At 31.8% G+C, this 57,671-nt stretch carries 62 protein-coding genes (1 of these 62 running past the window's edge); 5 read left to right on the top strand and 57 right to left on the bottom strand.

Features of this window, described 5'->3' with window-relative positions; all coding sequences use genetic code 11:
- Nucleotides 1–1,443: the 3' portion of a rubredoxin gene (locus AST99_RS16995; RefSeq protein WP_057783818.1), read on the top strand. It extends 6 nt beyond the left edge of the window; only the last 1,443 of its 1,449 coding nucleotides appear in the window; the start codon falls outside the window, past its left edge; its stop codon occupies nt 1,441–1,443.
- Here the strand turns inward: AST99_RS16995 and moaA are convergent.
- From moaA to AST99_RS16945, 10 genes are all read right to left on the bottom strand, one after another.
- Entirely contained in the window at nt 1,440–2,447 is a 1,008-nt protein-coding gene (gene moaA, locus AST99_RS16990; RefSeq protein ID WP_057783817.1) for a GTP 3',8-cyclase MoaA, read from the bottom strand. The genes AST99_RS16995 and moaA overlap by 4 nt on opposite strands.
- Nucleotide 2,448: 1 nt before the next feature.
- Nucleotides 2,449–3,354: a bifunctional molybdenum cofactor biosynthesis protein MoaC/MoaB gene (moaCB, locus tag AST99_RS16985; protein ID WP_057783816.1), complete on the bottom strand. Its 906-nt coding sequence runs from the start codon at nt 3,352–3,354 to the stop codon at nt 2,449–2,451.
- A 1-nt stretch (nt 3,355) separates the two neighbouring features.
- Nucleotides 3,356–3,793, bottom strand: a complete 438-nt coding sequence (locus tag AST99_RS16980; protein ID WP_057783815.1) for a molybdenum cofactor biosynthesis protein MoaE — start codon at nt 3,791–3,793, stop codon at nt 3,356–3,358.
- Between the two features lie 132 nt (nt 3,794–3,925).
- The gene (locus tag AST99_RS16975; protein WP_057783814.1) at nt 3,926–4,162 is read right to left on the bottom strand and encodes a MoaD/ThiS family protein; all 237 of its coding nucleotides are present in this window, start codon (nt 4,160–4,162) and stop codon (nt 3,926–3,928) included.
- 4 nt (nt 4,163–4,166) lie between these two features.
- Nucleotides 4,167–4,751: a precorrin-2 dehydrogenase/sirohydrochlorin ferrochelatase family protein gene (locus AST99_RS16970; RefSeq protein WP_057783813.1), complete on the bottom strand. Its 585-nt coding sequence runs from the start codon at nt 4,749–4,751 to the stop codon at nt 4,167–4,169.
- 1 nt (nt 4,752) lies between these two features.
- Nucleotides 4,753–5,562, bottom strand: a complete 810-nt coding sequence (gene cobA, locus AST99_RS16965) for a uroporphyrinogen-III C-methyltransferase (protein WP_057783812.1) — start codon at nt 5,560–5,562, stop codon at nt 4,753–4,755.
- Entirely contained in the window at nt 5,559–6,143 is a 585-nt protein-coding gene (locus AST99_RS16960) for a molybdenum cofactor guanylyltransferase (RefSeq protein ID WP_057783811.1), read from the bottom strand. Before AST99_RS16960 ends, cobA begins: the two co-directional genes overlap by 4 nt.
- Nucleotides 6,143–6,889, bottom strand: coding sequence for a sulfite exporter TauE/SafE family protein (locus AST99_RS16955; protein ID WP_057783810.1), 747 nt, complete (start codon nt 6,887–6,889; stop codon nt 6,143–6,145). The genes AST99_RS16960 and AST99_RS16955 overlap by 1 nt, the downstream gene beginning before the upstream one ends.
- Nucleotides 6,876–7,214, bottom strand: a complete 339-nt coding sequence (locus tag AST99_RS16950) for a winged helix-turn-helix domain-containing protein (RefSeq protein WP_057783809.1) — start codon at nt 7,212–7,214, stop codon at nt 6,876–6,878. The genes AST99_RS16955 and AST99_RS16950 overlap by 14 nt, the downstream gene beginning before the upstream one ends.
- Nucleotides 7,204–8,388 (bottom strand): molybdopterin molybdotransferase MoeA, encoded by a 1,185-nt coding sequence (locus AST99_RS16945; protein ID WP_057783808.1) that lies wholly within the window; start codon nt 8,386–8,388, stop codon nt 7,204–7,206. Before AST99_RS16945 ends, AST99_RS16950 begins: the two co-directional genes overlap by 11 nt.
- A 224-nt stretch (nt 8,389–8,612) precedes the next feature.
- Here AST99_RS16945 and AST99_RS16940 point away from each other — a divergent pair, with 224 nt between their 5' ends.
- On the top strand, nt 8,613–9,827 hold the full coding sequence (locus AST99_RS16940) for a metallophosphoesterase (protein WP_057783807.1): 1,215 nt from the start codon (nt 8,613–8,615) through the stop codon (nt 9,825–9,827).
- 64 nt (nt 9,828–9,891) lie between these two features.
- A complete protein-coding gene (locus AST99_RS16935) occupies nt 9,892–10,293 on the top strand; it encodes an arsenate reductase family protein (protein ID WP_057784054.1) in 402 nt (133 codons plus the stop codon).
- A gap of 3 nt (nt 10,294–10,296) precedes the next feature.
- On the opposite strand, the gene AST99_RS16930 is transcribed toward AST99_RS16935, so the two are convergent.
- The 37 genes from AST99_RS16930 to AST99_RS16750 all read right to left on the bottom strand — a co-directional run bounded on the left by AST99_RS16930 (nt 10,297) and on the right by AST99_RS16750 (nt 48,321).
- On the bottom strand, nt 10,297–10,656 hold the full coding sequence (locus tag AST99_RS16930) for a hypothetical protein (RefSeq protein ID WP_157486448.1): 360 nt from the start codon (nt 10,654–10,656) through the stop codon (nt 10,297–10,299).
- A gap of 412 nt (nt 10,657–11,068) precedes the next feature.
- Complete coding sequence (locus AST99_RS16925; protein WP_057783805.1) at nt 11,069–13,204, bottom strand: hypothetical protein; 2,136 nt, start codon at nt 13,202–13,204, stop codon at nt 11,069–11,071.
- A 480-nt stretch (nt 13,205–13,684) separates the two neighbouring features.
- Nucleotides 13,685–14,077 (bottom strand): hypothetical protein, encoded by a 393-nt coding sequence (locus AST99_RS16920; RefSeq protein ID WP_057783804.1) that lies wholly within the window; start codon nt 14,075–14,077, stop codon nt 13,685–13,687.
- Between the two features lie 316 nt (nt 14,078–14,393).
- Nucleotides 14,394–15,011, bottom strand: coding sequence for a helix-turn-helix domain-containing protein (locus tag AST99_RS16915; protein WP_057783803.1), 618 nt, complete (start codon nt 15,009–15,011; stop codon nt 14,394–14,396).
- 169 nt (nt 15,012–15,180) lie between these two features.
- Entirely contained in the window at nt 15,181–16,305 is a 1,125-nt protein-coding gene (locus AST99_RS16910) for a hypothetical protein (protein ID WP_157486447.1), read from the bottom strand.
- A gap of 189 nt (nt 16,306–16,494) precedes the next feature.
- Nucleotides 16,495–18,270: an ATP-binding protein gene (locus AST99_RS16905; protein WP_057783801.1), complete on the bottom strand. Its 1,776-nt coding sequence runs from the start codon at nt 18,268–18,270 to the stop codon at nt 16,495–16,497.
- A 1-nt stretch (nt 18,271) separates the two neighbouring features.
- Nucleotides 18,272–19,402 (bottom strand): hypothetical protein, encoded by a 1,131-nt coding sequence (locus tag AST99_RS16900; RefSeq protein WP_057783800.1) that lies wholly within the window; start codon nt 19,400–19,402, stop codon nt 18,272–18,274.
- A 175-nt stretch (nt 19,403–19,577) separates the two neighbouring features.
- The gene (locus AST99_RS16895; protein WP_057783799.1) at nt 19,578–20,384 is read right to left on the bottom strand and encodes a hypothetical protein; all 807 of its coding nucleotides are present in this window, start codon (nt 20,382–20,384) and stop codon (nt 19,578–19,580) included.
- 158 nt (nt 20,385–20,542) lie between these two features.
- Nucleotides 20,543–21,112 (bottom strand): hypothetical protein, encoded by a 570-nt coding sequence (locus tag AST99_RS16890; RefSeq protein WP_057783798.1) that lies wholly within the window; start codon nt 21,110–21,112, stop codon nt 20,543–20,545.
- A gap of 409 nt (nt 21,113–21,521) precedes the next feature.
- A complete protein-coding gene (locus AST99_RS16885; protein ID WP_057783797.1) occupies nt 21,522–22,964 on the bottom strand; it encodes a serine hydrolase domain-containing protein in 1,443 nt (480 codons plus the stop codon).
- Nucleotides 22,965–23,135: 171 nt separating this feature from the next.
- Nucleotides 23,136–23,567, bottom strand: coding sequence for a hypothetical protein (locus AST99_RS16880; protein ID WP_057783796.1), 432 nt, complete (start codon nt 23,565–23,567; stop codon nt 23,136–23,138).
- Nucleotides 23,568–23,726: 159 nt separating this feature from the next.
- Nucleotides 23,727–25,598 (bottom strand): DUF4139 domain-containing protein, encoded by a 1,872-nt coding sequence (locus tag AST99_RS16875; RefSeq protein ID WP_057783795.1) that lies wholly within the window; start codon nt 25,596–25,598, stop codon nt 23,727–23,729.
- A gap of 202 nt (nt 25,599–25,800) precedes the next feature.
- A complete protein-coding gene (locus AST99_RS16870; protein WP_157486445.1) occupies nt 25,801–26,421 on the bottom strand; it encodes a hypothetical protein in 621 nt (206 codons plus the stop codon).
- Between the two features lie 552 nt (nt 26,422–26,973).
- Nucleotides 26,974–27,309, bottom strand: a complete 336-nt coding sequence (locus AST99_RS16865) for a hypothetical protein (protein ID WP_057783793.1) — start codon at nt 27,307–27,309, stop codon at nt 26,974–26,976.
- Between the two features lie 210 nt (nt 27,310–27,519).
- A complete protein-coding gene (locus AST99_RS16860) occupies nt 27,520–28,461 on the bottom strand; it encodes an alpha/beta hydrolase (protein ID WP_057783792.1) in 942 nt (313 codons plus the stop codon).
- A 122-nt stretch (nt 28,462–28,583) separates the two neighbouring features.
- Nucleotides 28,584–30,209 (bottom strand): glycoside hydrolase family 30 protein, encoded by a 1,626-nt coding sequence (locus AST99_RS16855; RefSeq protein WP_057783790.1) that lies wholly within the window; start codon nt 30,207–30,209, stop codon nt 28,584–28,586.
- A gap of 283 nt (nt 30,210–30,492) precedes the next feature.
- Nucleotides 30,493–32,016, bottom strand: a complete 1,524-nt coding sequence (locus AST99_RS16850; protein ID WP_057783788.1) for a glycosyltransferase family 39 protein — start codon at nt 32,014–32,016, stop codon at nt 30,493–30,495.
- A gap of 147 nt (nt 32,017–32,163) precedes the next feature.
- The gene (locus AST99_RS16845; RefSeq protein WP_232301644.1) at nt 32,164–32,982 is read right to left on the bottom strand and encodes a PhzF family phenazine biosynthesis protein; all 819 of its coding nucleotides are present in this window, start codon (nt 32,980–32,982) and stop codon (nt 32,164–32,166) included.
- A gap of 61 nt (nt 32,983–33,043) precedes the next feature.
- Nucleotides 33,044–34,177 carry a TlpA disulfide reductase family protein gene (locus AST99_RS16840; protein ID WP_057783786.1) on the bottom strand — a complete coding sequence of 378 codons (1,134 nt, stop codon included), beginning with the start codon at nt 34,175–34,177 and terminating at the stop codon, nt 33,044–33,046.
- A gap of 438 nt (nt 34,178–34,615) precedes the next feature.
- Entirely contained in the window at nt 34,616–34,936 is a 321-nt protein-coding gene (locus AST99_RS16835; protein ID WP_083495720.1) for a type II secretion system protein GspG, read from the bottom strand.
- Entirely contained in the window at nt 34,894–35,082 is a 189-nt protein-coding gene (locus AST99_RS16830; protein ID WP_057783783.1) for a hypothetical protein, read from the bottom strand. The genes AST99_RS16835 and AST99_RS16830 overlap by 43 nt, the downstream gene beginning before the upstream one ends.
- A 287-nt stretch (nt 35,083–35,369) precedes the next feature.
- Entirely contained in the window at nt 35,370–36,605 is a 1,236-nt protein-coding gene (locus AST99_RS16825) for an RNA polymerase sigma factor (protein WP_057783781.1), read from the bottom strand.
- A gap of 6 nt (nt 36,606–36,611) precedes the next feature.
- Nucleotides 36,612–37,070, bottom strand: a complete 459-nt coding sequence (locus AST99_RS16820) for a DUF1569 domain-containing protein (RefSeq protein WP_057783778.1) — start codon at nt 37,068–37,070, stop codon at nt 36,612–36,614.
- A 1-nt stretch (nt 37,071) separates the two neighbouring features.
- Nucleotides 37,072–37,416 (bottom strand): YciI family protein, encoded by a 345-nt coding sequence (locus AST99_RS16815; protein ID WP_057783775.1) that lies wholly within the window; start codon nt 37,414–37,416, stop codon nt 37,072–37,074.
- Between the two features lie 503 nt (nt 37,417–37,919).
- The gene (locus AST99_RS16810) at nt 37,920–38,273 is read right to left on the bottom strand and encodes an avidin-fold protein (RefSeq protein ID WP_057783773.1); all 354 of its coding nucleotides are present in this window, start codon (nt 38,271–38,273) and stop codon (nt 37,920–37,922) included.
- A 211-nt stretch (nt 38,274–38,484) separates the two neighbouring features.
- Nucleotides 38,485–38,964: a glycosyl-4,4'-diaponeurosporenoate acyltransferase CrtO family protein gene (locus AST99_RS16805; protein ID WP_232301643.1), complete on the bottom strand. Its 480-nt coding sequence runs from the start codon at nt 38,962–38,964 to the stop codon at nt 38,485–38,487.
- Between the two features lie 150 nt (nt 38,965–39,114).
- Nucleotides 39,115–39,690 carry a helix-turn-helix domain-containing protein gene (locus AST99_RS16800; protein WP_057783771.1) on the bottom strand — a complete coding sequence of 192 codons (576 nt, stop codon included), beginning with the start codon at nt 39,688–39,690 and terminating at the stop codon, nt 39,115–39,117.
- A 249-nt stretch (nt 39,691–39,939) separates the two neighbouring features.
- Nucleotides 39,940–40,599, bottom strand: coding sequence for a hypothetical protein (locus AST99_RS16795; protein ID WP_057783769.1), 660 nt, complete (start codon nt 40,597–40,599; stop codon nt 39,940–39,942).
- 148 nt (nt 40,600–40,747) lie between these two features.
- Complete coding sequence (locus AST99_RS16790) at nt 40,748–41,644, bottom strand: hypothetical protein (RefSeq protein WP_057783767.1); 897 nt, start codon at nt 41,642–41,644, stop codon at nt 40,748–40,750.
- A gap of 132 nt (nt 41,645–41,776) precedes the next feature.
- Nucleotides 41,777–42,604 carry a DUF3800 domain-containing protein gene (locus AST99_RS16785; protein WP_057783765.1) on the bottom strand — a complete coding sequence of 276 codons (828 nt, stop codon included), beginning with the start codon at nt 42,602–42,604 and terminating at the stop codon, nt 41,777–41,779.
- 147 nt (nt 42,605–42,751) lie between these two features.
- On the bottom strand, nt 42,752–43,672 hold the full coding sequence (locus AST99_RS16780; protein ID WP_057783763.1) for a hypothetical protein: 921 nt from the start codon (nt 43,670–43,672) through the stop codon (nt 42,752–42,754).
- A 219-nt stretch (nt 43,673–43,891) separates the two neighbouring features.
- The gene (locus AST99_RS16775) at nt 43,892–44,656 is read right to left on the bottom strand and encodes a tetratricopeptide repeat protein (RefSeq protein WP_057783761.1); all 765 of its coding nucleotides are present in this window, start codon (nt 44,654–44,656) and stop codon (nt 43,892–43,894) included.
- Complete coding sequence (locus AST99_RS16770) at nt 44,640–45,089, bottom strand: hypothetical protein (protein ID WP_057783759.1); 450 nt, start codon at nt 45,087–45,089, stop codon at nt 44,640–44,642. Before AST99_RS16770 ends, AST99_RS16775 begins: the two co-directional genes overlap by 17 nt.
- Nucleotides 45,090–45,292: 203 nt before the next feature.
- A complete protein-coding gene (locus AST99_RS16765; protein WP_057783757.1) occupies nt 45,293–45,868 on the bottom strand; it encodes a YdeI/OmpD-associated family protein in 576 nt (191 codons plus the stop codon).
- Nucleotides 45,869–45,876: 8 nt separating this feature from the next.
- A complete protein-coding gene (locus AST99_RS16760; RefSeq protein WP_057783755.1) occupies nt 45,877–46,431 on the bottom strand; it encodes a DsrE family protein in 555 nt (184 codons plus the stop codon).
- A gap of 274 nt (nt 46,432–46,705) precedes the next feature.
- Nucleotides 46,706–47,158, bottom strand: a complete 453-nt coding sequence (locus tag AST99_RS16755; protein ID WP_057783753.1) for a hypothetical protein — start codon at nt 47,156–47,158, stop codon at nt 46,706–46,708.
- Nucleotides 47,159–47,325: 167 nt separating this feature from the next.
- Complete coding sequence (locus tag AST99_RS16750) at nt 47,326–48,321, bottom strand: NAD(P)/FAD-dependent oxidoreductase (protein WP_232301642.1); 996 nt, start codon at nt 48,319–48,321, stop codon at nt 47,326–47,328.
- A gap of 105 nt (nt 48,322–48,426) precedes the next feature.
- Between AST99_RS16750 and AST99_RS16745 the strand changes: the two genes are divergently transcribed.
- Complete coding sequence (locus AST99_RS16745) at nt 48,427–48,801, top strand: Fur family transcriptional regulator (RefSeq protein WP_057783752.1); 375 nt, start codon at nt 48,427–48,429, stop codon at nt 48,799–48,801.
- Nucleotides 48,802–49,372: 571 nt separating this feature from the next.
- On the opposite strand, the gene AST99_RS16740 is transcribed toward AST99_RS16745, so the two are convergent.
- The 8 genes from AST99_RS16740 to AST99_RS16705 form a co-directional block, all read right to left on the bottom strand.
- Nucleotides 49,373–50,200 (bottom strand): hypothetical protein, encoded by an 828-nt coding sequence (locus AST99_RS16740; RefSeq protein ID WP_057784047.1) that lies wholly within the window; start codon nt 50,198–50,200, stop codon nt 49,373–49,375.
- A gap of 153 nt (nt 50,201–50,353) precedes the next feature.
- The gene (locus AST99_RS16735; protein WP_057783750.1) at nt 50,354–51,226 is read right to left on the bottom strand and encodes an alpha/beta hydrolase; all 873 of its coding nucleotides are present in this window, start codon (nt 51,224–51,226) and stop codon (nt 50,354–50,356) included.
- A gap of 126 nt (nt 51,227–51,352) precedes the next feature.
- Nucleotides 51,353–52,180 carry a LytTR family DNA-binding domain-containing protein gene (locus AST99_RS16730; protein ID WP_057783748.1) on the bottom strand — a complete coding sequence of 276 codons (828 nt, stop codon included), beginning with the start codon at nt 52,178–52,180 and terminating at the stop codon, nt 51,353–51,355.
- Nucleotides 52,181–52,324: 144 nt separating this feature from the next.
- Nucleotides 52,325–52,792 carry a hypothetical protein gene (locus AST99_RS16725; RefSeq protein WP_057783746.1) on the bottom strand — a complete coding sequence of 156 codons (468 nt, stop codon included), beginning with the start codon at nt 52,790–52,792 and terminating at the stop codon, nt 52,325–52,327.
- Nucleotides 52,793–52,801: 9 nt separating this feature from the next.
- A complete protein-coding gene (locus AST99_RS16720) occupies nt 52,802–53,041 on the bottom strand; it encodes a hypothetical protein (protein ID WP_057783744.1) in 240 nt (79 codons plus the stop codon).
- A gap of 153 nt (nt 53,042–53,194) precedes the next feature.
- Complete coding sequence (locus AST99_RS16715) at nt 53,195–53,659, bottom strand: hypothetical protein (protein WP_057783742.1); 465 nt, start codon at nt 53,657–53,659, stop codon at nt 53,195–53,197.
- Nucleotides 53,660–53,798: 139 nt separating this feature from the next.
- Nucleotides 53,799–54,227, bottom strand: a complete 429-nt coding sequence (locus tag AST99_RS16710) for an OadG family protein (RefSeq protein WP_157486443.1) — start codon at nt 54,225–54,227, stop codon at nt 53,799–53,801.
- A 182-nt stretch (nt 54,228–54,409) separates the two neighbouring features.
- Nucleotides 54,410–55,303 (bottom strand): zinc-dependent alcohol dehydrogenase family protein, encoded by an 894-nt coding sequence (locus AST99_RS16705; protein WP_232301641.1) that lies wholly within the window; start codon nt 55,301–55,303, stop codon nt 54,410–54,412.
- Nucleotides 55,304–55,512: 209 nt separating this feature from the next.
- Between AST99_RS16705 and AST99_RS16700 the strand changes: the two genes are divergently transcribed.
- On the top strand, nt 55,513–55,851 hold the full coding sequence (locus AST99_RS16700) for a winged helix-turn-helix transcriptional regulator (RefSeq protein ID WP_057784044.1): 339 nt from the start codon (nt 55,513–55,515) through the stop codon (nt 55,849–55,851).
- 27 nt (nt 55,852–55,878) lie between these two features.
- On the opposite strand, the gene AST99_RS16695 is transcribed toward AST99_RS16700, so the two are convergent.
- Both AST99_RS16695 and AST99_RS16690 read right to left on the bottom strand, forming a co-directional pair.
- Complete coding sequence (locus AST99_RS16695) at nt 55,879–56,172, bottom strand: hypothetical protein (RefSeq protein ID WP_198151540.1); 294 nt, start codon at nt 56,170–56,172, stop codon at nt 55,879–55,881.
- A gap of 299 nt (nt 56,173–56,471) precedes the next feature.
- On the bottom strand, nt 56,472–57,347 hold the full coding sequence (locus AST99_RS16690) for an aspartyl protease family protein (protein WP_198151538.1): 876 nt from the start codon (nt 57,345–57,347) through the stop codon (nt 56,472–56,474).
- Nucleotides 57,348–57,671 lie beyond the last annotated feature (324 nt).

Here is a 57,671-nt window from a genome sequence, read left to right as displayed (position 1 = left end):
AAAGCGTTATCTAGATTAATTGTAAAGGGTGGTGTATTGTCGCCAGGAGAGTTAAAATCGATTTGTTTATCCGCAGAACGTCTAGGGTTAGATACCATTTCTTTTGGGTCTAGACAAGATATTTTAATTTCTGAAAATGTAACATCTCAGGCTTTAGAAACTATAGAAAATCTTCAGGTGGTACCAGCTCATGGCGAAGGTTCTGTAAATATCGTATCGTCTTATGTGAGTGCAGGAATTTTTTCGAGTACAACCTGGTTAACAGGAGAAAAGTATCTGTATGTTTTAGAACAATTTAGAACGCATCCGCAATTAAAAGTTAATATTACAGATCCCAAACAACGATTGGTGCCGCTATTTACAGGGCATTTAAATTTTATAGCTTCAGAACATGAAGATTATTGGTATTTGTATGTGCGTTTGCCAGAATGGGAAACCGCAGTTGTATACCCTGCATTAATTTATAGTTGGGATATGGCTAAAATTCAAACAACAATTGAAGGGCTTCTACAAGAAGAGCCAGAAAGCGTCGAGATGATTTTCGATTTGGTAAACGATGCAATCGATACAAATAATAGGACCATTGATAAACCTCTACATGTCCCATTTTATCCGTTTCCGTATTACGAAGGCATGAATAGAATTGGGAACGATAAGTATTGGTTAGGGTTGTACTGGAGAAATAATAATTACGATTTAGACTTCTTGAAAGCCATGTGCGATTTGTGTTCTGATTGTAAAATTGGAAAGATCTCAATTACGCCTTGGAAATCGTTTATTGTAAAAGATATTCCAAATGAATCTAAATTGATTTGGGAAAAATTCTTGGGAAAATATGGAATTAACGTACGTCACTCTATGCTTGAATTAAATTGGCATTTGCCAGTAGCTAATGAAGAAGCGTTAAGATTGAAAAAGTATTTAGTGTCAAATTTCGATCAGAACGATATTAGTACTTATGGTTTAACCTTTGCGATTACAGAATACACGAAGAAAGCATATTACTTCACATCTATAGTGATTGAAAAGAATGAACAGCCTAAAGGTTTGTCCGATTTTAAAATTAGGGATACCTATAATTTATTATATGCAAAGAATTTCGACCCGAATTCTAGAGAGTATATTACTCATGTTCAAGATATAGACCAAGTAGAACTTCCAGGTTTACTTATGGAATTAAGTCAGTTGTATTTTGAGCAACTCGGAACAGAACGTGAAGATGAAAAACAAATTAAAACGGAGGCAGAAATTAAAGATGCTGAAGTATATCAATGTCAAGATTGCTTAACCATTTATAATGAAGTATATGGAGACGCCACGCAAGACATTGTTCCAAATACACCGTTTTCTGCATTGCCAGATACTTATGAATGTGCGCTTTGTGAAGCTCCGAAATCGAGTTTTAAAAAGACCACCCACAAACAACATGTAAGTCAAGATTAGCCACCAATAGTAATCATACTTCTATTATTGTTGTGGTTTTCGGGGTTGTTAAGTGTTTCAAAATCTGTCATGCCTGCACGTACAGCATATTTTTTCTGTATTAAATTAGCAATAAGCGGTTCAATATTTTCACCATGTCTGTAAGCCTTTAATAGATTAGTTTCCTGGTTAGAAAATAGACAGTTTTTAATATTTCCGTTCGCCGTTAAGCGAATACGATTACAACTGTCGCAAAACGGATTACTTACCGAACTAATAATACCAAAAGTGCCTTTATAACCTTCTATTTGATAATTTCTAGAAGTGAAATTGGCTTCGTTTTTTAGAGATATAACAGGGTCTGCACCAAAATGAGCATGAGTTTGTTCTAAAATTTCAGCTTGAGTAACCAGTTTTTCTTTGTTCCAATTATTACCATCAAACGGCATAAATTCTATAAAGCGAATGGCAATAGGAAGATGTTTGGTGAATTTGATAAAATCGATAATCTCATCGTCATTAAAGCCTTTAATTAACACCACATTCATTTTCACGTTAAACCCTTGTTCTAATAAAAGAATGATGTTGTTATATGCTTCTTTAAACTGATTTCTTCGTGTAATAAAAGTGAATTTATCGGCTTGTAAACTGTCTAAACTCACATTAATATCTTGTAATCCATAGTTCTTAAAATCGTCAATAAACCGATTTACAATAACGGCATTAGTTGTAATGGATAATTTTACATTTAAAGTTGCCAGACGTTTAAGGATTTCAGAGAAATCTTTTCTCACTAAAGGTTCGCCACCAGTTAACCTAATTTTAGTCACGCCATGTTTTACAAAAGTAGATGCGATTTCAAAAATCTCATGGGCCGTCATAATATGGGATTTTGGTGTTAAAGGCACGCCATTTTCTGGCATACAATAGGTGCAACGTAAATTACATTTTTCGGTTAATGATATACGTAAATACGAATGATGGCGTCCAAAATCGTCGGTTAATATGTTGTTTTGTTTGGTCATTCTAATGTTGCTGTCCTCTTAAAATCTTAAAAATATGAAGCACATGAGGGAACACAGCATCCATAGATTCTTTAGCGCCATTTGTAGAGCCCGGTAAAGCCAGAACAAGGCAATTTCCTATAGTTCCTGCTACACTTCTGGATAACATGGCATACGGCATGCGGTCCTGACCATAACTTCTAATGGCTTCTTCTATACCTGGAATTCTACGTTCTAAAATAGGTTCTAGTGCTTCGGGAGTGACGTCGCGAAACGATAAACCTGTACCACCTGTAAAAATGATGAGGTTGTTGGTTTCAGACAATTCAATTGCTTTGGTTCTAATCAATTCGACTTCGTCTGGGATAATATCGTAATTCTTGATAATGACATCATTCGCTTCTAGTTTTTCAATAATGGCCTTTCCAGCAAAATCTTCTTTTTTGCCTTGAGAAATCGAATCTGAACACACGATAACACTCGCCTTTAAAGTTGAAATTTGCTTATTCTTGAAACTGCTTTTTCCACCTTTTTTCTCAAGTAATTTAATGCTGCCAATTTCAATACGCTTGTCAATGGGTTTCAACATATCGTACATCGTCAACGCGACTACAGATGCGCCGTGCATGGCTTCAACTTCAACCCCAGTTTTATAAATGGTTTTCACGTTGAAAAGGATATGAATCTCTAAACCTTCAATGTTATAACTCACGGAAGTAAATTCGATAGGCAAGGGGTGACAGTCAGGAATAACTGTATGTGTATTTTTTACGGCAAATAGTCCTGCTGTTTTTGCCATTTCAAACACATTTCCTTTCGGAACCAAGTTTTTTAGAATCGATTCAATTGTTTCGGGTTTACTCACTTTTACAATAGCGGTTGCTGTTGCAGTGCGTAATGTTTTTATTTTGTGGGTAATGTCTACCATCTTATTTGATATTGGTTTTCCATTGGTGGGTGTCGTCTTCAAAGATTTCTTTTCCAAAAATGGGTACTTTCTTTTTTACAATATTGACTAAATATTCTGTCGCAGCATAAATATCTTTACTGTGTTTAGCCGATACAAATACAAAAAAACAAAGCTCTCCAGCTTTAATTTTTCCTAAACTGTGATAGATATGCATACAGGTTAAGTCGAAAGTTTTAAAGGCTTTTTCTCTAATTTCTGCAATTTGTTCCAACGCCATATCTTCGTAAGCAGTAAAGTCTATAGCAGCTACAGTTTTACCTTCAATCTCGTCTGCGCGCACTTGTCCTAAAAATATATTATGTCCGCCAATGCTATGTTTGCTTTGGTGTTTTGCAATAGAATCGGAGATAAAGCTAGGCGAAATAGGACCTTCAATAAATACAGTTTTCTTTTTCATGAGTTTTTATTTTATAAATAGTCGGTATTAAAATAGTAGTCAAATGCCATGCTGAGGTGTTGTATTCAGCATCTCATTATTATTGTGAAATAACGCGTTTTAGTGTAACACTTAATTAGGGTTAATCTAATTTTAGCCACCTGCAAATGGTGGTAAAAGCGCAATTTCGTCTTGGAACTGAAGGGTAACATCTTCGGAATCCTGGACTAATTTATGGTTTAGAGCAACATGAAACGAAGCTGGATTTAATTGATATTTTACTTTTAAATCCTGCACCAATTCTGAAAGCTTTAAAGCTTTAAAATCCATTTGCTCTTCTGTACACTTTGTGTGTTCGGCGAGCATGCCAAAGTATTTTATAGTAATCATTTTCTTATTCTTTTTTAGAGACTAAACCCTTAGTAACCTTGTTCATTTCGTCTACTTTTTGCTGAAAATCACCTTTTAATGTTTTTCTATACAGGTTTAAATTTGATACCAATTCGGTGATGTTTTCTGGAATAACTTCCTCGAAAAGCTGACGTAATCGTTTAGCTGTTGTCGGGGATTTTCCGTTAGTTGAAATGGCAATTTTTACATGTCCTTTGGTTACAATGCCTCCTAAATAAAAATCGCATTGGTCTGGAGTATCTGCAATATTTACCAATAAATGTTTCGCTTTGGCTTCTTTATTAATTTGCAAATTAACATCTAAATTGTCTGTACAGCCAATTACAAAATGGCGCTGTTCTAAATCTGAAATATCGTATGCTTTCTGAATTAAATTCACGTTTTCATGTTGACTGGCTAAGTCTTTTAATTCTTCTAAAAAGTCTATAGATATGACATCCACATTAGCATTCGGACTCGACTTTAATAAGAAACTTAATTTCTCTAAACCAACATTTCCGCCACCAACTATGAGGATGTCTAGTTGGTTTACTTTTAAAAATATAGGGTATAATTCGTTACGTTCCATGTTATTTTGTTATAGGTTCTATGTCTAAATTTTGATATATAAAATCGTCTTCCATAAACTGTTCATTATAGTAAGTCAGTAAACTTTTATGTCCGTTTACGACTTCACCAATAATGATAATGGCGGGAGACGACAGTTGTTTGTCTTTTACTAATTTCACAATAGTTGCTATGGTGCCCACAGCTTGTTTTGCTTCTTTTTTTGTGCCATTTTGTATAATGGCTACTGGCATGTCTGCTCGATTATTTGCTTTATATAGCGCTGTGATTTCGGAAAGTTTAGACATGCCCATTAAAATAATAACCGTGGCAGAAGATTGTGCTGCGAGTTTAACATCGGCAGACAGGGTGCGATTAGATGTTGTTCCTGTAATCACCCAAAAACTTTCGGAAACTCTGCGATGTGTAACAGGAATTCCCACCGAAGCCGGAACAGCAATAGCTGAGGTAATTCCAGGAATAATTGCCGTTTTAATACCAAAACCTTCTAAGTAATCTGTTTCCTCTTTTCCGCGACCAAATACAAACGGGTCGCCACCTTTTAGTCTCACTACTTTTCCGTATTTTTTGGCGTAACTAACAAGTAAGTCGTTAATCTCATCTTGCGTATAGCTATGGTTTCCTTTGCGTTTCCCAATGTATAATTTTACAGCATCAGGCGCATGGTCTAAAATATCTTCGTTCACCAAGGCATCATATAATACGGCTTTTGCTTTTTTTAATGCTTTTACAGCTTTTAAAGTCAGTAAATCCGGGTCTCCCGGGCCTGCACCAACAAGGGTCACTTTAGGTTGTATATCTGCTTTTTTCATAATTTACGCTGTATTAAAATTTGTAATTCATCATGAGTATTGATATTGTAAAGCGCTTCGAAATCTCGAGAAGCTACTTGGATGCGATGATAGGTTGACGACTGTATTAAATGCATCAATTTTAAATGGTTTTGCTGAATAGCGGTTTCAAATTTCTGAAGATTATTCGTGCTATACATTCCAATTAATGGGTAATCTCTAGTACTATCTGAGACAAAAGTGATGTTAGAATTAATCACTTTTGAGTTGATTAAATACCTGTTTATAATGTGTGTAGATATCATGGGAATATCGCAACTTAAAATTAAATTTTGTTGTGTTTTTGTATGTGATAAGGCCGTGTGAATGCCTCCAACTGGACCTTTGTCTTTATGAATATCTGCTACTAACGGGTAGTTGTACACGCTATAATCTGTATTTTCTGTAATAAGATAGATGTGATTAGATATTGGTTTAACAGCTTCTAAAATCCATTCAATAAATGGTTTGTTATTAAACACGACCAAGCCTTTCTCTGTTTGCATACGAGAACTTTTTCCGCCGCAAAGAATATAAACTGATATGTGTTTTTGAATAGACATTAAAATATAAATAATTTAAGTGATGCTAATAGTAAAACGAATGATAACATATACGTTAGCTTTACGTTTGAAAAGCGTTGGCTCCCATATATTGCGCCTAATGTACCGCCAATTAACGCAAACGGAATCAAGTAAAAAGATTCTGTAGGGAAACTGTCGTTTTTTATTAGAAACCCTACTAGGCCTGCTACAGAATTTACAAATATAAATAGGGCAGATACGGCCGCCGATTCTTTAGTTGTTCCCCAAGCGAGCAGTAAAATTATCGGACTTAAAATAATACCGCCACCAATACCAATCATGCCAGAAAACAATCCGATGCCACAACCAACAATTAAAGCTAAAGGTAACTGTACTGCCTTTTCAGCGTGTTGTTCTTTACCAAACACACCTAAAATACGTAAGACCGCTATGATTAAAAATACACCTAAAATCTGTTTGTATAATGTGGTATTTATCGTGAGGTAACCGCCAATAAAAGCTGCAGGAATAGATGTTATAGCAAATGGATAAAAGAGTTGCCATTTAAAATGTTTGTTCTTTTTAAAATACCAAAATGATATGCCACTCACAAAAATATTTAATAGCAATGCAGTGGGTTTTATAATGACAATGGGAAATGAAAATAAAGCCATTAATGCCAAATATCCGCTCGCACCACCATGCCCAACCGATGCATACAAAAATGATATGCAGATGAGAATTAACGCAAAGAGTATAAATACATTGGTGCTAAGATATTCCATTGGTAACGGGCTTAAATTCGTTGTTTAAGTAGGTTTCGCATTTATCGTTTAATTTTTCAAAGGTTTTAATAAGGTGTTTACCATAGGCCGTAAGTGTAGAGCTTCCTCCAGATTTTCCACCTATAGATTTAATTAATAACGGTTCGTCTGCCAACTGCTCCATGTCGTTTAATAAATTCCATGCTTTTTTATACGACATATTTAAGGCCTTTGCAGCTGCTGTTATGGAATGTTCGCTATCTACTTTTTTAAGCAATTCAATTTTCCCATAACCTATAAAAGGCTTGCCGTCTTTTTCTATCCAGATTCTACTTTTAATTTCCATAGCCGTCTAATTGTATACAGGTTACTTGTTCTTGTGGTTCTAAATATGTTACGTCTTCTGGAATGGTGACTAATACATTACTCGTAGCAAAAGTGTTTAACATAGACGATTGCTGACTTGGTAAAACACTAACGCTTCCGTTTTTGCAATACGCTTTAAGAAACAATGTTTTTCCCGTAGTATTCTTAAATTCTGAATGCAGCTTGGCTTGTGCCCGTGGTAAATGATAATCGGGATAAGCCGCATATTTTTTTAATAGTGGTAATACATATACATAAAAGCATGTTAAGGCTGAGGCCGGATTTCCAGGAAGAGCAAATACAAATTGTTGGTCTTTCTTTCCAAACCACAACGGCTTTCCTGGTTTCTGATTGATTTTATAAAACAATTCATCTACATGATTTAGGTCTAATGCCTCTTTTACAAAATCGTAATCTCCTACAGAAATACCACCAGAGATTAATAAAAAGTCACCATAGTCTAACGCCTTTTTTATGGCTTTTTTCGTGGCTTTTAAAGTGTCTTTAGCAGTAAATGTTTTTACTTTCTTTATGCCAAACCGGTGTAACGCCATGCGAAGCATCACCGAATTACTTTCGTAAATAGCACCTTCTTTTAAGGGTTTGCCATGTTGTTGTAATTCATTTCCGGTAACTAAAACCGAAACTTTAGGTGATTTATATATAGCGATTGTAGAAATGCCTAATCCTGCTAAGAATCCAATAGCCGCTTCGTTTAAACGTGTGCCTTTTTTTAATACCAATTCACCAGCATGAACTTGTTCGCCTATTGGTCTAACATTAGCACCTTGCCGTGGCATTTTAGTAATGCTAATGGTATTGCCATCTCTAACGACGTGTTCTTGCATAACTACGGTGTCTGCAGTCTCTGGAACTTTTGCTCCAGTAAAAATGCGTACAGCCTCTAAAGGTTGAAGCGTAATTTGTTTAGCTTCTCCAGCTTTAGACTCTTCAGTGATCTTATAGTAAGAGTCTTCACTCCATATAATAGCGTAGCCATCCATTGCAGATTGCCTAAACGACGGCATATTAATAGGTGCTGAAATGTCTTCTGCTAATATGTAGCCTAAACTCTTTGCGATATTAACCTCCTTAATATGATGAGCAACTAAGGTGGTGTCTATAATATGTAAGGCTTGCTGAACTGATATCATTTATTCTGAGCGTTATGTCTTGTCGAATATAACGAATAAAAGCATTCAAAATACAAAAACTAAGTATTTTTACGTAGTTTTTAAGTATTGTTCATTTAATTGATAATTCACTAAAGAATTATAACGATTTATATTAAAACGTGTTTTCGAATTACAATGTGATTCGAATGAGTTAACGTATCAAAACATATCCATGTAATTTTAATCTTTTAAATATTGGGTTTATGAAATCGTATCCGCTATCTGTAATCATTTTGCTGTGTTTGGCTATTCTAATGGTAGACGGCATCACCTTTTACTGGTTACAGTCGGTGTTACAATGGATAGATCTTAGTGTTTACACATACATTATTAACGGTTTATTTGTATGTTTTTCTATCGGACTCGTTACAGCGATTATCGTTTTAAAAGTGCGCTTAGATCATATAGATGTCAAACGGAAACAGCGACTCATTTCATCGCTCTATGGTTTAACAGTATCGTCTTTTGTACCTAAAATTATATTTGTAATGTGTATTACAATACTTAGTGTTACAAATCAGATGTTCACGCCTATAGAAAACTTGTGGTTCATTCCGGTTTTGGGGTTAATCGCGGGAATTTTACCGTTTTTAGTCATTGTGTATGCGGTTTTTAAGGCTGTGTATCATTTTAAAACCTATCATATTACGGTGCATCATCAGGATTTACCTAAGGCATTTGAAGGATTTCGTGTGGTACATATCTCAGATTTACATTTGGGAAGTTTAAATTATCGTTACAAGGTTTTAGATCGGGCGATTCAAATTATAAATGAATTAAAACCAGATATCGTTTGTTTTACAGGCGATCTCGTAAATAATTACGCATGGGAACTTAAGGGTTGGGACAGCACGTTTTTAAAGTTGTCTCCAGAAATTAAAAAATATGCGGTTTTAGGAAACCATGATTATGGCGATTATAGCACATGGCATTCAGAGGCAGATAAGCAAGTGAACTTAGACACTTTAAAAGCATTTTATTCCCGTATTGGTTTTAAATTATTATTGAATACCAATGCGGTAATTTCAAAACATAATGAGCATCTCCATATTATTGGAGTAGAGAATTGGGGTTTGCCGCCCTTTAAACAATACGGAAATTTAAAGCAAAGTATGTCAGGCTTATCAGCTTCCGATTTTAAAATATTATTATCTCACGATCCGACACATTGGAGCGAAGAGGTTGTAAACCACACCAATATTGCTGTCACGCTTGCCGGTCATACCCATGGTATGCAAGCCGGACTTCAATTTAAAAATAAAGCTTGGAGCCCAATACAGTATAAGTATAAGCATTGGGCCGGTTTATATAAAGAAACCAATCAATATCTATATGTTAATAGAGGTTTAGGTTGGTTAGGATTTCCAGGACGTTTGGGAATGCGACCAGAAATTACATTACTCACTTTAACATCTTAAGGTGGGCTGTAATCAAAAAAAGTAAAACGTATTAATCAATAAAAAATATTAAATTATGGATATTATGGGAGTTATATCAGAAGATAAAAATCAAATGACTTTAATTTACAATTCAGAAACCTCTGTGGGGAAACAAACGTTGGCGTATGCAAATGCGGCAGATAAAAAGTTACGAAGTATAGATATTTCTAAAACTAAAGTTACAGGTACACAATGGGCCGAAATAGCCTCGCAATTAGATGTTAAAATAGCGGATTTAGTAGATCAGGAGCATACAAATTTTGTTCAGAATTTTGGAGATAAAGCAGCCCTTTTAAGCTCTGACGATTGGATTAAAGTCTTACAAAATCAACCAGAAGTTTTATCCGGTTGTATTGTATTAAATGGTAAAGACAGTCTAATTATTACAAACCCATCAGATCTTGTAAAACATTTAGAAAATAATAGTGCGGGGATTGATGAGTAAATGTTACGCCTTTAGCTGAATACCATCTAAATAGGTATTTAAAGTAATAAGGTCGTCCTCATTAATCATTTCTGTATTAATGGCGAGTGTTTTACCATCAGAAATAATTTTATAGCCATGCTTAAATTTTTTAATTTCAGTAATGTCTTGAATAGCGATGTGTTTTGGAAGCGGTATTAGCTTCGAAATCACATTGTTTTCAATGGTCATATACGCTGTAAAGCGTTGTACAAAATACAAACCTAGATATAATACTGCTAGAATTATCCAACCGAATGTAAGAAAACTAATTTGAGATTTGTCTTTGAATACAATATTCAAAATGGCAATAATACTCCAGATAACACCTGCAATAAGATTCATGTTTAGCTTCCTTTTTTTATAGCGTATTTTTATCATGTGGTATTTAAATTAGTAGTACGTATTCTGGTTGTTATTTATTTTTTAATTATGGATTCAACCTAGAATAATTCATTTATGTATTTGTTGGAAACTAAATTACATAATTTTTTGAATGCATTAGTTGTTCTTTGATAAACTTTCTAATTCTGTAAAAATCAAAACTGCCAAACTTATAATACATAGAAATAATTTTCTATGAATATATGTTCGGCAGCATTATTTAAAATGTTTTTTAAGGAATAATAACTTGAATTTACAATTACATTTGTAACGTGTTTGCTACTATATGTTATTTACAATTCAACTTTTCTTGACGTTTAGTTCAGAAGCAATCTTTCCTTTGTGAAATGTTTTGTTTTTAATGATTTCATTTTTACTTTCTATTGTACAAGATAGAATATCCTGTTCTAGTAATGTTATCTATGTCTTTATGTTGATCAAGAAATCGTAGTTCATTTTCATTTAGTAATTCTATCGTTAAAGTAGAAACTTGTCCATCATCATATTCAGTGATTTTCTTATAAATATTAGTGTTTTCTTGTTGTATAAATTCTGATAAAATAAAATTATAACTACTATTTGTTGTTTTAGGTTCTTTCTCAATAGTTTCACAATCTATTTCATTCGTATCAGTAGTGCTATAGTCTATATTGTAAATAGTTTGGTTAAGATACATTAGAATATTTTCTTCAGATATATCAATATTAGAGGAGTTTAATGTATAGCTATTTAAATACACATCACATTTTTCATTATAAGATTCATTTGTGGTTTCCCCCATAGTTTTGTCATTGTAACTAATTGCAACCCAATTTCCAATAATTGGATTTTGCAGACACTCTGTTTTTTCTTTATCAATTTTTAAATTAAATTCAACTTCATCTATTATAGTTTCACCATTTTTTATCAGAGCTTTAATCACTTGATCGGAGTCTTCTAATGTTGTATATTCAAATTTAGCAAGGCCTTCAGAATCTATTTTACTTGTAGAAGTCAATAGATCTCCATCTTTATTTTTGTATTCCCAAGTCATTTCTAAATTAATAGGGTATGTATTTACATTAGGTATTACAGTGTCTAATTTTGTTTTTACAGATAGTTCAATTTCTGTATCAGGACAATATATTAGACTTTCAAGAGATCCCTCGGTGATTTTTTCTAATTTAAAACATGAATACATATTTCCCTGTATAAATTGTCTACAGATAGTGATATCAAATAATGCATTCATATCACCATAATGTTTTCCTATTTTAAACACATTACCTATCTTTCCATAGATATTTATTATTTTAAGTAATCTTTTAAAATAGTTAGTGTTTTTTATTTTTTTACCTATTTCTGTACACTCACCTATAGTTTCTATTGAAGTACTCATTACTTTGATTACTTTATCAACTATAAATTCATCATCCAGTTCGTCTTTACTCAAAGCTTCAATTGAAGAATTGTAAATATCACTAAACAAATCTTTACTGCATCCTTTCAAGTTTAAAAAATCTGATGGGTTTACAGAAGGCATCTCTGGAAGCTCAAAACCAAAAGCATTTAGAATACTCTCAACCATAAGATATACATTATAAAGTGCAGCATCATAAGCCAGTTTACCATCCAAAACCGTAAGACTTGTAGGGCTTCTAAAATTTATTTGATAGGTGCTACCTTCTGTTATAGAATATGTTATAGGATCATTATTATCCAATAAAATCTGATCAAAGTCTGTTGCTAAAAAAAAATATTTTATGAGAGATTCTACCGTTGGTAAATGAAAACTATTACCTTCTAACATAAAATAATCTGATTCTGTCTCAATATCTTTGTTTATGATTTCAACTCCCCAGGTGGCAGTTGTTTGACCATCATTATCAATTTTTAATTGTGTATCACTGTATGTAAGTGTAGGTTCAACTAAATAATTTACATCTGGAATAGACAGATTTTTACCATTTTCTAATTTTCCACCATTACTATCTGAGTTTACAATTTTTTGATTTAATGTAGATAGTAAAGTTAAAGAAACTTCATCATCAAGAGGAGATTTGTTTTCTTTTACAACGACTTCAATGCGTTTAACGAGTTGGTTGAACTCTTCAAAATAACTTATTTCTTTTAAGACCTCTTTTAATTCATCGTTTTCAAGTAAGCCAGTCCAAGGCAACAACCCAACCATTGTTTGTGCCATAGAATAATTGGACAAGATAATATTATCTTCTACCGTAGTAATACTCGCGAATAATATATCTCCATTACTGTTTTCTGCAAAAATAACTTCCTTATTAGTTGCTGTAATATTAGCATACATTTCCATTGTAGGTGTTGCATCAAAAGATTCGTTGGGTGTAGTGATAATTATTACTTCATCTTCCAACTCTACAGGCAAATCAATAGAGATAGATATTTTAGTTGTATCCTCAATAACTTCTGGTTCATTTTCCGAGGTGTTTTCTTCACCGCAGTTAATAAATAAGACAGATAAAATAAGTAAGAATAAGAACAGAAATTTTTTCATAATTGAGTTTAACATTTTTGCTTTAAAACTACTGTCCTTAAATACTTTATACAATACCCATAAATAGGTATATTTCCTTAAATCTTTTGTGTTTTGTAATTTAGATTAATATTGAGTCGTCAGGAACGTAAACTATGTAACTACTTCTAATAGAATTTTTGAATCGAGAAGTCTTTGATCCAGAAACACTTTTTTTAGTGAGATGTTTTTAAATTTTAATCTGTTGATATTTGTGTTTGTAGAATTATTTCAATTTTTATAAAAATGATATGAATTAGATATAATCTCTTAAAACAGTAGACTAAGGCTGTTATTTGCTGTCCATTTTTATTTTAAAAAAGGTTTATTTTGATAGAAAAGCCAAGCATTTGCCTTCACAATATCTGGGTTAATTTATACTGATTCTCACAGCAGTGCTTTTGTAAAAAAATAATGGAATCTTAATTGTTTTTCACCACAGTACTATGTTGTAGGTGGTTTTTATTTTTCAGTTTTAATCGGATTCGTTTTAAATATATAAACAAATAATATCGCAAAAATGACATAGATTATTGAGAGTGAAATAATAATTTCCGAGTGGGTTTGGATATTAGAAGCAACTTTAACCAACGCAACTGCTCCTACTCCAAAATGCATTAGATTTCCAAAAGCAATAGGTTTGTTATAAATTCCTCCAATTAGTGTGCCTTTAGCCATCCAATTTAAAATTCCAAACCCCAAGTATAACGCACTCAATATTTTTACAAAGAGTATTGTTATAACATTTGACTCCACATTTAGATAATCTATTATTTCATTTGGCAGAAAAGAAAGAGTGATTCCTATAATTGCCAAGAAAAAGGAGCTTGAGGTCATTAATATTTTTGTGTTCATTTTTTAATTTTAGAGATACTAATTAATTAGTATTCAAAAACAAAATATTGTTACAAATTTGCAATTAACTCGAATGTATTGCTTTGATGATGCGGTTTTCTTACTTCCAGATTCTAATTCCGATAATCTCTTTTGTGCACATTTAGAGAATTTTTCATTAAGAATAGAATTATGCCCAGCGGGTTTAAATAAGATTAGTGACGTGTTTAAGCACTAAAGCTAGCAAATAAATTACAGATATAAAGTCTGCGAGGACTTTCGTAAGTAAGCTAGAACTAGCAATAAATTATATACGGTGTGTTATATGACGTTTTTTTCATTTTAGAAATGGGATTGCAGGTGAAAACCAACTTTGTTTTCCTTTTTTTATTCTTATATAATTTTTAAAGATCAGTATAAGATTATATAAATAAAGAATTCCTATAAGAACAACAAATATTATTTCTTTGTTCATTCTAAAATTGATTAAAGATAAAACTAGATCAAAAAGATTAAAATCAAATTTAATATATGAACCCTTTGTTGCTATCATGAAAACAGAATAGACTAATAAAGTCCAAGTAATTTGGAAACTAATTATTTTTTTTCCATAATTATCTACAAATTTTATTTTGTCTTTTTTTAAAATCCACATTACTAATGGGATTATTATCCCTAATAATGGATTAAATAATAGACCTGTTAAGGCACTTAAATTTAAAAGAGTCAGATAGCCTTTATCTTCAATGTCTGTCCATTCTAAAAGGTCGTCTGGTGTTACTCCTAGAGCTTGTGTTAATTTTATCAACGTATCTCCTCTCGGTATAGATTCGCCTTTTTCAATTCGTTGAACTGTTCTTAGGCTTATTTTTGATTCTTCCGCTAATTGTTCTTGAGAAAATCCTTTTCGATTTCGTAGGTCTTTAATCTTGATTGCTAAGTTTTGATTATTCATTTTAATATATTTTAATGATTACTCAGCAAAGATATTTTCTAATTGTTCTATTGGTTGCGTCATTTCTATGTCAATCTTATGACATTTTCGCCAATGTTCGGCTCAAATGGCATACAACTAGCAATAAATTGTATACGGTGTTAGGTAAAGTTTATTTTTCCTAGTTACTTTAGAATGAATAACCAACATTAAAAAATACTCCATTCATCGTGGGAGTTAATTCCGTTAGAATAAAATTTGAGTTAACCTTTATTTTAGCTCCTAAACCCACATTCACAGTTGGTAAAAACAGAAAATCTTTTTGACTTCCAACATTTTCGTAATCCTCAATAATATAGTCGGTCATCATTAATACAGCTGCTCCTGCACCAATATATCCATATAGGATGATATTTTTTGGATTGGTCTGAAACTTAATTCCTACCGGAATAATATTTAACATTTGCCATCTATAATTTGATGTTCCATTTGGATATTGCTTATTCCAATTTTTATCTTTGTCACTCCAATGATGATATACAATTCCATTTAAATATGAGAATTTATTTGATTTCTCAATAAAAGTTTTATTTCTATATACCCCAATTCTAAAATGTAATTCTTCCGATTTCAGACTTAATGGAATACCCCCTAAAATATCATAATTATATTCAAAGGGTTCCTTATATATTTCAATTGGATATTCATCCTGAAAATTTCTGTTAAATGAGATGATGTCCTTACTTATCGATTTTTCACCAAAACTTAAATTATTATTATTTTCTGCTTCTAAGTTTTCATCCTTTTTAACATAGGATATATAGTTCTTATATTTACTATCCTTTTTGGAATAACTTTTACCATCTAATTTTATCTTATTTTTTTTAGGTTTTATTAATTGTGCTTCTCTTTTTGAATTATTATTTATTATGAAAAAATCTTTTGAATTATACTTTTCATGGCGCCAAACAAAAAGATCAATTTTGCCCTTCACAATTCTTTTTGCAAAAATATATAAGCTGTCTTTAGAGGTTTTATTATCGTTCATTATTTTCTTCCTCTCAAAAACTCGTCCAGAACTGAAACTAAAACTCAATAGCTCATTAGGGGTATATTCTATATTAGTTTCATCCAATAAATTTCTTTTAAAACTAATCTTATAAGCTAATTCAGAGTCAATTTTGTTAAGAATAAAACCATTGATAGTATCTTTCTTTGTTGTTAATACATATCCTGAATTATATTTGTCTTGAGAATATAAAGAATGACCTAATAGTACAATCAATATAAATAAATTTAATTTTTTATGTTTCATAAAATTTATGAATATATTTTTTTTGGTTTTTATTTATCACGTAGTTAACTAGAATTTTGCCTAACGATTTTATGTATGATTAGTGGCGTCTTTATTTACTAAAGCTCTTAAATAAATTACAGATATAAAGTCCGAGGGTTTTAGTGAGTAGGCTAGAACTAGCAATAAATTATATATGGTGTTACTGTTTTATTTTTTCCATTCTTTTATTATATCGTCAAAGTCTACATCTTTCCATTTTTCTTTCCAAACTTCAATGTATTTAATGTCAGATGATTTTGGGGAAGGAGAGCATTCGTTCAAGTGAACTAGTGATGGAATAGCAATAGACTCTCCAACAAGTAAAGCATCACCTGCTTTTAAAGAAGGCAACATCTCTGTCATATTTCCCATAGTATCAGGTAATAACTTTTTTACATAATTTTGGTCATCTGGGTTAGTCAATCTCATTGCTATAAATGTATTACATTGCGAGAATATTGTTTCTGACACTTCGGAAGGTCTTTGACTTACTATGCCAAGAGTTACACCATATTTTCGGCCTTCTTTAGCAATTCTTTCAATTGCAGCCTTAGAAGATCTGTATTTTACTAGGTCGCTTTTAGGAACGTATTTATGAGCTTCTTCATAAAGTAGTAAAATGGGAGTTTCACAATCAATGTCTTCATTTAATTTTTTTTTGTAATAAAAACCAAACTCGAAAAGCATCCTTGAAATCAGAGAAACAGTTATACTTAATGCTTCAAACGGAATACCCCCTAAATCAATGATTGTAATATTTGAGTTTTTACTTTCTTCTTTGTTATAACCAATGAATTGCTTAATGGTATTTTCAAATGATATTTTTTTTGCTTTTTCATCAAGAAGGAAGTCTAATCTTTTGTCATTTAATTTTATTTGTAATCGATTTATAAAGTTTATGAATTTTGCATTTAACGTTCCTGTTGCACTTCCTTTTTTAATTTTTAGTCCCTTATTAAATAGTTTCTCAGAGGTTTCCTCTGAAAAAGTAAACTCTCCCTCATTGTCGATCCATATTATTGATGTATCAGTTTGTTTCAGCTCGGTATTTCTATATTTCAAATATTGTAATACTTCAATTATGTCGAAATATGAGGGAGAATCAAAATGAATTTTTGATTTTAATTCCTCACTATCTGTTGAATGCTTTTTCTTATTAATTGTTACTGCTTCTTGAAAAATACTTCGTTGATTATGGTCGTTTGCATCTGTATCAATAAATAGTTCTGTTAACTCATCACTATTGAGCAGCCAATAGGGTAATGTAAGATTGTTTATGTCTATGTAATTTGAACTAGGAAATGCTTTTTTATACTCTCCGTGAATGTCAAAAATTACAATATGAGAATTATTTAACCCATTGTAACCACCATTTTTAGAGTTTATAGCTTCCTGTAATACTTTTGCAACTGTATGGGATTTACCAGAACCAGTAGAACCAACAATTGCAAAATGTTTATTGAAAAATTTATTACCATTTACAGGCACTTCAATCTCTTTATTTGTAAGGAGTGTAGCAAATGAGAATTTTTCGTTTTCAGTTACATCCGACTGGTATATTTTTTTAATAACATCAGCACTTGCAGGTCTTACTTTAGTTGGTGGAATTGTTAGTGAATCACCACCTCTTTGAAATTTATCATTTACTAATGTGCCTAGTGGATTGGCTTCTATAATATATTTTTTGTTTTTTAGAATTCTTTCTTCACCGTCTTTATCTATTATTTTATCTTCTTTATACTCTATAGAGTAACTTTCGATTATAACAATTAACTTATGATTATCATCGTCTGAAACTTCTAAGTATGAGCCAACTCTTAATTTTTCTAATTGACTATCTATCGTAGAGAATTTACTTAAATCATCTACTGAAATTTTGACTCTATTGGGATATACCGCAATTACTTCCGCATTCGGTTCGGCTGCTTCGTTTTTTACTGCCATATTATATGATTTTTAATAGTTCATTTGAGTTTTGAATTTCAATGTTAACCTCTCTAATATCTTGATCTATTTTCATAGGTTTACTTTTAAAAAATTGATAAACTTCTTTGAGTCTGTTGTGATTATAATCGACTACTTGATTTAATTCAGTTTCACTATTTATTATTTTTAGAGAAACTTGATTTTCTTTTGATGATTTTATAATAATTGAATTCAAATTAAACTCACTATTTAAATAATCGTAACCATCTTTAAAAACGAGTTCTGTATCAACTAAAATTTCTTTAGTCTTTAGAAGTTTTTGAGAATCAATATTTCGAAAAAAAACATATGGAGCTTCACCTTTAATATCCCTTAGTTGATGTTTTAAAAACTTAACACTTATCGATTTTAAGAGTAATACTAATTCCGAAATATCCTCCGAGCCATCAATTTCAAGAATAAATAATCTTATAGTTTTGTCGACATTATTGAAAGTAAAAAAATCCTTTTTCATTTTCTTGAAGTACGCTTCTTCCCCTTTGAAAAATCTAAAGCTATTTTCGAAAATTACTTTCCTATCATTTTTAAAAAGCTCTATTAATTCTTTCTTCTTACAAGTTCTATTTGAGATTTTATCAGGTGAATTGTTCACAACTAGATTTCTTAAAAAGTTTGACGCTCTACTATGAAAAATAATAGATTCGTCCTCATTATAATTTAAGTTCTGTATTTCACGAATAGTTTGCTCTAATTGTATTTCAAATTGAGGAGCAAAAATTAATTTGAAAGATTTTTTAAAATCCTTTTTTTGTCGTTGAGTATAATTGGTCTTGGAAGAGCCTAAAATTAAATCAATAGAAGTAGATTCTGTATAGCCATTAAAATCTTTAAAAAAACAATAGAGTATATATTTTTTTGTGTTATTCTTTTTGTATTCATCTATTAATTGAATAACTGGTTTTTTTATTGTAGAAGGAGTAAACTTCGTTGCTTCTTTATATTTTACTTGCATTACAAAATCTGCTGTATCAATATCTTGGTTTTGCTCAATATTTATGGCCTTATTTACATCTTCTTCTTTAAGAATTTCAAGTATGTTTTTGTCAATTTGATAATCAAAACCTTTTATTGCATAATATCCTCCATCCATTAGTTATATTCTTTTTGTAGGTTTTTTTAAATTACTTGTAACGTTGTTGTGTAAGGTAAGTTGCGTAGTTTAAACAATAAAATTTATAAATAAAACAGGAACCAAGAAAATCTAAGAGGATTTTCGTAAATAGGCTTTTACCAGTAATTTTTTTACACGGTGTTAGTTGCAAACTTTAGCTCAATTTAATAGTATTAAATAATTTTGTTAACTGCTCAATATCTATGTCAAGATTATGTTTTGATATTTTTTTCTTGATTTTTTCAAAATTCATTTTAGTTGATTCATATGTTTTGTTGTTTTCCTTTCTTAATATTTCAATTAAAAATTCAGCGATTTTTTCTGTAAAATTCAACATTTTAAATAAAATATCACTAAAAGGAATCATTTTTTTAAACGTTCCATCAATATCAATATTTGTAATCATATCATAAACTTTACTTGCTTTCTTATCATAATGAATTGATAAATCACGCTGCTCTTTTATTGAATCAAAATTGTTGTCATAGAACTCATTTAATGCAATTGTAATTTCTTCATATTTTGCAACTAATTCAGGAATATCATTTTCAATTATCATTCGAATTTCATTATTCCAAAATGATTTATTCCGGTTTTTCATTACGGTTTGTCCTTCATTATTTTTGAATACAAAATCATATATTTTTTGATACCCCTCTTTAATTATTACAATTATTTGTCTACTTGCGTAAAGTTTTTCGTAATCGTTAACAGAATTTAAATAAGCTCTTGTTGAAGAATTTAAATCAAGTAATAATAATCCAATTAACATTCTGTATTCTAAAATATTTACAGATTTTTCTAAATGTGTTATGTCAATTTCGTGAGATATTAATAGTTCTTTTACTTTTGAATTCTTTATTAATAATATTCTATTGTTATCTAATGATTTAGTTGTGTTTTCAATTATAAATTGTGTGATTTCAAATAAATCTTTTTTTGTCTCTTCTTTCAATTTCATCGTTTTTTTAGCTTATACCTAACGATTATGTATAAGATTAGTTGCGTTGTTCAGGTACTAAAGTCAGCAAATAAATCACAGATAAAAAGTTCGCGAGGACTTTCGTAAACTGGCTAAGACTAGCAATTAATTTTATACGGTGTTAGCGGTAGACATTTCTATATTATTCCTAATTCCTTAGAATACATTATTATTTGAATAGCATTTTCATTAAATTCCGAAACTTGTTTAATTGCTTTTCTGAAATTCTCTTTCACTTCTTTATTATGGTTCAGTCTTTCTAACTCAAATCTTTCAATATATTTTAATTGTACAAAGTGTGCTTCAAGTTCTGGTCTTTGACTTATATATTCATATAAATTACTTCCATTGTAATCAATATATTGTGAATCAAGTTCTGGTCTGTTAACTTGTAAGAAGTGAACCGTTTCGTGTATTATTGGATGCATCACAGCTTCAAGTCTTTTTGGGATTCTTATTGTACAAATATTATAGGCACTACATTCAAAATTAGGAATGCTATAACCTCTCTCATATTTAGTGTCTGCATATCCGTCTTCTTTAATTATAATATTATAATGACGTTTGCTTTGATATGAGTTTCCGTTTGCATAGTAATCATCCCAATTTTTACCATTAAGACCGATCCAAGTATCTCTTGTGGGAATAGAGAATTCAGTCATTAATAATTGCGTCTGTAATATAATCTCTTCAATATTATAGATCATTCTTTTTCAGTCTTATTTTTTGTTTACCGCCAACTCCTATCATACCAAATAAACATTCGTTTATCCCGGCAAAGCAGCTTATTAAGTTTATTTATATAAAATTGTAACACAGTGTTACTTTTGGTTCTGAATAGGCATTTGTCGTTGTGTTAGAATCTATATTTAGTGTTTAAATTAGATGCCAAATCCTAATTTAACTCAACATTGCTTTTATAAAATACAAAGCGTTGTCTCTAGAAAAATAGCATCTTAATACCTGTTAGGTGTTACCATAAACAAAGTCGCACTGGGTTGAAAAATTTGTTTGGCTTTCTCGTTCTAAAAATAAAGTAAATTTGTTTAATTTGCTTGTGGTAAAACCGTAATAATGCCATTTTATACAGAATAAAAATAGGACGTAAAAGGACGTTTACCGCTCTAATTTCTGAGCATAATTTCCATGACTTTTATATTTAGTAATGGTCCCGTTTGTATCGCGTATAAAAGTTAAAGTTTCTCCCAGTTCCTTATTATCTCTTATTCTACGGAAGGTATCGCCTTGTATGTGTTTGTAAAACGTCATTGCAGATCCTGGTTTTTCTGAAGGCAATCCAAGACTTACCAGTTTGCCATTCCATGTAGAGATGTAAACTTCACTAGACCATGGTAACGGACTATAATATCCAACAAATTCTGATAGCTTTTTCTGTGTAGCTTTGTCTGTGGCAGGCTGTGCTTTGCTTACGTTTTTAATGATGCCATCTATGCCGTTAACATATTTTTCTGGATTTACACCATTAGCGTTAATCATGACCGAATAGGCTCTTTTACTATCTAAATCTATGTTTAGTGTGGTTTTATACCCTGGACAAATGCCGTTATGTCCCACCCAAGTATTTCCGTTTGTACCTTTAGAAATAATAAATCCGAGTCCCCATGCCCATGTGGTTCCCCATTTTGGGTTTATCCAATGTATATTTTGCATGTATTTTAAAGTTGAAGGCTTTAGTATTTCGGTCACAGTGGTATCTCTTAATCGGAATTGCCACGACGCAAATTTCCCTAAATCTAGCACGTTTGAAGAAAATCCAGCAGCTGGTGTAATGCCGTTGGCCTGAAAGAAGTTCACTTGTTCGCGTTTCCCTTGTCGCGATATAGCGCTATAACCTACGGCGAGTTCATTACCATATAATTGCTCTGGTAGTGTGGTTTGGGTGTTAGTGAGTCCAAGCGGGATGAGTATGTTTTGTTCTACATATTCATCATAAGGCATGCCAGAACGTTCTTCAACAATTTCACCCAAAAGGGTAAATCCTAGGTTGCTATATTGAAAATACGTGGAGGCAGGATACAAGGTTTCTTGTTCACTTAATTTGGAATCTATTTGTGCCTTGGTAGGAAAAGGGAAATCTGGACCTGTCCAATAAGGATAGGCGGCTTCTCTAGGAAGTCCAGAAGAATGCGTTAATAATGTTCTTACGGTAATCGGGCCGCTTTCTGGATATTGCTGTTCCACTTTATAAGCCGGAAGTAAGTCGCTTACTTTATCGTCTAAGCGTAGTTTTCCTTCATCATATAATTTCATTACAGCCACCGATGTGAATAACTTAGAAATAGAACATATACTACAACGTGTAGAAGGTTCTGCCTTAATTTGCTTTTCTACGTACGATAGACCAAAAGCGCCTGACCACAACACATCTTGATCTTCAATTACAATAGCGGTTAAACTGGGTAAATTGTCAAAATCTTTTTGAGCATCTAGCCAGACTTCTACAAGTTTAAAGGCTTCACTATAGTCCTTTTTATCTGTTTGGGAAAAGCTCGAACTGATGGATAATAACAGTAGGGCTGCAACGTAAAATTTTTTCATAGTCTTATTTTTTAGGCTTTCTTATTCATAGCTTTCTAAAAATAAAACAATTCTTTGAAATATGTTTATGTTAAAATCTAAAGCGCACTTTTTTAAACAGACTTAGAGCTAGTGTAGTGCGTAGGTTTGTTGATGTATAAAAGTTAATAGGGTGTGTGCTGCTTAGAATTATTAATCCGCTTTCTCATAAATTAAACCAGGACCATCGCAAGCAATCCAACTGCTTGAAAATGTGTTTTCAGAATCAAAAACCATTTCTTCTTTTAAATTAGAAAAGCAAGACCCAATAATATCACTGTCTGTACTAAAATTAAATTCTAAAAAGTCACCGTTTGTAGACTCTGAATACGTATAAGTTCCCGCAGCTACAGTGGTTGTACTATCTTGTATTCTTGTTTTTTCGAAGGTTCCATCGGTGTACAAGCTATACGTTTCTTGCCATTCCATATCTGCGCCCGAAGTTTCAGATCCTTCTATACGTCCAGATATTTGTATGAGTATCCAATCTCCGACAAGGTCAGTTTCTTGAGTAGTCGTGTCATCATCATGACCACAAGCAGTTAATATTCCAATCAGTATCACATATAAAATTTTCTTTTTCATAACAGGTAAGGTTTTATTTTATAGATGATAATAATGTCAAAGGTTGCGTGAAACTGCTGATGAATTAAGAATGACATGTAATTTATATACCATTCTTACACCAATTTCACAGATACACTTCAATGTTTTGCGTGGTTTTGTTTGAGCTTGTGTTTTAGGTTATTCGATAACGAGATTTTTGTCTTTTGGATATTTTATAGAGTAGTTTAAGTTCATGGTTTTCGTTTCTTTAGGATTAATAGAAAAATCCCATGTAATTTCGCCTGTGTCTTTGTCGTGCTCTGCTTTGGTCATTTCAGTAATATCAACTTTAATTTCTTCTAGAGTAGATACCGGAACCTGATCGAAAATAGACATATTTATGGTTTGGTTTTTATTGTTTTTTACAAGAATAGTCCAAGCTCTGTTGTCTTCTTTTTTACTGCCAATAAATTGTTTGGTGGTAAAGTCTTTAACCTTTTCTCTTTTTACCGATACATTTTTATCTCTTCCAAGCGAGATTTTTAAAGTGTCGGATGCATATCTTGTATCTAACAAGGTTTTTCCAACGTAAGTGTCTTCAAAAAACAAATTAGCTTCACCTTCTAGTAAATTATATTTTTCCCAATCTGAGACTTCAGCAATTAAGAACGCATCTTTTTCTATTTTAGGAACGCATATGTAATTGTAATCTGCAGGTAATTGATAGTTTGCCATATCTACAGTATAACTTTTATTGTCCGATTTTACGGAATACGGAATGTCGATAGCGAAATCTACGGTGGTTTGTTTCACAACTTGATTCGCCGGAATAGGAGTACTGCTAGCTTCTTTTATGTTGATACCACCAACTCTTCCCGATAAAGCTTCATTTACCGATTTTCTTCTTTTAGATGATGTTCCATACCCAATAACCACAACCTCATCAAGTGCAGTGATGTCTTCTTGTAATTGTATGTTTAAGGGCGATTGACGTATTGCTGAGGTTTGGTTGATATACCCGATATAAGAAAATGTCAATTGGCTTGAGTAGTTTGGAATTGTAATCGAGTAATTTCCATCAAAATCTGTACTGGTTCCAATAGTTGTCCCTTCAACCAATACGTTTACTCCAGGAAGTGGTAAACCTTGCTCGTCTAATACTTTACCTGTAATTTCATTAGAGGTTAGGTTATAAGTAGGTGGTAAGGTGTTGTAATTTAAATAATACGTTTTTAGTTCTGGTGCTACGCCTGAATTGTTCGGGTTAGCCGAAGATAAATTTAATTTTACATTAGTCCAATCTACTTTTGTGTCTTGCTTAACATTCGCTTTGTAAATAATTTCTATAGGTTCGTTTATGGTTTTTGCACGAATATCGTAGCTCGGAAACCAGCTCGAGTTTCCTACTAAATAAGACAGTTCAAAGTCGGCTTTATTATAATTTTTAGAATCTATTTTCACAAGTATTTCTCCATTAGGAAATTCTTTTTGACTGGTCAAGGTTTTTATTTGCAGGTCTATATCCGATTTTGAATTGTTAAGAGTTTCCAGCTTCTTAATAATGTCGATTTCTTTAAGTTTTAAAGCGGTTAATTTTGTACCATAGAAATTTGAAGCTTCCTTTAAATTAGTCACACTAAGTTCTTGATTTTTACCTCCAATAGTTCTGTTTTCTTGTAAAAAAGCCAATTCTTCCTTTAAAATATCTAAGTAGGTTTTCTCAAGATTTATTTTGCTAGCTAAGTCTTCAGATTTTAGTTCTAAGTCTAATACTTCTTGTTGCTTGTCTAATTTATCGATGTAATTTTGCTGATGATTTACAGATAATACAGTTAAATTTCCGTTTGCTTTAACCTGAATACTTTTGGCATCGATAAACGGTGAAAGGTTGATGAATTTTAGTATCGTAATGCCTTGTTGCAAGTCGATTGTTTTTTTTCTGGTTATTTGTGCATCTTTAATAAAGACGGTGACTTCACTAACTTCAGAAGTTATTTTTTTTTCGTTTATAATTTGAGCGTATGTGGTACTAAATATTAAGCAAAACGTAAACAGAATGATATGTTTCATGGTATTGTAATGAGGTTTTAAAGTTAGGTTGCTAGTTGGGGTTTTGTGAAATTTTGTATTAAAGTAAGACAATTATTTGTAATGGAATTAATATAAAACCGGAATTAAACGCGTTTCTTAAAACAATTAGGTTGTGTGTGTTATGGTTTTATAATAGTTCTTAGGTTTATACATTTTAGTGCGTTTAAATTCTTAAATAGTATTAGTCTGTAATTTCTATTAACGGATCTGTAGGCGTTAATTCAGGAAAATCGGGCATAGGTTCATAGTTTCCTTCAACAGCACCCATAGATTGCTTACCGGTTATTTTATCTATATAGTATTGCCCGAAGACCATCTCGTTATCCAAATAAATAACATACATATCAGATGTTTCTACAATACTGTTGTTGAACCCTGAACGTGGCAAACCAAACGAACGGATTACAAAATCAAGGTGTTCTTGCTCTTCCGCAGTGGGAATATAAAAGTTGTCAAACCCCCAATAGTCGAACGGTGAGATGTCTTGGTTGCTTAGGTTAACTTCAAAATCAAAACTTAAATTTGAATCCTTTTTATTAAGTGGTGTAAATCTGATGATTCGTCTGTATCTAACTATGGTTTCTTTAAAATTCTTCCACACTGTAATATCGTATAATAGCGAATCGAATACAAACTCAGGATATTTTGAGGCTAAAATTTTATGGGATTGCTGAATGCATTGGTCTTTCTGTGAAGGCATAGTTTGGCTTATGGATAATGTATGTCCAAAGCGTGTGTTATGTATGTCAGCTTGTGTTGAAACACTTAAAAAGAGTAAAACGGCAAAGTATAGATAAGTCATGGTAACAAGTCTCTTGGATTACTGCCCACTTCTTATATCTCAAACTCAACGATGGTTGTCTGAGAAGAAGTCTTGATAATATTATAGTCCGAAAATAAAACTATTATTTGTAACCGCTATACCTGAAAACCGTAGTTCTGTTCCATTTGTAAAGCAAATGTAAATATTATGAGCGCTTGTGTTTTAAAACTATTAGAAAAGGGGCGGAACAGTTTGGAGCAGTATACTAATGTTTTGCAAAGTGTAAGCAATCGGGGTTAATTTTTGAATCTTCGTTGTTATTGAGGCTTTTGTTTTTCATTAAACCGTTTAACAATCATAAAAGTTATTCATCCTAATACTACAGGCGTTAGTGCGCCAATACTTAATAAGGTTCTGTTTGAAATTTCTAATAAGACATGTTTAAAAAATTTAAATTATTATTCTAGTTTGGATATGATAATGTAGATGATCAATGTATAATTGGCATCTATTTGTTGTTTACTATTTTAGTGATGACTATTTTTTTAGAATGTGCTTCGTCTTTTTATTAATTTCGATAAGCTCGAGTATTTAGAGTGAATTTTGAGGTTTACCAATTTCATCAAGCAATTCACTTGTGTTGGGTTGATTTTTCTTCCACGTTTTTTCTAAATATTTATACAATCCATAGCAACTTAAAATTCCGAAAGGGAGCATGACTATTCCTAATAACGATTCATTTATATCACTAATATAACCTGGTGCTAAAATTTCTAGTATGAGTGCTATAGAGAAACTAAAGAGTATTATGCCAGCATAATAAACCACGACTCCTAAAATAGCAAATCCCCATTTACTTTTATTATACTTTTCGGCTAATTTGTAAAAATATTTGCCAATCCAATACAGAAATACTAATCCTAACATAATTCTAGTTTTGTAGTTTAGACACTTGGTTTAAACTGTACCAGAATTTTAAGGTGAAAAATAAAATAGGTTCTAAAATGAAAAGTCTGGTTAATTTACTAGTATTAAAAATAATATAAATTTTGTAAACTCATTTGAGGTAAAACCGTAATTATTGAAATTCTTTACCGCTAAGAAATAGATTTAATTTTGAGTGTATAAAAGCATGTTTTAGTGCTCTTGTGCCTTAAAATCTGTCTGTGCTAACCAAGAAAACATTTTATCGAAGGCTTGCTCTCTAACGGCTTTAGAAGATAAAAATACATCGTGTAGGGCATGGTCAATTTGTGCTAAGGTTACCTTATGTCCTAATTTTATACCCACTCGTTTAATGTCTTCAATATTTAAAACAATATCATGCGTCATGGCTGCTTTTGTATATGTTTTAGTCTTTATTGAGCCTGATGAATGTAAAATTAAAACAGGACTTTGGATGTCCGGTTTTTCTAAAGATTTTTGCGCTCTAGCAATTGCTGTCACCCATTTAAAATAGGTTGGAAATCCGTGTATTGGTTTCCAGTCTAAATTGAAATCCCAACTGCCATAATAATCTTTGTGAATGCTTTGTGCGTAAGCCGGGGAAAGCACGCCTTCAATTTTAGCATAGTCAGAGACTTTGCTTATTAATTTTGCGACAAAAAGACTGATTGATTTTTCAATTTTGGATTGATTAAAATCTAGAAAAGGGGCGTTTAAAATTAAACCCTCTACAAGATTTCGCTCTGTTCCATAATTCATGTAACAACTCGCGGTTAACCCTCCTGTAGAATGTGCTAATAAAAAAACAGGATTAGTTTTATTTTTAATTTTGCGAATGGCAATTGAGATTTCTTCAAAATATTCTTTTAAGTCTTTACAGTAATTCGGGTGCTGGTGTGGCAATAATGCACGACCATGTTTACGAAGATCGAGTGCGTAAAAATCAAAATTATTTTGGTTACATGTTTCACCCAAATGCGGATGGAAAAAATAATCTACATAACCATGTATGTATAAAATAGATTTTCGCTGCCCTGTATTATGGTTGGAGGCTGTTAAGACGGCTTGGACTTCACCTTCATAATCTGCTTCAAGTGTAATAATTTCGCTAGTGTAATCGTCTTTTAAATTCATTCTTGTGTATTTGAAACGCTACTAAATCCAAATGACTAAACCGTATAATTTATGTGTTATACGGTTTAGTATACCATAATTGGCTTATTGTAGGCATAGGATTTATCTAGCAAACCTTTAATCTAATCTGTTTTTACGTTGCTTTTTAGACGTATGGTTTGCATTGCTTTTGGTGCAATTTGAGAGGTAAAGGTGTTAGTACCTAATGCTAAAGATAAATGGTATGCTTCTTCATTATTATTGTATACCACAACAACAATAGAGCCATCTGTGTTTTTAGCAGCTGTATAAATAAGTCCGTTCGTGTGTTCTCCTATCAGCTCAATTCTATGTGCATCGGGGCGAATAAATTTACTAAAATGACTTAGTAAATAATACAGTGGCGTGTAAATGACTTCATCTGTAGCAGGATTTATAAGCACTGGCGCGCTATTAAAATTGTTATATGGGTTAGGTTGCCCTTGATTACTTAAAATACTGCACCATTCTACATAACCTTGAGTGCCGTGGTTTAAATCTGTAATAATATCATGGGCATAGGTTTCAAACGGTACAAACGTCCCTGCATAATCTGTACTTGCTCTCCAATACTGTCCGACAGGGGCTTTGGCGTCTATATCTATACTCGATTCTGAATGAATCATCCCTTTATTAGGCCAAGTTTCTTGAAGTGTCTTTACCTCTTCAGCATAATAGTTGTTTTCCTTAAGTTCGGAATTTGTATACCAATGGAAAGCAGTTCCCCAAGCATATTTCGATGCTTCAGGATCTTCGTAGGTTGGTGTAACGTAATCAATCATAGTCGATTTATTATGGTCGTAAATAAGGACGTGTAATCCGGCATCTAAATCGTTCAGATCAAGATGACCATCTTTTACCAGTTGCGGACCAAGGTGATCTCTTAAAAAGACTCGTGCTTGTTCTGGAGTAAATCCATTACTATCCCATGCGGCATCGTGATAATGTAAAGGTTCGTTTTGAGGTGTAAGTCCCCAAAGTGTAATGCCTTTGTCGGCATAAGCGCTTACATACATAGATAAGTATTTGGCCCACACACCATAATATTCAGGAAGTAAGCTTCCGTTAGTCATTTCTGCAGTTTCTCCTGTTTTCATCCATGATGGCGGACTCCAAGGCGAAGCAATAATTTTAAAATCTGCTCCAGGAATGCTAGACGCTTCTAAAATCATGGGGATTAGATCGTATGTAGAATCTACCAATTGCACACCTTGCACTTGTTCATTTTCATCGCCAGAAAATCCTCTAATATCTTGTTGAATGCTAAATGTAGACAGGTCGGTGTCTCCTGCTTCAAGGTAAGTGTAGTGGGTGTTAGAGTAATCGCTACTGTTAATATGTGTTCTTGTAAGCGTGAATCCAGCACCGGCTGTTGGACTGAAAAGTTTCGTAAGAACATCTTTACGTAAGTCTACTGGAATGGTGGCTAGGTTCCATGCAGACGACTCTGTAAATGATGCTCCAAAACCAATGTACTTCTGAAAGGTTTGCTCAGGATGCAATTCTAAAGTTGCTTTGTTTTTTACTGAATCAGACGATTGGGTGTGTTGGTTTGTTTTTAATTTGAGATTATCTCCTGCTTGAGATGTTTGATATATTTCGATATCGTAATCTTGAGTTGCTTTTTTATTTGAGCAACCAACAAGCAACAGAATTAGAACCAGTATGGGCAGATGTGTGATGCTTTTAATTTGGTTTTTCCGCTGCGCTGTGCTACTAAATGGTTTCATGTTCTATGTTTTTTTTTGAGGTTATTTAACTTCTGAAACCCAAACAAACGCGCGTTTATTTAAGCCAGAAGTCTAGTTAAATTTGTTTCCTTAAAAATAAAACAATTTGGCATAATTACGGTACAGAATACCCGTAATAATAGGTGTTTTTTAAGCGGATTGATTGTCGCTGATTAGGAGCGTTATACTTTTCTTTAGGAAAGACCAGAAGCTTAGATAATGTTGCTTAGAGTGGAGTTAATCTAAAAAGAACACGTCTTTTTGATATTGCTTTAACATTGTGTTAGTGGTTGTTTTTTACTTCGTCAATTTCATACTGTATCCTCTCGTTCATATCAATCTTTGCACCGCTAAATGCAAAAATTAAAGTCCTGAATTCTCTGGCGTAGGGGTTTGTAATGGAATCTGCTATACTACTAGATTCAAAATACGGACTGGTTTCTTCGAGTTCACTATCCTTTTCTTGGTGATTTTTAATCCGAATAAGGTTGGTGTATTGTTGGTCTAAATTAAACCAGTTCACATAATCTGCATTAAACGACACGGCTTTTATGCCTTGTTTTGTATAATAATTTATTGCTCCAGCCTGTCCGTAATTGTCGCAAATAATAAGTGTTTGCTTTGGGTTTGGTAATGTGCCATATACAGCATCTACTTTTTTTGCCAGTTCTTTCCACCCAAGCATATCTGCATAATCTTGTGGTATGGCATGATCTGTTCCGTCTTCCCAGCGCAAAAGTCCTAAGGCTTTGTAACTGTTGGAATGTTTAACAATATATTCTGGACTCTTATTAGGAAATGACACGTTATACATGGGAATAAAAAAGCATACAGGCATAGCAATAGCAATGGGTTGTAAATATCTTTTCCAACCTGTATTTAATAGGGTCGCAAGAAACACAGAGCCAAACGAGATGTAGATAGGGTAGAGCCCGATGGCATAGTAATCTTTCGCTTTAAAACTCATAAACAGGGTAAGCGTAAAAAAGAAAGCCCAAAAGAATGCCTTGTATTTTTTAAACGGTTTATAAAACAGTAAAGCATATAAAGCTGAAATAATAACAAGCAGAGAACCTATAAAAAATAAGATTTGTGATTGTATAAAATCGAATTGGTTGATGTGTTTTAATTGGGTGTCTGATAATTCTTTAAGGTGATTAATAACAGGGAAGTTATTAGTGTATTGCCACAACAGGTTAGGGCTAATAAGCAGTAAACCTAAAAATACCGCATAGTACAGCTTTTTTTGAAGGAATACGTTGCGTTGTTTGGTAAGTAAAATAGCGGGAAGAAACCCTAAAAGTAAAAACACAATATTGTATTTGTTTAAAAACCCTAAAGCAAATACGAGCGCTGCAACAAAGAGCCATTTGGGGTTTTCGGAATTAAAATATTTAATCACGATATAGAAGAAGGTTGTCCAGCTTAAGACATCGAAAGAATTTGGTTGAAACAAGGTGTTGAGGCTTAACAGACAAGAAAACAAAACGCCAGTTGCTCCCAATATTAAAGCAAATAAATTGCCTTTAAGTGCTTCAATGGCTTTCCATACCACAAGAAGGGTTAAGGCGCCAAATAAGGCCGGAAAACATTTTACCCAAAATACAGAATTACCTAACAAATAAATTATTCTTGAAATCCAAGACGTTAAAGGTGGTACAGATAAATAGCCCCACTCTAAATGCTGACCCAAATCGAGATGAAGATATTCATCCCGTTGTAAATCATATTCAGGGCTTATTAGAGTGTATTGGAGTACAAATTTTAAAATTATAAAACCGACTAAAATAAATGCCTTTTTTGTCATTAAACTCTGAGGTTTTATTAATGATTTCTAAAGCTCTAAACTATAATAAGTTTGGTGGATTGGCAAGAAAGCATGCTATAAGTTAAAAAAAGCTAATACGTTTTTAGATTATATACGCACTAGCTTTTATAGGTTTTTAAATCCGTCTTATAGTCTTAATGCACCTTTAAATACAATTTGAGCTTGACTTTTTATCGATAATGTATCATTACCAATAAGTTCGACTTCCATAAATCCAGTCCGCTCAGAACATTGATAAGAATTCATTTTCTTTTTATTTAAGCGTTCACTCCAATATTTTGCTAAAAACGTATGAGTTCCGCCAGTTACAGGATCTTCATTTGTGCCGCTCCAAGGCCAAAAGTAACGCGATTCAAAATCAAAACCATGTCTTTGCGAGCGTGCCGTAACCAATACTCCGTTTATTGAATTATGAGCTCGTTTTAAACGTTCAAAATCTGGCGATAACTGTTTTAAGACTTCACTACTTTCAATTTCTAGAAGTAAGATATTCGTTTCACTATTATACTCGCTATTAGATATTTTATGTAGTCCAAGAGCATCTAGTAACGCTTTGGGTGCATGTTGCGGAATGGTATGGTAAACAGGAAATGCCATTGCAATAGTTTTTCCGTGTTTTGTAATTATTAAATCTAAATTTTGAATGGTCTTAAAATGAATTTTGTCTATTTCGGGATAAAGTTCAAAGCATACTTTTGAGGCTGCCAAAGTTGCATGTCCGCAGAGTGGTATTTCCATTTTAGGAGAGAAAAATCGTATTGTAAATGTATTTAACCCTCCGGTTTTAGTGATAAAAGCCGTCTCCGAAAGCCCTAATTCTTTCGCAATAAGTTGCATTTGTTTATCCGACAGTTTTTGTGTGACTAGGCAAACACCTGCTGGATTTCCTTTAAACGGTTTATCTGTAAACGAATCTACGATATAAGTATCTATGCTGATTGTCATTTTTTTAATTGTCTTATATCGTAGAACGTTATTGGTTGTAATTTTATTTCTGAATTGTTAATTATTTCGAAGTTAACAATGTGTTTAGTTTATTTTCTAAATCATCTAAGCTTTTGTTCTCCTCATCAGAAGCTCGATAACGATCAACTATAATACCTTTTTCATCGATAAGGATGTATGTTGGGATAGCTGGTACCTCATATAATTTACTAATAGAGACTCCCTGATTTTCTTTGGGCATACCATTATTAACATGGTGCCAATTTAACTCTTCATTTTTTATATATTCCTTCCAAATAGTTTTATCCCTGTCATACGAAACACCAATAATTTCCAACCCTTTTGCATGGTATTCGTCATAGATTTTTTTTACTTGAGGAATTTCTTTTTTACATGGTAAACACCAATCTGCCCCAAAATCTAATAATACCGTTTTTCCTTTAAATTGATTAAGAGTTAAAATGTCGCCATCACTATTCTCTTTAGAAAAGTTTGGTGCAATATCTCCCGAACTAACAATGTACTTGTTTATTCTCTCCTGAATAGTCTTTTCGATTTCTACACCATAATATGATTCTTTTAGTTTTGGATCAAGATTAGAAAATAGCATAGATAGAGAATCTGTAGGTAGCGAGTATTGGTAGAAACTTATTATGGAGGCGCTTAAGTACGATTTGGGGTGGTTAACAACATATTGAATTTTTATATCTTTAATGTCATTGTTTAGTTTTTTTAGTTGTTTAGAAGACGTATTAATATTATGTATTTCAGTCGCTTTTACCTGTAATGGTTCAATGGTTTCATTTAATTCTTCACTTTCAACTTGAGTTTTCGAACCACTTATTTTTGCATTTGGGAATTCCCCTTCCTTTAGTTTTATATCAATTTCGGTTGGTTCTAAAAAAAACTTTAAACGATTAGGATCTTCCATACTATTTTCACTTAAGTTAGTTGATAATCCAACCATAGACGTATGCATTAGATAACCTTCTGCTGAAAAAGATTGATCTACTATTGGCAATGTATCGGAAATGTAAACGTCGGAACTGTCACGGTAACTTAAGATTACATATTCAGTATTAGAACCTTCTATCTTTCCATTTAAAGTAAAAGCTTTGGGATTACGTTTTGGTTGATTACAAGACGTCAAAATCAATAGTCCGAGTGTAATGGTTGCATACGTTTTAATTTTCATATTGTATATAGTGTTAAGTTGTTACTCTTTTTTAAAGGTTGGGCTCTTCTAATATACTGCAAAACATTGGTTATGTTGTTTTTAGAATAGTAATTATAAACATAAAGTATTTTGGTGAATTTGTTTTGCGGGAAAACCGTAATTACAACATTTTTTGGGTAAGACCTTTGCATGAAGCGATCTTATCCTTTTAAATAGGATAGTGTAGCGAAACGTTTCAGTGTTTACAATAGTTATTTTAATGATAAACAATTTGCTTTTCAATATAAAACGTAAAGGGAGTTACCCTAACAATTGGGTTGTGTTTTTATAGGCCTAATTGAAGCGGTTTGTTGTCTAAGCTAGTGTTCTAGTATAATGTTAGAGTTTTCTAATAAAACATAACTTACAATACAGACTAAGCTTATGATGTAAAGTCTTAAAATGCTTAATTTTTTTTTATTCTGATATAATGTCATCTTTCGTATTAAATGTTCCATCAGGTCCAGCAGATCGTATTAAGAATTGTTTACCATTTTCAGAAATCTTAAATTCATATGTTCTATTCCATGCATCTTTTTTCCAATCTTGCCTAGCTGGACTATTTCCTATTAATTCATTTAGATCTGTTGGGTAGTGGCCTAAATTTTCATTCCAATTTTCCATTCTTTCGCTCATTTTCAACACTTCTTTTTTTGTGTTTTCTGGAAATGTATAAGTCCTTTGAAAAGTAATAATTAGAATACAGCTATGCTTACAATTACTATAGCAGAAATACATATTAAAACACTTGGTTGCATAACATATTTTTTAAAAGGTCTTTTAATGCCATCTTCCTTTTCCTTTTTACTTATTCGTTTTTGATGTTTATAATCTTGATGAATTAACCCGAATTCTGCAAAAGTTGAAAGTATAAATTCTATCATGCTGTTCTTTATTCTAACATCTGTTATTTTTCCTGAAACGCTATAAATACCTATACCGTTAGTCAGGACATGTAGATTAAATCATAACCCTAAAAATAAAACAATTTGGTATACAGCCTTTACTGTAAAACCGTAATTATCTGAGTTTTTAGACTTATAGTGTAATGATTTACGAGCAACTGTTTACTATTGCTAAATTGAAATGAGATCACTAAAGGTGATGTTTATTGAAGTGTTGTAGCGGAAAAATCGATATTTACTTATTTCAGTTTATTCAAAAGACTTCTTTAATTACTAACTTTATCTTTCTTGTGTATCAAAAATTTTCTATCATTTTCGTTTTTTGTCAGATGTATAGCTAAATCCAAATGCGCAATTTGGTTTTGTTTATCTATTCCGCAGTATAATTCCGCCAAAAGAACATGGTAAAGGTGGTTTTGTTTTAAGTCGATTTTTAAAGCTTCTTTTAATGCAATTTCTTTATGTTGTGCCATGGCTAAAGCATACGTTCTGTTTAATGCAGTAATAGGAGAATATTCAATTTGTAAAAGTCTATTGTACAGTTGTAAAATGTTATTCCATTTTTTCTTTTCAACTACATTTAATCTTGTATGCCAAAAAGCAATACCAGCTTCTAAATGATATTTTGATACTTCCTGACCCTTTGCCGAAATATTTAGATAGGTTTCTCCCTTTGCAATGAGTTCAAGATTCCATTTGTTTTTGTTTTGTTCTTTATAAATCACTTGTAGTCCAACTTGGTCAAACCGTGCTTCAAACCTTGACGTATGAAAGCAAAACAGCGCCATTAACGCATTCACTTTTGGGATATTTGTTTTGTTGTTTTCTGTGAGGATATAAAGTAAACGCATGGCCTCAAAGCATATGTCTTTACTAATGGTGTGCTTTGATGTAGATGAATAATAACCCTCATTAAATAGCAGGTACAGAATTGAAAGTACGTTATCTAAACGTTTTTTTAAGTTTGAATTAGACGGAAACGATAAATCTACATTATGCACTCTTAAGTTATGTTTAGCTCTATATAACCTTTTATTGATGTTTTCTTTTGTACTTAAAAGTGCGTTGGCAATTTCATCTATACCAAAGCCGCAGAGTATTTTTAAAGCAAGGGCGATTTGTGATTCATTACTATTAATAGGATTACAAACAGCAAACAACATTTGCAATTCACTATCCTTAATATTTGCTTCAGATAGGTCTAGTTCTATTTCTTGAGTACAGGATTGCTTGTTTTTAAGTTCGGGAGCAATGTTTTCGGTAAAGCGTTTCTTTCTTCTAAAATAATCTTTCGTTTTATTTTTTGCTACTGTATAAAGCCAAGCTTTAGGGTTTTCGGGAATTCCTTTTAAACCCCAAGTTTCGGAAGCTAATAGAAAAGTATCGTTTGCAATATCTTCAGCAATTTCTATTTGTTCTATGCCAAACAACTTACAGAGTACAGAAATAATTTTTCTATACTCTGTTTTAAATAGTTGTGGAATAAGTTCCTTGTCTTGCATAAAGTATTACACTCCAAATTGAGTTAAATGATGGTCTAAGTGTTTGTAAAACATGTTATTCCATTCGGTTATGCTTAATGTCCCAAATCCGTGCGACTCTTTATTGTCGAAATGATCTGCCCCTAACTCTTGTGTTTTGGCAATGTAATTAATTAACCGTTTGTTTTCTGTTTCAAAGTGTCTGCTATCAGTAATTTTAAACGCAGGTGCCGTTTGTCCGTTGCGTTTATATGGTGTTTCATTAGTCACGATTTTTTTTATAAAGGCTGTCATTATAGCTTTCATAAAAAAGTTTGGTTTCGGATGTTTGTTCTCATAAACCATTTCGTAGGTAACGTTGCAATGTGCTAACATTTCTGAAACATTCATTTTTCCCCACTGGGGTTGTGTATCGGGTTTTAGATTGTTAATACGGTGAATGACTGTCTCTGAAACTTCTTTGTTAAATATATTTGGTAAAGCCATCTTATAAATTAATTAGCATAACATCCCGTACTTCTATTTTTCCACCCATAAGAAGTGTTGGGCAACCTTCAGAAAGTGTTACAGCGTCGACAAGATTCTCTGCTTTTACAATAATGTAGCCTCCAACTATTTCTTTTATTTCGGCATAAGGTCCATCGCTTACAACGCCGCTTGCGTTTACCGTCTGTCCTTCGTACCCCAAAGCATTAGTGCTTACAAATTTTCCTTGTGCTGCGATACCGCCAATCCAATCTTGCCATTGTTTAATCATGGCTTGCATTTGTTCTGGAGAAGGTTTGGGTTGATCCGTTTTTTCATTTCTGAAAATCATCATAAATTCTTTCATAGTTTCTAATATGTTATGTTTATACCTTTATGACGATTGAGAGTGTTAAAATAGGACATCGGTTTTTGTTTTTATGGTTTCTTTTTTTTTGTTCCTAATCTCTTTACGCTAAAGAGCATCCTACCTGGATTATTCAGTTAAAAATAATTCTAAAAATACCATAATTTGGTCTAACTTGTTTACTCGTAGACTGTAATTATCTGTGTTTAGTGCTACTGTGTAGGGTTTTTTAACTTAACCATTATAGGCCTAAAGTCAAGATCTATTATTTTGTTGGTCGTGTTTATATATTTAAAGGTTTACATTACGCCATTATCCTGAATTGATTTTAATTCCATGTGTTCAAATTTGGTAATGCATTTTTGTATATTTTGAAAAGGGTTTTTATTGGAATTAGCTAGGGACAAAGAGGCGTAGAGCCTTTTAGGAGTAAGAATAGATAACGACTAAGTAAGTATGTGAAAATGTTGAGAAGATTGCACACTCTGTATTCATTTTGATTTTTAGATTTCTTCTAAAATTGATATACCGTTTGATTTATCACCAGAAGTCCACGTCCAATTTTCATGAAGTCGAATTTTTCCATTAGGTAATCGTTCTGGTGTAGATTTGCAAACTCCAGTCATTAAAACGCCATTTTCATTAACCTGATGGTATCTCATATTTATGTTTCCAACGGTATCTACAAGACCTATAAGATGTCCTTTTATAATTTTTCCACCTGAATACGTTGATGTTAAAATGTTTCCTTCTTGTATATATTCGAATAGGGTGTCTTTAGTAGTTTCTCCATGTTCAGAGTTCTGTACAGGTCTGAATTTTCGGTTGTTATAATTTATGGTGTCTTTAATATGCATTCGGATTGTAGCGATTTTATGTATGTGAATTTGGATGTTTGATTGCGAGTGTTGCCTTTTTAGGTAGTATGTATGTTATAATTTGGTTATAACGGTTTTGTATAAGATTAGTGGCGCGTTTTAGCACCTAATTTAGTAAATAGAAACCGAATAAAATATTCCGCAGGGATAGTCGTAAGTAGGGAAGAACAAAGCAATTAACTATACGGTGTTAGCTACAGTTTTTTGTTTTTCTTTTCATCATTTTGTCAATTCGTCTTTTATTTTCCTGTTGTAATAATAAAGGGTATAAGTTCATTAAAACATTAGGAATCATCATTATCAATCCGAATAATATTCCCACATCAATGCTTTTGTAAATAGCAAAAATGGTCACAAAGATAAATCCGATTAAATGACTTATTTCAGAGATAGTCATTTCATTCCGAATTACGGTCAAGTCGGTATTTCTGTTTTCTAATTTGATTTTCTGATTAAAAAATTTGAAAAAAGTATTTTTTACAATCCATTTAAAGTATTTGATTCCGATATTTTTATTCAGAGATTTGCTTTTAATAAAATTCAGATTAGATAGCTTTTTGTAATATGCCGTTTTCATAAGAATACTGTTGATAATCATTCCGACTATCCAAGATATAAAGGACATTGAAATTCCGAATATAAATCCCAGTATAATGTGTTTCAGTATCATTTTTTTAAATTATGCCTAACGGTTTTGTGTAATGAACGTTGCTGTTTTGTATGCGAGGATTTTCCGCAGGAAAGTCAGGAGTTACAAAAGTATACTAACTCTTGATTAAGGACTAAGTTAATCAATATTTTTATACGATATTAGCTCCAGTTATTTTATTAATTTTATGATGTTGGGATAAAAATTTCCTGTTTGCCCTTTGTTAACTTTGATAGCAAATATTATTGGTAAAATGATGTTTATAACATAAAGAAAAAGCCAAAAATATAATGAAAGTATTAAATTTCCTGGACCAATTTCTAAATGTGTAATCTTAAGAAATGCTCCAATTATTAACCCAAAAAAAGCAAGTAAAGTCCAAATAATTTGAAAATTCAAAAGATTGGCTCCCATATCTTTCAAATCAATTATTTTATCTTTCTTAGTTATCCATAAGATAAATGGAATTACTATATTTCCTATTGGAATAATAAGACCCAATAATACAGACAAATGAAAGTAAGTTAAATAGCTTTTGTCGGTTTTTTTTCCGTAATCTAGAATGTCTTCTGCATTTAAGTCTAAAACTTTGCAAATTAAATTCAGAGTTTTTCCTCTTGGTTCACTTTCATTATTTTCAATCCGTTGAATAGTTCTCAAGTTAATTTTTGCAGATTCAGCTAACTCTTCTTGAGATAGTCCTTTTTTCTTTCTAACGTCTCTAATTTTTTTCCCAATTTCGTTCATAAGTAATAACGTTTATTTTATGGCAAAATTAATTATGAAAATACCATTTTGATAACGGTTTAAATACGACATTTTTACGACATTCATGCCAGTTATTGATTTTGTTGCGTTCTAATTGGTGCTAACGTGTTAGAGTATGGTTTAAGGTCTTGATTTTTTAAATAAAAACCGAATATAAAATTTTTAAGGATTTTCGTAAGTAGGCTGTAACTAACAATTACTTATAGCCATTGTTGTATGCCGTTATTATTATTTAATTCGTTCAGCGGTAAACTCCTCGGCAATTATAAAATGTTGATTTAAAAAAAAGTCATTAGGACTTACATCTTCATTTCCAAAGATTAGAACTTTTGCTTTTGGTTTGTCAGCGTAACCTTTGTCTTCTCCAATAATTTCATTATTTACACTAAAATTCAATTTATGTTTTTTGCAAACTTCTTTTATCGATTTCTCTAAAGACTTTGGGATGCAAATAGTTCTTTTAGAATACTTTTTGTAATACTCTACATTATTCCAAAAATATTCATTTACTGTAATCCAATTTCCTGTTTCTTTTTCCAAAACATTGCTAAGTTCTCCAATAAATTCATTTACATTTTCTGGTTTTCCTTTTATTTCGCATTCAAGTTCATTTTCATGATATTTCAATAACAAAGGATGATTTTTTAGAACTTTTAATTTCACATAGGGTAGCATTCGTTGACTAAAGAAGCCATTAAAATTTTCGGTTTTTATGCAAGTTAATTTCCATTCTTCATACTCAATTGGAATGTCATAACTGATTTGGTTAATTGACAAAAACATTTCTAAAGTATTACTGGAAGGATTATAATTGTACGATTCAAGCTTTAAATCAGAGTCTTGATAAAATTCTGTTGTATTGGTTCTTTCAATTAATTTTTGAATCATTAAAGTCTAATTTTAGTTGTGTTTTTGGTTAATTGCATATGGTTTTGTATATGATACGTTGCGTGGTTTAGCATGTAATTTAGCAAATAAAAACCGAATATAAAATCCGCGAGGATTTTCGTAAGTAAGCTTGCAATAGCAATTAATTTTACACGGGGTTGTGCAAAGTAATTTTCTTTTCACTTGTTGTTCCTTTCGTTAGATTTTCTACTTTGATTTTTTCCAGAAGTCCAAATTCGTTAAAATTCAGTTCGCTTTTACTTTCTAACGTTTCATTTATAAATTCCTCTACAATTTTTGTTTTCAATTCTCCGTTCAGATGATATTCCATTCGAATTATGTGTTTCCTTTTGTCTTTTGACCATTCGAACGTTTTAAACTCTTTTATTATTTCTTTAAACTGTCCTTTTTGATTGGTTTTAAAAGTCTGCGTTTCTTGTAATTCGTTTGCCAAATTAAATTTAAAAATTTTGGCTAAATGATTTTTTTTGTTGTATAAATAAGAAATTGAATCTTGTCTCTCAAATGTGTCATCGTAGGAAAGAACTGTTGTAATTCGGTCATTTTTGTATATCAGAGTATCCCAGGATTTTTCAACTCCGAAGTAAACTTCTTGCTTTAGAAGTCTATTGTTTTCGTCAAAGAAGAATTCATAAGTGTCAGTTTCATTATTATCTCCCCATTTCCAAATTTCCTTTTTCTCAAAGTTGTTTTTGTTATAGTAATAATATGCTGTGTCGCTTTTTGCATTTGAATAACTATGTATTTGTAATTCAGAATATTTATCAGGAAAAGAAGTAGTTATTTTTTCTAAAGTATCTCCTTTTTTATTCAAATCAAATTCCAATGTTGAAATTCCATTTTTGTCATAAATCTGAATATTTGAAATGTAGTCTGTAATTCCAGTTGAATCTCTTAAGGTCTTTGTTTTTAAAACAACATTTTTAAGATTAGGTTTTTCTCTGGATAGGTCGACTTCATAATAATCTTGTCCAAACAAGGTTGAACTAAATATCAGAATTATTATTTGAAGTAGGTTTTTCATTATTTTGCACAACGGTTTTGTGTACGGTTAGTTGCGTGGTTAAGTCACTAAGTTAGTAAATAAAAACCGAATAGAAAGTCCGCGAGGACTTTCGTAAGCAGGCTAGAACCTAGCAATAAAATATATGCATTGTTAGGCAACGTTATTTTTTATTTCATTGTTTATTTTAGTATAACATTCAGATGATTTAGGTGCAAAATTCATTCCATATTCAATTATTTTATTTGGATATCCTTGATATTTTGGTAATATAATTGAAGTTAAGTTATAACCTAATGAATGATCGTGATTATGAATAGACTTTAACATAAAATCTTTGGCAGCTCCTATAACTAAATCAGCAAATTGAAGTACTGCAGAATGAGTAGATTTCGCATAATATAGACTATCATTAAATCCAAGATTAATGAGTGGTCCTGAAAGATAATTTATTTGACTTGATGATTGTCCCAAATTGTAGGCTTTGAAATATTCTCTATTAAAAGGTTTAGGATTACTTCCATCTGGCCAATCTAAAATAATTTCAAAGTTTTCTTTGAACGGTAAATGCTTAGCAAACATTCCTACTCGCATTAATGATTGAGAAAAACAAATTTCAGTTAATTGCTCTTTTATTTTACTTAGAGGTTTGTCTGAAGGATATCTTTGTGTACAAGCAAGTATGACTTTATAATCTATATCTAATGACCTTGTGAAAATTTCATTTCTCCATTCATAAGAATCTTTTAAGAGTGCTTCATATTCTTTTAAGCGATTAAATTCTTTGTAAGTTGGTTTTAAATCCTTAAAATTCCATTTAAGTGGCAGAGTAGGATAGGTATATTTGCTTTTAATATCTCGTAAAAGTTTCTCTATTTTCTTCTCGGAATTTTCGTCAACAATTACTCCTCCAAATACTAGAACATTAGGTTTTCCTTTTTCAGTACTTAGTTCTGTATTATCTGCGTACCATTTTAACATAATGTGTTTTTTTTTAATGTTGCCTAACGTTTATGTATAAGAATAGTTGCGGGTTTGTATGCGAGGATTTTCCGAAGGAAAATCAGACGTTAAAAACAAGCAACGACCTTTGATTAAGCACTAAACCGCAATTATTTTTATACGGTGTTAGCACCTGTTTTTTATTTCATTAAATTTTCTATCATTCACATTTCCTAAAACTTCATCATATTCCCTTTTCTTCGTTTTCGGATTATGAGTTCCTTTTAAAATTTGGTAAAATGAATTCTCAACATTACTGTTTTTATTTTTCTTGGTTAAAGTTAAATCAAATAAGTTACAAATTGATTGCGCCATTTTATTTCGTTCTCCCCATTCAAATTCATTAATCCATTCTTTTTCTTGCAACTCGATAAAAAGTTCGCACAAATCTCTTTGACTTCCTTTCCATAAAATTTTAGTTGCTATTTCAGTTTTTCGTTCTTCAATTTGAGTGATTTTTGGATTAAGCATTTCTAATCTTAAATTGATAAATCGAATGTAAATTTCTAAGATTAAATCACTGATTTTTTTATTTAAAGTAACTCCGTGTAGAAATTCGATTTGCTTAAAATCAGAACTTAAAATCTCATTATATTTATTTAGATGAATTAATAATATTTTTTCTTCGTCTTCAATTCCAAAAAGGCCATTGGTTTCTTTACTGCATTTTAATACTTCATCATATTGATATATTAGTCTTGAAACTTTGTCATAAATTGCTGAATGAATAGTTTCATCAGGAAAATCAGATTCCATCATTGATTCGATTGTCGCAGGAATTCCATCTTTCACTAATTCATGATGTTTTTCTTTCCAACCATTTACTAGAAGTTCGTAAAACTCTTTTGTAATTTGAATAATTTCTGTTGAACCACTTGAGTTAATTGGAAAACTAAAATCTTGACTTTTTCTCATCCATTCAAGATTTGCAAGTTTACTTAATGAAAAGCGTTTAATGACTTGAATTTTGTTTTTGTCGTCATAGTTAATTAACTCTTCTTCTATTCTTTCCAGTAAGTCATTTGCAAAATTATATTCTATTATCATTTCTGTTATTTTTTTACAAAGCTCAACTGTTTAATTCTATTACGCAATTACAATTAACTTACGTAAGTTGTCAAATTGGTGCCAACGGTTGGGCTATGAGTAGTTGCGTGGGTTAGCACTTAACTGTGCAAGTACACACCAAGCTGAAAATCCGCGAGGATTTTCAGAAGTAGGCGAGAACAAGCAATTACTTATAGCCATTGTTGTAACCAGTTATTTTCAGTTCAATTTTCGTTTAAATTCTAGTATTTCAGACATATAAATTTCATTAAGAAACTCATTGTATTTATCATCTCGTTTGTAATCCATATTATTTTCCGCTTTCAATATATTCTCCTTGGCTTTGTCTATTTGACCAAGTTTTTGGTAAGTTTTAGCCATTCCAAAATAGGATTCAGGAACATTTTCGGTTTGTTTTAATGCTCGTTTAAATTCGGTAATCGCTTTTTCATAATTCCCAAGTTCATATTCACAAAGTCCGAGATAAACGAAACTATGTATGTCAGCCCAATCCTCTTTTTGGTTCTCAATGTTGCGATTAAATAATTCAATTCCTTTGTTATAGTCCTTTTTCCCGAAATAGCATTCTCCTCGCAAAAAGTCAATATCTTCTCCCCAAGGTGCATCTACAAATTTTGGTGTTAAACTGTCAAGTCGGTCAAAATCCTCAAGAGCTTTATCAAAGTCTCTCATTTTTCTTAATCTTATCCAACCTCTGTAACCTAAATGTAATTTTGGGTCGAGTTCTACTGCTTTATTTAAAAATTTGAATCCTTCAGTGAAATCACCAGATTTATTGATGTCTACTGAATATTCAAAATAATCATTACTATCGTTTGATTGAAAACTAATTACTCTCTTTTGCCTTTCTATGCTTTTTTCTTTGAAACTTTTAGTCTTAAAGTAAGCGAAAGAAATAAAGGCTAATAGAAATACAGTTATGATTCCTACGATTATTAAAAATATTTTAAAAAATCTCTTCAATTTGTCCGTTTTTAATTTTTATTCTTATCAAATAAAATGTTTTTGTTTCTGTATCATTTGTCCAGTTGGATAAACTTTTTGAGATTTTTCTAATTTTTTTAATCAAAGTCCCATTGTTAAACTCTGTTGGTTGATAATCACTGTCAACCTCAAAAGTTTCTTGATTACAGAAATTACCATATTTGTCTAAATGAATTCTTAATGTAATAAAACCATTATTTGGTTCAATATTCTTTTCTTTAATTGTTAGTTCTTTAAATGCTTTTCGGATAGTAATATTTTCTCCCAATATTCTTGTATTATGACGCTTTTCCTTAAAGTCAATTCCAATTATAGAACTGTAATAGGGCGAGGAATGCTCATCACAAAGAGGTGTGTCATTTTTACACGAAAAAATCACAAGAATTATAATGATTGCAAAAGGTTTCTTCATAATTGGTTACAACTCCTTTTATACCAAATAAACATTCGTTTATCCTGTAGTTATCTCTTATTAAAGTAAGACTTTTAAAAATACCACAATTCTGCCATTTCCTTTTACTGTAAAACCGTAAATATGTAATTTTTTTAAGATAGTTAGTCGAGGGTTTAGATTCTGTTTTTTGGTTTTAAGATTATATTGTTTTGAGCTGCTCTTTATCTAAACTGTTTTGGTTTTGTTTGCTGGCTAGCATTTTTAGCAATATCTAAGATTCTTTTTTGCCTGGTTTCTGTTCTTTTGGCAGAAACAACCCAGTACAATAACATCTTCTTTGCCGATTTACTTAGACTTTCGAAGTATGTTAAAGCACCTTGGGAATTTGTTAATTCAGCTTTTAAGTCTTCCGGAATTATAACCGCTTCTATTTGGTCTAAAATGGTCCAAGATCCGTTTTCTTTGGCAAGTTCAATGCTGTTGTGTCCAGCTTCCGTCATTAATCCTTCATCAATTAAAGTGGTCACTTTATTCTTGTTTATTTTAGACCAATTGCTTTTGGCTTTCCGTTTACAGAAATACTGTTTGTAACGGTCTTTGTCTATGGTTTTTTTAGTACTGTCTATCCATCCAAAACAAAGGGCTTCGTCTACAGATTCACTCCAACTTAAGTTGTAGTTCGGAGTATTTTTCTTATAAAATATAAGCCAAACGGCAGCTTTATTTTTATGATGTAATTCTAGCCATGTTCTCCAATCTTGTTTATTAGTGGGGCAAAAGTCTTCAACGTCTGTCATGCTACAATTTAGAATTTTATAAGCGCATAATCATCCATTTGGTAAACAGTTAATACGGTCATGGCAGACAATGCTACTTTTATTTCTGGTAGTAAATCTGCTTTATTGTAACCGCTATGCGACATGGATTGCCCACAAAGGAAAATTTCTACACCCATTTCTGACAGTGATTTAATGAGTTCTATATTGGGGTTCTCTACCTTATACTTGTCTTGATATGCAGCTGCAGATAATGCGTCTTTGGTGGCGCCACCGTGTAAAATTACGGCGAGATGAATCTGCTCTTTTGGAAACCCGTAGCGTACATGTAAATTGTAATAGCGATGCAGACTAGAAATGATGGTGTTTAACTGACTTGGATCGGATTGCTTTCTATCTACATCAAATATAGCTTTGAGTTGTTTAGAAGTGTCTGGTTTGTGATCTAAATGAGTAACAGTATAGACTGGACCAATATTGTCGAATACAGGTCCGGTTGTTGCTTTTGTATGTTGTCCGTAAGAAGCGATTGCGGCTGTAAAGCATACTGCTAAACACCAAGTGTTTAAAAAGTTACATTTCATAGTTAAGTGGTTTATTGGGTGTTATGGTATACATAAAAGTGCTGATGTGTTTTAGTGAAGATTCTGCTTCAGAAATCAGAAGCAAGCACATAAAGCCACTGACATTAATAAACCTAAAACTAGTAATTTTTTAGTTACGGTAAAGCTGTCGTTTTGTTTTATTGCTGAAAACCCCAATCCGTGACTATTGATTAATGGTTAATAGCACATATATTAAAGCCACTGTGAGTATAATTGTTGTAATAGCCAATAAGTATGGCTTTTTAAACTTAAATTACTTTATGCGTTTTAGAGTATTATAAGCGTTTAAAGACTCTATTTTCAAATCAAAATATTCATTATAGTTGTAATCGTTTATAGGGCATAGTTTTTTTCGTCTTATTCTATAGGTAAAAGTAGAGTGGAAGGTTGTCCAATTTTCATCAGACTTATGTGCTTTCTTCTGTTGTATATCTAAAAATAGAGTGTCGTTTTTTTTGTTCCAATATCCTTTATATTCGGAATATTCCAATTCGTGAAATCTGTAAGAAAATATACGATGGAAGGTGTTGTCTTTATATAACACTAAACTGTCCAATTCTAAATAATTCCATGTTACACCGCTTAAAAATCTGGATTTTGTTTTTTCAGATTTAAATTTATATTCAGCGTGAATATCTTGTCCAAAAAACTCAATCCAGACACATAAACATGTTATAATTAATAAGGGTGTCTTTAGGTGTATCAATGTTTTTTTATCCAGGTTTTAACGGTTTTGTATGCACTAATTTAGTCATTTTAATACGTCTAGTTATATATTTTAATGCAAACCTTTACCTTAAAATCGGGATTGTAAAACAATGATTCTCTTGGAGCTATTTGATTAAAAACAGTAATTTGTTTCTTTTTTATAGACTAAAATTCTTCCTCGGTCATTTGGTTATTTAGCATGGCGCCTGCTATGTTTCCTGTAGCAACAGCATATGAAACAGCTCTTAAAGCACTTGCATTGTCGCCACAAGCAAACACTCCGGTTACGGTCGTTTTTTGAAACATATCTACTTTTATAAGGTTTTGTTCTGTGAGTTCGCAACCCAATTCTTCTAAAATTTTACAATGTTGTTCAAAATCCGGGCGCGAGTAAATGGCTTTTAACTTAAACGTAGAGCTGTCCTTAAACACAAGGTGTTTGAGGTCACCGTTTTCATGTTGTAATTCGGCAACTTCTTTTTCTATTATCGCAATGTTGTGTTGTTTTATTTTATCGGTTTGTTCTTTTGTAAGCGTAGATGCTCCATTGGTAAAAATAGTTAGCTCTTTTGTCCAATTGCGAATAAGTTGGGCATAATGAAATGCAACGTCTCCATTGGCTAGAATTCCGGTGTGTTCACCTTTTACTTCGTAACCGTGGCAATACGGACAGTGTATGACAGAAATACCCCAACATTCAGAAAAGCCTTTAAGATCTGGCATGATATCTTTTACTCCTGTGGCAAAAACGAGTTTTTTGGCTGTAAATGTTGCGCCAGTTTTAGTGGTAATGGCAAAACCATTATCCGTTTTTGTTCCGCTAACAGCAAGACCATTATGAATTTTTACAGTATCATATTTTAAAACCTGTAATCTAGACTGTTCTGCAATTGCGCTTGGTTTTTCTCCATCTTGAGTGATAAAATTATGCGAATGTGGCGTTTGTCGGTTGCAGGGCAAACCGCTATCAATGATTAAAACCTGTCTTAAGGAGCGTCCCAAAGCCATCGCCGATGAAAGTCCCGAGTAACTTCCGCCTATAATGATTACGTCAAAATTTTTTGTGTCAGTCATAAAATTGATTTTTGAAAAAGATGTTAATGGAAAAGCCAATGCCGTTAAAGCAAGTCCGCCTTGTTTAATGATTTCTCGTCTAGTCATTGCCTAATTTTTTGCTAATATAGAAAAGTTTTTGTTAATGCGAACAAGTTGCAATAAGTTAATGCGAATATTTTGCATTAAATTTGCAGCAGAAAAAATATAGAGATGAAACGCAGGAATACACCATCAAAAGAAGCTGTATTAGATTTATTGGCACATACAGGAAAGGCCATGAGCCGAGATGCTATTGAAAAACAATTAGAAGTAGACATTGATCGTGCTACCATTTACAGGGTTTTAAACCGCTTTTGCGAAGATGGAATAGTACATAAAATTGTTGCTGAAGATGGGAAACAGTATTTTGCTGTATGTATTACAAGTGATGAGAAAAAAATACCAGATAATCATTTCCATTTCCGCTGTACCAGTTGTGAAACTATTGAATGTCTTCCCGAACCTGTTCATTTTGCTGTACCTGTTGGCTATACTGTAGAGCGTATAAATTGTGTGCTTAGCGGAATTTGTAAAGATTGTTCTTAAATATGTTTCTGTAAATCTAAATTTAGCATGTAACGGTTAGTGGTTACTGCCAGCGTATGTGAATAGATCTTGTTCAATTTGAATGATTTCGCCACGGGTTAAACATTCACAGCATTTGGTTTTAGTGTTTCAGTGCGTTGCGTTCGTATAACGTTGTCCATTTTAGTCCAAATTTGAATAATAGATATAACATTAAAAAGAAAAAAACATGGAAAACAACAACTCCTAAAGTCCAGTTTATCCCAAGGTCTCCACTAAGTATAATTTTTAATATTAGGAGCGTATTCGGGTTTTTAGAAATTCTATATATAAAAAATATGGTGAGATAAGATGCCAGTAATAAAAAGGCAAATCCGATTATTTTTTTTATCATAGTAGCTTTTACTGTATTCAATTCAGCGTATTTAGTATTGTTTCATTTTTAAGTTTGGTCTGCAATATTTAGAAACCTGTTTGTGTCTGATTTGTTGCTAGGTTAAATTGACTAATTTAGAAGATTTTAAGGGTGTTTTTTTAATTCTGAGGACATTTTTACAACTCAGGAAGAACATGGCAAGTCATTATATAGGTATTAGCTGTAATTTTTTTTATTTCTAATTCTATACGTTCTTAATAAATTTTCCATGTCTTTAGGTGTAATGTCAAAGTCGTCAATTTGCAAACTTTCAAAACCTTCTTTAAAATCAAAATTTAAATATGCACTTGCGTGATTTCCGTTGTTTTTAATTAGTACTTCTTCATTTTTAATTTCGCTCCAATTCTTAAAATTCACTTGTATTGTTTCAATTCCTTTGTCGTTTATTATTATTTGCGGTGCTGTAATCGTAGCTTTTTTGAAAGCTTTATAAGCGTAATAAATTCCACCGATTATAAATAAAGAACCCATTATGTAACTTCCCGAATCTAATATTAGATATATTCCAAGAATTGAACAAGCTATCATAATAAACATCTGAATCAAGTTCGTTGATTTAGAATAATATATAGTTTTTGATTTTGGTGCTGAAAAATCTTCTTTGAAAACATCTTCTTCCTCAAATTTCTTTTCAAGAAGTTTCAGTTTTCGTTTTTGCTTAGGACTTTTTATTTCTGTTTTTTCAAAAATTTTCCCATCATTCCAGATAAGTTTTTCAGCAATTGCTCTTTTTTTTAATTCGTGAACATTTCTAACATTATCGAAAGCCCAAATTCTCCATTTGGTTATCATAAAACTCCAAACTAACCAAGCAACTATAAATCCAATGATAAAACTAATTACAACTCCCCATTTTGGAATTGAATTATTTTGAGCTAAATAAAGTGCCAAAGCAGGAATTCCGAACATGGATACGAAAACGGGTATGTTTACAATTAAATGTCCTCTGTTTATAGCTTTGTTTACTGAAATTTCTTCTCTCATTTTTAACATTCTGTCTCAATGAATGTCCACGTGTTTGTATAGAATAGTTACGTGTTCAAAAACACCTAAAGTTAGCAAATAAATCATAAATTGAAAGTCTGTGTGGATTTTTGTAAGTAAGCAAGTATTTGCAATTAATGATATGCAGTGTAGCTACTGTATTAATCTATTTATTCTTTTAATAGCTTCTTTCGGTTCATCTCGTAATGTCATAATATGAGATGTTTCTGTTTTCCAAAATGTTTTAGGTTCGTTGGCGTTTTTGAAAAGATTTTCTCCGTGACTAATAGATACTTGTAAGTCGTTAGCGCTATGAATGATTAATTTTGGTATATTTCTTATCGATTTAATGTCTCTTGAACCCACATATAATTGATTAAAACTTTCGGGATGATGTCTCGCTCTGTTTTTTAAAAATTCAAAAGGGGCGTAATCGATGGCTATTTTTTGAGCAGATTCTAAAGCGCTATCTAGTACTAAAGCATCTACATGTTCTTGATTGTCCATAGTGATTTTAATAGCTAATTGTCCCCCTAACGACATGCCGTAAACAATATGCTTTAAACTATCTGTTTTAGTTTTGTCTAGAAAATCTTTAAATGCAACTTCAGTATCTTTCAAAACACCTCTATAATTAGGTGAACCAGTAGATTTACCATATCCACGCCAATCTGCTGCATATACATTATATCCTTCATCAATAAGTGGTTTGTATAGTGACGACCAATAGGCAGCATTACCTCCTGAACCGTGAATAAAAAAAACGTTCCCTATTGGTTGTATGGACGGCTTAAATAGATAGGTGTATATTTTGATTGAATCATTTACTTCTAATTCATATTCTTCAAAATCAAATTTTTCTAATGATACAATCTCTTTTAACGGTCCATAAGAAAGTTTTGATTCATCTTGATTAATCATCGCTCTTAACATATCATCAGTCTGATATTTGTATATGCCAAATCCTATTCCCGAAACTATAATTAGTAATATGGCATAACCTACAATTTTTAGTGCTCTTTTCATTTTGTTTATTTTTTATGTTGAGACAAATCAAACTAAAAAAATAAACACATTAAAAAATGAGTTGTGGATTGCCGTATTTAGTGGTGAAATAGGTGTTTTTGGTATGAACTGTATAGGCAAAAGGGACTAATGGAATACCGCTTTCATGTCTTTATACGCCATTCTGGAGATGGGAATATCTTCGTTGAGGTTTTTTAAGACAAGCACTGCTTTCTGAGAATTACCCTCAATTTTAAATGCATGTTCTGGATTTATTAAATAAGAACGATGTGGTTTAATTAGAAATGGGGCTTGGTTTAAAATTTCAGATAAACTAGCTCGCAACATCTTACTTTTTAATTTTTCATCGCTATAATATACCTTCACATAGTTATCGATAGATTTTACATATACGAGTTGTTCTTTAAAAATCATCAATTTATCATTAACGCTTTGTCCCGTTAAAATTATTTTTTCTGATGCAATGTCTTTAGTCTCAGTATTCTCATTGTTATTCGTATTCAAATCTTTTATTCGACTTTTAATAATGAGATAACGTAGTACCGATTTAGGAAAAATAAGTAAAGGCAGAATGGGTAAAACAATATAATATAAAAAGAGTATTAGCCTTAGAAATGATAAGGGTTGATTTTCGAAAACTAAATCTAAATAGATATAACCAAGAATTGCTCCGGTTAGCGACGATAGGATAAGAAATATTATTTCATTCCAAAGTGTCCATTTTTTGTGTAGTTTATAAAAGTAGTTTTCTACAAAGTGTGCTACAGTATAATTTAAAAATTTTACTAACCCAAAACCTAAAAGTAAAACGTCTCCATATTTATGGTTGAAATTATTTAAATTGAAAGGCTGTAACGTAATTAAAATAAAACTTAATAAAAGGCCCAGGATTCCACCAATAATGATGTGAATTTTAAAAGAAGCATTATAAGGAAAAGGTGTATTAAATGTCATTAACGTTACTATTAATTATATGGTTTTTTATGGTAGCTAGCGGATTATGAATAATATTAATTGCGTGGTTCAGCACTTGATTTTGCAAGTACATATTAAGTTTAAAATGTTCTTGGAATTTTAAAATTAGGCGAGAATAAGTAATTAGTTATTGCCATTGTTGTAATCTGTGTTTTTATCTATTCTATGATTTTCAAACATTTCAATTGCAGATTTTAAAAATCCAAACATTCCTAATCCGGTAATAATAAGTCCAATGGATAATTCTTTAAAAACTCCAGAATTCACGAAATAGTATCCTGTTAATCCAAATATCAGAAATAATAGAATCATAAAGCTTAATATTATAATCATAATTTTTCCTTTCTTTGGGTTTTTCCAAACCTTCTCTGAAAACGTGTTTTGCGTTTTAGTGGTATCTTGTAAAGACGAAAAACTCATTCCTAGTCCCATAAAAATTAGTGCCGAGTTCAGCTTTAAAAAAATTAAATCAGGGTTTTTTTTAATCTCTTCAAGACCATTAAGGTATGGGCTAAAAGAAAAATATAATGCCGTTAGCATTAAAGGATACTGAAAATAACTTACATAGTGGAAAATTGTTTTGTAATTCATTAATACATGCTATTTTCTTGTTTCCAATTCATTTTTTATTTTTTTCATATTTCTATAATTTAGGAAAACTATTGAGCTTAATGAAAAAGGAATAATCATTAAAGAGATAAAAACGCTTTTATTTTCTTTTGCTATTAATCCGTATATACAGACGCAAAGCAATAGGGCTAAAACTATAATTAGCGAAATTGTTGCTGATTTTTTAATTTTTAACTCACTATTTAGTTTTTTAGTCGATTTATCTTTCATATTAATAATGGTTGCAACGTTTATACAAGAATAGTTGCAAGTTTTTATGCGAGGACTTTCTGAAGGAAAATCGGATACTAGTAAACAAAGCAACTCACATTGATTAAGCACAAAATAGCAATTTTTTATATACTTTGTTAGGCACAGTATTTTTTATTCTTTTACAGTAACATATAAATTTGTCGGAACGTGTATTTCTTCATTTTCTTTATTGTTCATTTTAAAAACTGCGACTAATTTAATATTGTGCTCTCCAACTTTTTCTGGAATAAAACTATACATGAATTTATTATCCGTGAGATTTTCGAAAATCAGCTTATCAGGTTTTCCATCGCTAGTAGTCGTGTAAACATTATAAGTCAGTAATTTTTCAGGGTAATTAAAAAGAAATTTCACGTCACTTTTTTCATTTACAATAAATTCAGGTTTAGCAGTCAGTCCGACAATGTTTGAGCCTAAAACTTTATAATAGTCCGCTTTAGAAATCGAATCGGTCAGTTTTTTATTTTGAATTTCGAGGTCAGTAATCCGATTATTTAATTCCGATATTTTCTTTTCATTGCAGGAAACAAAGAAAGTCAGAAGTATTAAAATTAATCCGAAATTTGTTTTTTTCATAATTGTAGCTAACGTTTATGTATAAGGAAAGTTGCGTGTTTGTGTGCGAGGATTTTCCGAAGGAAAATCAGAAGCTAGCAAACGAGCAACTAACTTTGGTTTAGCTAAAACTAGCAATTTTTTTTATACGGTGTTAGCTTTAGTTTTTTAATTCAGACGTTTCTTTTATTTTCGTTATATTCTTTCCGAAAACATTATTCTTTATTTTCTTATAGGCGGCAATTCCAACAACAAATTGCAATAAAAAAACAAAAACTATTGAAAAACCAATTAGTGTCAAATACAAATCAGGTTTAATTCCTTTGAAATATATAAATCCAATCATAATAATAGTCATATAACCAAATGACCTTTTATTTGGATATGGAATCATTCTTTTTAAAGTTCTATTTTCAAATTGAAATAAGAAATACGGAGAATAATAGTCTGCATAATTTTCAGGTTTGTAACGTATTATATATTCATTCTCTTTTTTCCATTTTGTCGAGATTGATGAGCCATTTTTCAAAAACACTTTTTTAGTTTCTCCGAGTTGAGAAGGTGTGAATTCCATTGAAATATGATTCATTTTATCGAATGTCATTTAATTAAAGCTAACTCCTAATATACTAAATAAACGTTTGTTTATCCCGTAAAGAGTCTTGGTTATAATTACAATTCTAAAAATAATACAATTTGGACTAATGTGTTTACAGTAAAACCGTAATTAATTCAGTTTTATTAGCGTAAGGAGAAACACTATTAATGCTTTTAATGTGTAACAACTACTTTACCAATGGCTGTTTTGCTTTCAAGTCTTGCGTATGCTTCATCTACTTGTTCTAACGTAAACTGTTGTACGTCAAGTAAAGGTTTTAAATCTCCAGCTTCAACAAGTGATGTAAGGTGTTGTAAAATGTCTCCGTGCTGTTCTCTTTTAAAATTGTGTAGCATGGGGATAAGCATAAATACAACGTGTAATGAAAGTCCTTTAAAGTGCATAGTGCTTAAATCTAGATCGCATAAGGATACTGTAGTAGCCACTTGACCGTTTAAAGCTGTGGCTGCAAAAGATTTAAGGATGTTTTCTCCGCCAACTGTATCATAGACTACATCAAAGCCAGCACCATTAGTATGTTTGTTTACATAATCTTGAACCGCTTCAGTTTTATAGTTTATAGATTTTGCTCCATAACTTTCTATAATATCCATTTGTTGCTCTCCGCCAGCAGTCGCATAAACGGTTGCCCCAAGATGTTTAGCGATTTGTACAGCTAAATGTCCAACACCTCCAGTACCACCATGTACTAAAACGGTTTGTCCTTTTTTTACAGAGGCGCGCATTAAGCCTTCATAAGCTGTTATCCCAACTAATGGGAGTGAAGCGGCTTCTTTCATGCTTAAGTTTTTCGGTTTTCTAGCAATAAGCTTAAAATCTGCAGCTATATATTCTGCCAATGTCCCTTGTAAATCTCCTAAACCTCCCGCGCAACCATAAACGTCATCTCCTATAGAAAATCCAGTAACAGCGGTCCCTATAGCCTCAATTGTACCGGCAAAGTCCATGCCTAATATCGCTGGAGTAGCAGGTGAAAAGGGGAGTGCTGTGCCCATATTTTTAATCATGGTGTCTACTGTATTGATGCTAGATGCAAAAATTTTCACGAGTACTTGTCCGTTTTTAAGGTTGGTGTTTCAACATCTTCAGATGTAAATGTTGCATGTGTTCCATAGGTGTTAATTGTCATTGCTTTCATATTGTATTGTTTTAATTACTATAAAAATTATAGTTGCAAAAATATGTATAGTAATGTATATTTGCAATAACGGTCAAAATGGATAGTAGATATTATATGGAAAAAACAGAACAAAACATGCTTCATTTTAGAGGGAAAGCCTACCCTTGTTGTGCAAGTTTAACTATGGGCATTATTGGTGGAAAATGGAAAACGGTGATCTTATATCATTTAATTGAAAAGACCTTACGTTATAATGAATTGAGGAAAGAAATGCCTACGGTTACCGAAAGAACATTGAGCTTGCAGCTTAAATCTTTAGAGGAAGATGGACTAATTAAAAGAAAAGTATATACGTCTAAACCGCCATTGAAAGTAGAGTATAGGTTAACTGATTTTGGTAAAACCTTAATTCCGTTAATTCAGTCTATTGCAGATTGGGGAGATTCTGTGGTTAAAACCTATGGAAACAAGTAGTTTATAAAAGCTTGTTGTAGAGTGCGTTTATTTCATTTTTGATGTAAATATATTCTTAATTATATCTAATTCTTTTTTGTACTTTAAGTCTGTTCTTGATGCAAAATATAAGGTGTTTTCTGTTTTTACTGTTCCTTCCCAAACTAAATGGATATGGTTTTTTAAAATGTGTTCCTGACATAAAAAATCGGGCACTACTGCCAATCCGTTTTCATTGTTTAAACATCTAATAATTGACGTTATATTCGGTAAAATATAGTTGGGCTTAAAAGCAGGCTTTTTATTAAAGTTTTCAAACCAAAAACGCCTAAAATGTTCCATTTCGTTTGAAGAACTATACCATACGTTTTGAAGTAGCTCGGCTTCTAACTTGTTAAAATCTTCCGTTTTAATATGCTTTTATTTTAAATGTCATTGTTTAATATAGCAAGGTGTTTTTTCACTTTTGTACGACTCTATCAGACCCAATATACCCAAGTTAATCTAACAAGATCAGGGGTTAATATACTGTCTATAGAAGATACCGTTATTACGTATGTTTTAAAGTAACAGGTAAAGGCCTAGCAAAAGTATTTCAGATACAGCTCCTAAGTGTTGCAGCAGTCAATTGTGAGTAAGCGTTATTTTTTAACAATTAATCTTTTATTTGGAATGTCTATTGTTATTATGTCTCCAATCCAATCTATGCCCATAATTCCTTCGTGTATTAGTCCTGTTATAAACTGTGCGTTAATATCTTTAGATTGAGTATGGTTATTAACATCACTAAGTTTATCTAACTTGGTAAAGTAAAATGTATTACTAAGCTCTGGTTTAAATGTACTGGATCTCACTTCACTTTTTAGGTTTAAAGTGTCTATGTTTAAGTATTCCATATACCTTGAATTAAAGCGATATACTCCAAAACCGGCGCCACTATCTAGATTGACAAGTAAAGACAGTTTGTCGTTTAATTTAACATCTGTAGCAATTCCAATAGTAATATCTTTATCGCTATGTATTTTTATAGGCATTTCAAAATCTGCAGTCGTCACTCTAGACTTTAAAGAAGCCTCGTTTTCTACTACTAATTGTTTGTTTTTAAAATCTATAGTTATTGGTTTGTTTCTAAAGGGAGTTAAAGAAATAAGACCATCAATAGGGAAGTCTAAATCGTATACAGCAAATAATTCGGTGTTCATTTTAAAAGATTCCATTTCAAGAGATTTAGCATTCCAGATGTCTGTCATAATCTCTTCGCCAGTAGCTCTGTGTCCGGTATGGAAATGTTGCGTTTTCTCTAAATTTATTACTTTATCTGCGTACTTTTTAATTAAAAGATTCATTCCTGCTCCAGTATCAAATACGAATTTACCTTCTATACCATTAACTTTTGCAGATATAAGGATGTGTCCATTTGGCGTTAGTTCAAAAGGAATTACAACGGGTTTTGATTGTGTTTGCGAATGGAGTTGAATTGAACAGAACAAGAGTAATGTAATTAATACGTTTTGCATATGTAGTGGTTTCGTTATACATATATTAGACGATTGCACCATGATTTTGTTACTTTTAGGTATAAAGCAACAGGGGTTTATTATTACTGTTTGCGAAGTCTCAAAAGCTTTAACTCATTTATAACCAATAAGGAAGCATAGCAATTGTCTTGCTAAAACAAATTGAAGAGTTCAATGTATTTTATTTAATCTTTGATTTCACAATCATCTCTTTTTTTAAAGCCCAAAACGTAAAGGCCCAAATACAGATCTGAGCTAGCATAAAGCAAATGATGCTTTCTTTATCTATATCATAATATTTAGTTTTACCACTGTTAAAAGTTA

It is taken from the genome of Formosa algae (genome assembly GCF_001439665.1).
Classification (GTDB): Bacteria; Bacteroidota; Bacteroidia; order Flavobacteriales; family Flavobacteriaceae; genus Formosa; species Formosa algae.
Note: the sequence above shows the minus strand (reverse complement) of the source record. Positions and strands in the feature narration are given on the sequence as shown.

Coding starts and splice junctions, on each gene's coding strand:
- moaA (WP_057783817.1), bottom strand. CDS start 2,447: ATGACCAAACAAAACAACATATTAACCGACGATTTTGGACGCCATCAT.
- moaCB (WP_057783816.1), bottom strand. CDS start 3,354: ATGGTAGACATTACCCACAAAATAAAAACATTACGCACTGCAACAGCA.
- AST99_RS16980 (WP_057783815.1), bottom strand. CDS start 3,793: ATGAAAAAGAAAACTGTATTTATTGAAGGTCCTATTTCGCCTAGCTTT.
- AST99_RS16975 (WP_057783814.1), bottom strand. CDS start 4,162: ATGATTACTATAAAATACTTTGGCATGCTCGCCGAACACACAAAGTGT.
- AST99_RS16970 (WP_057783813.1), bottom strand. CDS start 4,751: ATGGAACGTAACGAATTATACCCTATATTTTTAAAAGTAAACCAACTA.
- cobA (WP_057783812.1), bottom strand. CDS start 5,562: ATGAAAAAAGCAGATATACAACCTAAAGTGACCCTTGTTGGTGCAGGC.
- AST99_RS16960 (WP_057783811.1), bottom strand. CDS start 6,143: ATGTCTATTCAAAAACACATATCAGTTTATATTCTTTGCGGCGGAAAA.
- AST99_RS16955 (WP_057783810.1), bottom strand. CDS start 6,889: ATGGAATATCTTAGCACCAATGTATTTATACTCTTTGCGTTAATTCTC.
- AST99_RS16950 (WP_057783809.1), bottom strand. CDS start 7,214: ATGGAAATTAAAAGTAGAATCTGGATAGAAAAAGACGGCAAGCCTTTT.
- AST99_RS16945 (WP_057783808.1), bottom strand. CDS start 8,388: ATGATATCAGTTCAGCAAGCCTTACATATTATAGACACCACCTTAGTT.
- AST99_RS16940 (WP_057783807.1), top strand. CDS start 8,613: ATGAAATCGTATCCGCTATCTGTAATCATTTTGCTGTGTTTGGCTATT.
- AST99_RS16935 (WP_057784054.1), top strand. CDS start 9,892: ATGGGAGTTATATCAGAAGATAAAAATCAAATGACTTTAATTTACAAT.
- AST99_RS16930 (WP_157486448.1), bottom strand. CDS start 10,656: ATGAATCTTATTGCAGGTGTTATCTGGAGTATTATTGCCATTTTGAAT.
- AST99_RS16925 (WP_057783805.1), bottom strand. CDS start 13,204: ATGAAAAAATTTCTGTTCTTATTCTTACTTATTTTATCTGTCTTATTT.
- AST99_RS16920 (WP_057783804.1), bottom strand. CDS start 14,077: ATGAACACAAAAATATTAATGACCTCAAGCTCCTTTTTCTTGGCAATT.
- AST99_RS16915 (WP_057783803.1), bottom strand. CDS start 15,011: ATGAATAATCAAAACTTAGCAATCAAGATTAAAGACCTACGAAATCGA.
- AST99_RS16910 (WP_157486447.1), bottom strand. CDS start 16,305: ATGAAACATAAAAAATTAAATTTATTTATATTGATTGTACTATTAGGT.
- AST99_RS16905 (WP_057783801.1), bottom strand. CDS start 18,270: ATGGCAGTAAAAAACGAAGCAGCCGAACCGAATGCGGAAGTAATTGCG.
- AST99_RS16900 (WP_057783800.1), bottom strand. CDS start 19,402: ATGGATGGAGGATATTATGCAATAAAAGGTTTTGATTATCAAATTGAC.
- AST99_RS16895 (WP_057783799.1), bottom strand. CDS start 20,384: ATGAAATTGAAAGAAGAGACAAAAAAAGATTTATTTGAAATCACACAA.
- AST99_RS16890 (WP_057783798.1), bottom strand. CDS start 21,112: ATGATCTATAATATTGAAGAGATTATATTACAGACGCAATTATTAATG.
- AST99_RS16885 (WP_057783797.1), bottom strand. CDS start 22,964: ATGAAAAAATTTTACGTTGCAGCCCTACTGTTATTATCCATCAGTTCG.
- AST99_RS16880 (WP_057783796.1), bottom strand. CDS start 23,567: ATGAAAAAGAAAATTTTATATGTGATACTGATTGGAATATTAACTGCT.
- AST99_RS16875 (WP_057783795.1), bottom strand. CDS start 25,598: ATGAAACATATCATTCTGTTTACGTTTTGCTTAATATTTAGTACCACA.
- AST99_RS16870 (WP_157486445.1), bottom strand. CDS start 26,421: ATGACTTATCTATACTTTGCCGTTTTACTCTTTTTAAGTGTTTCAACA.
- AST99_RS16865 (WP_057783793.1), bottom strand. CDS start 27,309: ATGTTAGGATTAGTATTTCTGTATTGGATTGGCAAATATTTTTACAAA.
- AST99_RS16860 (WP_057783792.1), bottom strand. CDS start 28,461: ATGAATTTAAAAGACGATTACACTAGCGAAATTATTACACTTGAAGCA.
- AST99_RS16855 (WP_057783790.1), bottom strand. CDS start 30,209: ATGAAACCATTTAGTAGCACAGCGCAGCGGAAAAACCAAATTAAAAGC.
- AST99_RS16850 (WP_057783788.1), bottom strand. CDS start 32,016: ATGACAAAAAAGGCATTTATTTTAGTCGGTTTTATAATTTTAAAATTT.
- AST99_RS16845 (WP_232301644.1), bottom strand. CDS start 32,982: ATGACAATCAGCATAGATACTTATATCGTAGATTCGTTTACAGATAAA.
- AST99_RS16840 (WP_057783786.1), bottom strand. CDS start 34,177: ATGAAAATTAAAACGTATGCAACCATTACACTCGGACTATTGATTTTG.
- AST99_RS16835 (WP_083495720.1), bottom strand. CDS start 34,936: ATGTATTTCTGCTATAGTAATTGTAAGCATAGCTGTATTCTAATTATT.
- AST99_RS16830 (WP_057783783.1), bottom strand. CDS start 35,082: ATGATAGAATTTATACTTTCAACTTTTGCAGAATTCGGGTTAATTCAT.
- AST99_RS16825 (WP_057783781.1), bottom strand. CDS start 36,605: ATGCAAGACAAGGAACTTATTCCACAACTATTTAAAACAGAGTATAGA.
- AST99_RS16820 (WP_057783778.1), bottom strand. CDS start 37,070: ATGGCTTTACCAAATATATTTAACAAAGAAGTTTCAGAGACAGTCATT.
- AST99_RS16815 (WP_057783775.1), bottom strand. CDS start 37,416: ATGAAAGAATTTATGATGATTTTCAGAAATGAAAAAACGGATCAACCC.
- AST99_RS16810 (WP_057783773.1), bottom strand. CDS start 38,273: ATGCATATTAAAGACACCATAAATTATAACAACCGAAAATTCAGACCT.
- AST99_RS16805 (WP_232301643.1), bottom strand. CDS start 38,964: ATGATACTGAAACACATTATACTGGGATTTATATTCGGAATTTCAATG.
- AST99_RS16800 (WP_057783771.1), bottom strand. CDS start 39,690: ATGAACGAAATTGGGAAAAAAATTAGAGACGTTAGAAAGAAAAAAGGA.
- AST99_RS16795 (WP_057783769.1), bottom strand. CDS start 40,599: ATGATTCAAAAATTAATTGAAAGAACCAATACAACAGAATTTTATCAA.
- AST99_RS16790 (WP_057783767.1), bottom strand. CDS start 41,644: ATGAAAAACCTACTTCAAATAATAATTCTGATATTTAGTTCAACCTTG.
- AST99_RS16785 (WP_057783765.1), bottom strand. CDS start 42,604: ATGTTAAAATGGTACGCAGATAATACAGAACTAAGTACTGAAAAAGGA.
- AST99_RS16780 (WP_057783763.1), bottom strand. CDS start 43,672: ATGATAATAGAATATAATTTTGCAAATGACTTACTGGAAAGAATAGAA.
- AST99_RS16770 (WP_057783759.1), bottom strand. CDS start 45,089: ATGAAGAAACCTTTTGCAATCATTATAATTCTTGTGATTTTTTCGTGT.
- AST99_RS16765 (WP_057783757.1), bottom strand. CDS start 45,868: ATGACAGACGTTGAAGACTTTTGCCCCACTAATAAACAAGATTGGAGA.
- AST99_RS16760 (WP_057783755.1), bottom strand. CDS start 46,431: ATGAAATGTAACTTTTTAAACACTTGGTGTTTAGCAGTATGCTTTACA.
- AST99_RS16750 (WP_232301642.1), bottom strand. CDS start 48,321: ATGACTAGACGAGAAATCATTAAACAAGGCGGACTTGCTTTAACGGCA.
- AST99_RS16745 (WP_057783752.1), top strand. CDS start 48,427: ATGAAACGCAGGAATACACCATCAAAAGAAGCTGTATTAGATTTATTG.
- AST99_RS16740 (WP_057784047.1), bottom strand. CDS start 50,200: ATGAGAGAAGAAATTTCAGTAAACAAAGCTATAAACAGAGGACATTTA.
- AST99_RS16735 (WP_057783750.1), bottom strand. CDS start 51,226: ATGAAAAGAGCACTAAAAATTGTAGGTTATGCCATATTACTAATTATA.
- AST99_RS16730 (WP_057783748.1), bottom strand. CDS start 52,180: ATGACATTTAATACACCTTTTCCTTATAATGCTTCTTTTAAAATTCAC.
- AST99_RS16725 (WP_057783746.1), bottom strand. CDS start 52,792: ATGAATTACAAAACAATTTTCCACTATGTAAGTTATTTTCAGTATCCT.
- AST99_RS16720 (WP_057783744.1), bottom strand. CDS start 53,041: ATGAAAGATAAATCGACTAAAAAACTAAATAGTGAGTTAAAAATTAAA.
- AST99_RS16715 (WP_057783742.1), bottom strand. CDS start 53,659: ATGAAAAAAACAAATTTCGGATTAATTTTAATACTTCTGACTTTCTTT.
- AST99_RS16710 (WP_157486443.1), bottom strand. CDS start 54,227: ATGAATCATATTTCAATGGAATTCACACCTTCTCAACTCGGAGAAACT.
- AST99_RS16700 (WP_057784044.1), top strand. CDS start 55,513: ATGCTTCATTTTAGAGGGAAAGCCTACCCTTGTTGTGCAAGTTTAACT.
- AST99_RS16695 (WP_198151540.1), bottom strand. CDS start 56,172: ATGGAACATTTTAGGCGTTTTTGGTTTGAAAACTTTAATAAAAAGCCT.
- AST99_RS16690 (WP_198151538.1), bottom strand. CDS start 57,347: ATGCAAAACGTATTAATTACATTACTCTTGTTCTGTTCAATTCAACTC.